This is a genomic window from Lentisphaera araneosa HTCC2155, assembly GCF_000170755.1.
Classification (GTDB): Bacteria; Verrucomicrobiota; Lentisphaeria; order Lentisphaerales; family Lentisphaeraceae; genus Lentisphaera; species Lentisphaera araneosa.
Genome location: NZ_ABCK01000002.1, coordinates 230,686 through 288,356 on the forward strand (window position 1 = coordinate 230,686; position 57,671 = coordinate 288,356).

Annotated in this window: 39 protein-coding genes (1 of these 39 running past the window's edge); 31 read left to right on the forward strand and 8 right to left on the reverse strand. The window is 42.6% G+C overall.

Translation table 11 applies throughout. The annotated features are described in order from the left end of the window. Positions 1-345 precede the first annotated feature (345 nt). Both ltrA (LNTAR_RS02385) and LNTAR_RS27035 read right to left on the reverse strand, forming a co-directional pair. Entirely contained in the window at positions 346-1,686 is a 1,341-nt protein-coding gene (gene ltrA / locus LNTAR_RS02385; RefSeq protein ID WP_007276687.1) for a group II intron reverse transcriptase/maturase, read from the reverse strand. 2 nt (positions 1,687-1,688) lie between these two features. Further along, a complete protein-coding gene (locus LNTAR_RS27035) occupies positions 1,689-1,865 on the reverse strand; it encodes a hypothetical protein (RefSeq protein WP_007276686.1) in 177 nt (58 codons plus the stop codon). A gap of 543 nt (positions 1,866-2,408) precedes the next feature. Between LNTAR_RS27035 and LNTAR_RS02390 the strand changes: the two genes are divergently transcribed. The 8 genes from LNTAR_RS02390 to LNTAR_RS02425 all read left to right on the forward strand — a co-directional run bounded on the left by LNTAR_RS02390 (position 2,409) and on the right by LNTAR_RS02425 (position 14,141). Beyond that, a complete protein-coding gene (locus tag LNTAR_RS02390; protein ID WP_007277031.1) occupies positions 2,409-2,672 on the forward strand; it encodes a hypothetical protein in 264 nt (87 codons plus the stop codon). A 215-nt stretch (positions 2,673-2,887) separates the two neighbouring features. Continuing rightward, positions 2,888-3,316: a hypothetical protein gene (locus LNTAR_RS02395; RefSeq protein WP_007277032.1), complete on the forward strand. Its 429-nt coding sequence runs from the start codon at positions 2,888-2,890 to the stop codon at positions 3,314-3,316. After that, positions 3,316-3,774 (forward strand): hypothetical protein, encoded by a 459-nt coding sequence (locus LNTAR_RS02400; protein ID WP_007277033.1) that lies wholly within the window; start codon positions 3,316-3,318, stop codon positions 3,772-3,774. The genes LNTAR_RS02395 and LNTAR_RS02400 overlap by 1 nt, the downstream gene beginning before the upstream one ends. Then, entirely contained in the window at positions 3,767-4,204 is a 438-nt protein-coding gene (locus LNTAR_RS02405; RefSeq protein WP_007277034.1) for a hypothetical protein, read from the forward strand. Before LNTAR_RS02400 ends, LNTAR_RS02405 begins: the two co-directional genes overlap by 8 nt. Before the next feature lie 81 nt (positions 4,205-4,285). After that, a complete protein-coding gene (locus LNTAR_RS02410) occupies positions 4,286-6,427 on the forward strand; it encodes a fibronectin type III domain-containing protein (RefSeq protein WP_007277035.1) in 2,142 nt (713 codons plus the stop codon). A gap of 1,350 nt (positions 6,428-7,777) precedes the next feature. Further along, the gene (locus LNTAR_RS02415; RefSeq protein ID WP_007277036.1) at positions 7,778-9,151 is read left to right on the forward strand and encodes a sulfatase family protein; all 1,374 of its coding nucleotides are present in this window, start codon (positions 7,778-7,780) and stop codon (positions 9,149-9,151) included. 865 nt (positions 9,152-10,016) lie between these two features. Next, complete coding sequence (locus LNTAR_RS02420; RefSeq protein ID WP_007277038.1) at positions 10,017-12,863, forward strand: DUF1592 domain-containing protein; 2,847 nt, start codon at positions 10,017-10,019, stop codon at positions 12,861-12,863. A 9-nt stretch (positions 12,864-12,872) separates the two neighbouring features. Continuing rightward, on the forward strand, positions 12,873-14,141 hold the full coding sequence (locus LNTAR_RS02425; protein ID WP_007277039.1) for a DUF1552 domain-containing protein: 1,269 nt from the start codon (positions 12,873-12,875) through the stop codon (positions 14,139-14,141). A 225-nt stretch (positions 14,142-14,366) separates the two neighbouring features. Here LNTAR_RS02425 and LNTAR_RS02430 read toward each other — a convergent pair whose 3' ends face one another. Both LNTAR_RS02430 and LNTAR_RS02435 read right to left on the reverse strand, forming a co-directional pair. Further along, entirely contained in the window at positions 14,367-15,755 is a 1,389-nt protein-coding gene (locus tag LNTAR_RS02430) for a DUF1552 domain-containing protein (protein WP_007277040.1), read from the reverse strand. Positions 15,756-15,768: 13 nt separating this feature from the next. Continuing rightward, positions 15,769-18,471: a DUF1592 domain-containing protein gene (locus tag LNTAR_RS02435; RefSeq protein WP_052607289.1), complete on the reverse strand. Its 2,703-nt coding sequence runs from the start codon at positions 18,469-18,471 to the stop codon at positions 15,769-15,771. Positions 18,472-18,786: 315 nt separating this feature from the next. On the opposite strand from LNTAR_RS02435, the gene LNTAR_RS02440 reads away from it, so the two are divergent. The 13 genes from LNTAR_RS02440 to LNTAR_RS02500 all read left to right on the forward strand — a co-directional run bounded on the left by LNTAR_RS02440 (position 18,787) and on the right by LNTAR_RS02500 (position 42,813). Then, on the forward strand, positions 18,787-21,297 hold the full coding sequence (locus LNTAR_RS02440) for a sulfatase (protein WP_007277042.1): 2,511 nt from the start codon (positions 18,787-18,789) through the stop codon (positions 21,295-21,297). Positions 21,298-21,328: 31 nt separating this feature from the next. Next, entirely contained in the window at positions 21,329-22,195 is an 867-nt protein-coding gene (locus LNTAR_RS02445; protein WP_007277043.1) for an alpha/beta hydrolase, read from the forward strand. A gap of 167 nt (positions 22,196-22,362) precedes the next feature. Beyond that, positions 22,363-23,166 (forward strand): type II secretion system protein, encoded by an 804-nt coding sequence (locus tag LNTAR_RS24970; protein WP_007277044.1) that lies wholly within the window; start codon positions 22,363-22,365, stop codon positions 23,164-23,166. A gap of 110 nt (positions 23,167-23,276) precedes the next feature. Next, positions 23,277-24,803, forward strand: a complete 1,527-nt coding sequence (locus tag LNTAR_RS24975) for a GDSL-type esterase/lipase family protein (protein WP_007277045.1) — start codon at positions 23,277-23,279, stop codon at positions 24,801-24,803. A gap of 552 nt (positions 24,804-25,355) precedes the next feature. Next, entirely contained in the window at positions 25,356-26,078 is a 723-nt protein-coding gene (locus tag LNTAR_RS02460; protein ID WP_007277046.1) for a type II secretion system protein, read from the forward strand. Positions 26,079-26,190: 112 nt separating this feature from the next. Continuing rightward, positions 26,191-28,563, forward strand: a complete 2,373-nt coding sequence (locus tag LNTAR_RS02465; RefSeq protein WP_007277047.1) for a glycoside hydrolase family 95 protein — start codon at positions 26,191-26,193, stop codon at positions 28,561-28,563. Positions 28,564-29,085: 522 nt separating this feature from the next. After that, positions 29,086-29,781 (forward strand): SGNH/GDSL hydrolase family protein, encoded by a 696-nt coding sequence (locus LNTAR_RS02470; protein WP_007277048.1) that lies wholly within the window; start codon positions 29,086-29,088, stop codon positions 29,779-29,781. A 15-nt stretch (positions 29,782-29,796) separates the two neighbouring features. After that, a complete protein-coding gene (locus tag LNTAR_RS02475; RefSeq protein ID WP_007277049.1) occupies positions 29,797-31,317 on the forward strand; it encodes an arylsulfatase in 1,521 nt (506 codons plus the stop codon). A 10-nt stretch (positions 31,318-31,327) separates the two neighbouring features. Continuing rightward, positions 31,328-32,830, forward strand: coding sequence for a GDSL-type esterase/lipase family protein (locus tag LNTAR_RS24980; protein ID WP_007277050.1), 1,503 nt, complete (start codon positions 31,328-31,330; stop codon positions 32,828-32,830). A gap of 25 nt (positions 32,831-32,855) precedes the next feature. Beyond that, complete coding sequence (locus LNTAR_RS02485) at positions 32,856-33,491, forward strand: RNA polymerase sigma factor (RefSeq protein WP_007277051.1); 636 nt, start codon at positions 32,856-32,858, stop codon at positions 33,489-33,491. 8 nt (positions 33,492-33,499) lie between these two features. Continuing rightward, positions 33,500-35,584 (forward strand): serine/threonine-protein kinase, encoded by a 2,085-nt coding sequence (locus LNTAR_RS02490; protein ID WP_007277052.1) that lies wholly within the window; start codon positions 33,500-33,502, stop codon positions 35,582-35,584. A gap of 77 nt (positions 35,585-35,661) precedes the next feature. After that, the gene (locus LNTAR_RS02495) at positions 35,662-39,420 is read left to right on the forward strand and encodes a PVC-type heme-binding CxxCH protein (protein WP_007277053.1); all 3,759 of its coding nucleotides are present in this window, start codon (positions 35,662-35,664) and stop codon (positions 39,418-39,420) included. Between the two features lie 1,212 nt (positions 39,421-40,632). Further along, on the forward strand, positions 40,633-42,813 hold the full coding sequence (locus tag LNTAR_RS02500; protein WP_007277054.1) for a sulfatase: 2,181 nt from the start codon (positions 40,633-40,635) through the stop codon (positions 42,811-42,813). A gap of 286 nt (positions 42,814-43,099) precedes the next feature. Here the strand turns inward: LNTAR_RS02500 and ltrA (LNTAR_RS02505) are convergent, their stop codons facing one another. The 3 genes from ltrA (LNTAR_RS02505) to LNTAR_RS02510 form a co-directional block, all read right to left on the reverse strand. Continuing rightward, positions 43,100-44,440 carry a group II intron reverse transcriptase/maturase gene (ltrA, locus tag LNTAR_RS02505; protein ID WP_007277055.1) on the reverse strand — a complete coding sequence of 447 codons (1,341 nt, stop codon included), beginning with the start codon at positions 44,438-44,440 and terminating at the stop codon, positions 43,100-43,102. A 2-nt stretch (positions 44,441-44,442) separates the two neighbouring features. After that, positions 44,443-44,619, reverse strand: coding sequence for a hypothetical protein (locus tag LNTAR_RS27040; protein WP_007276686.1), 177 nt, complete (start codon positions 44,617-44,619; stop codon positions 44,443-44,445). A 457-nt stretch (positions 44,620-45,076) separates the two neighbouring features. Beyond that, complete coding sequence (locus LNTAR_RS02510; protein WP_007277056.1) at positions 45,077-46,546, reverse strand: IS5-like element ISLar5 family transposase; 1,470 nt, start codon at positions 46,544-46,546, stop codon at positions 45,077-45,079. A 128-nt stretch (positions 46,547-46,674) separates the two neighbouring features. On the opposite strand from LNTAR_RS02510, the gene LNTAR_RS02515 reads away from it, so the two are divergent. The 7 genes from LNTAR_RS02515 (at position 46,675) to LNTAR_RS27050 (ending at position 53,825) form a co-directional block, all read left to right on the forward strand. After that, complete coding sequence (locus LNTAR_RS02515; RefSeq protein WP_238527699.1) at positions 46,675-47,946, forward strand: ISL3 family transposase; 1,272 nt, start codon at positions 46,675-46,677, stop codon at positions 47,944-47,946. A gap of 300 nt (positions 47,947-48,246) precedes the next feature. Beyond that, positions 48,247-48,951 carry an IS110 family transposase gene (locus LNTAR_RS27835; RefSeq protein ID WP_238527705.1) on the forward strand — a complete coding sequence of 235 codons (705 nt, stop codon included), beginning with the start codon at positions 48,247-48,249 and terminating at the stop codon, positions 48,949-48,951. Positions 48,952-49,034: 83 nt separating this feature from the next. Beyond that, complete coding sequence (locus LNTAR_RS27840; protein ID WP_238527706.1) at positions 49,035-49,493, forward strand: transposase; 459 nt, start codon at positions 49,035-49,037, stop codon at positions 49,491-49,493. A gap of 425 nt (positions 49,494-49,918) precedes the next feature. Continuing rightward, positions 49,919-51,745 (forward strand): sulfatase, encoded by a 1,827-nt coding sequence (locus LNTAR_RS02530; protein WP_007277059.1) that lies wholly within the window; start codon positions 49,919-49,921, stop codon positions 51,743-51,745. A 175-nt stretch (positions 51,746-51,920) separates the two neighbouring features. After that, on the forward strand, positions 51,921-52,733 hold the full coding sequence (locus tag LNTAR_RS24985) for a prepilin-type N-terminal cleavage/methylation domain-containing protein (RefSeq protein ID WP_007277060.1): 813 nt from the start codon (positions 51,921-51,923) through the stop codon (positions 52,731-52,733). A gap of 416 nt (positions 52,734-53,149) precedes the next feature. Continuing rightward, entirely contained in the window at positions 53,150-53,428 is a 279-nt protein-coding gene (locus LNTAR_RS24990; RefSeq protein ID WP_274377907.1) for a glycerophosphodiester phosphodiesterase, read from the forward strand. 220 nt (positions 53,429-53,648) lie between these two features. Further along, positions 53,649-53,825: a hypothetical protein gene (locus tag LNTAR_RS27050; protein WP_007277063.1), complete on the forward strand. Its 177-nt coding sequence runs from the start codon at positions 53,649-53,651 to the stop codon at positions 53,823-53,825. A 128-nt stretch (positions 53,826-53,953) separates the two neighbouring features. Here the strand turns inward: LNTAR_RS27050 and LNTAR_RS02545 are convergent, their stop codons facing one another. Then, positions 53,954-54,799 (reverse strand): Npun_F0296 family exosortase-dependent surface protein, encoded by an 846-nt coding sequence (locus tag LNTAR_RS02545; protein ID WP_476633519.1) that lies wholly within the window; start codon positions 54,797-54,799, stop codon positions 53,954-53,956. Between the two features lie 25 nt (positions 54,800-54,824). Between LNTAR_RS02545 and LNTAR_RS02550 the strand changes: the two genes are divergently transcribed. The 3 genes from LNTAR_RS02550 to LNTAR_RS02560 all read left to right on the forward strand — a co-directional run. Next, entirely contained in the window at positions 54,825-56,279 is a 1,455-nt protein-coding gene (locus tag LNTAR_RS02550) for an IS1380-like element ISLar2 family transposase (RefSeq protein WP_007277065.1), read from the forward strand. A 765-nt stretch (positions 56,280-57,044) separates the two neighbouring features. After that, on the forward strand, positions 57,045-57,644 hold the full coding sequence (locus LNTAR_RS02555) for an RNA polymerase sigma factor (protein ID WP_007277067.1): 600 nt from the start codon (positions 57,045-57,047) through the stop codon (positions 57,642-57,644). 1 nt (position 57,645) lies between these two features. Continuing rightward, positions 57,646-57,671 carry the start of a serine/threonine-protein kinase gene (locus LNTAR_RS02560; protein WP_007277068.1) on the forward strand. It continues 2,038 nt past the right edge of the window, so 26 of the gene's 2,064 nt are visible here — the first part of the coding sequence; its start codon is at positions 57,646-57,648; the stop codon falls past the right edge of the window.

Sequence of the window (57,671 nt, forward strand, 5' to 3'; positions counted from 1 at the left end):
CGCCAGTGCTAGGTAAATAGATCAACATAAATCGAGTGCCGAAGGTACGGCATAACTCAGCCTAGTACGCCAGTGCTAGGTAAATAGATCAACATAAATCGAGTGCCGAAGGTACGGCATAACTCAGCCTAGTACGCCAGTGCTAGGTAAATAGATCAACATAAATCGAGTGCCGAAGGTACGGCATAACTTAGCCAAGGGCGCCAGCCTTGGGAGATGGAATAACACAATTAAAATTGAATGCCAAGGGCATGGCATAGGGCTTATAAGGGTAGGGAAGACTCCTTGCGGAGTCTCCCCTCCTTCCGAACCGTACGTGCGGTTCTCCCGCATACGGCTCTCCAGTCAGTGCTTACTCCGAAGAGACTGAAATTCCAGTTTCCAGGCTTCTTCCAGTGAAAAGAAGCCTAGATCTGTAAAGTAGGCTTTATTGTATTTACGAGTATCAATCATGCGATGAGAACCTTTCTTGCGATTATATTTGGCTATAATACTGCGCAGTCTTCTGCGTGTAAATTCATCTATACCTCGCATTGCATACACAGTGGAGTGCTTGAAGTATTGATACCATCCGAGAAGATTTGGCCGAAGGTAAGCAATTATGTCCTCTATTGAGTCCTTATTGCTTCTCCTCGTTTTCTTGCGTATGGCATCTTTGCATTTCTTCAGGCTCTGCTTCCTTGGCCAACGTTTAATGCGATGTGTATTTCGCGTTCTCTCGAAATGGTATCCGAGAAACTCGAAGTACTCGCACTTCTCTGTCATGTCGGCAATTCGCGTTTTTTCTGGATGAAGTTTCAGCCCATTGGCTTTCATCCACCTTCGCGTTTTGCGCAATGCCCTTTTGGCTGATTCTTTACTTTTACACATGATCAGGAAATCGTCTGCATAGCGCACTATCTCGAATCCAGCCTCGGTCATCTTGTGATCAAAGAGATCAAGATAGATATTTGCTAACAGAGGACTGATAATTCCTCCCTGCGGTGTACCTTCTTCAGGTTCCCAATGTTTGAGACCATCAAAGATATTGGCTTTGAGGAATTGTTCGATCAGATCAAGAATTTTACCATCAATGATCTTTTCCTTGACTCGACTCATGAGTTTCTCATGTGGTATAGTATCGAAGTAGCTTTGGATGTCGGCATCCATAACATAGAGATAGCCCTGCTTTAACAATTCATTCACTCGTCTAAGTGCATCCTTGCAACCCAGCTTTGGACGAAATCCAAAACTGTAGGGCGAGAAGTCGATATCGAATATCGGCTCTATCACATGTTTCAGAGCTGTTTGAACTACTCGATCACGCACTGTGGGTATTCCCAAAGGTCTGGTCTTTCGACCATCACCTTTTGGGATTTCCACTCGGCGCACTGCACTGGGATCATACCTTCCATCTTGCAGTTCTTCGAGAAGCTTAGCATTATTATACTCCAGCTCTGATTCGTAGCGCTCGATTGATACCATGTCCACTCCATGTTTGCCCTTATTTGAACACACTTTCTCCCAAGCCTCCATAATATTATTCTTACGCATCAGCTTATCTGATAAGCTGTACCACTTGCCTCTTTCAACTCCTCTATGAAGAGTTTTCAGCATCTGATCCGTCCAGACAGAAGGTGACGCCCACGCTTGTATTTCAACAAAGCGTTCATCTCGTCGTAATATTTGTTTAGCCATTTCTGACATTCTTATATTCCTTCTATTCTTTTCTTCTCAGTTTCACCTTCCTGCCCCCCTTTGCTCCAGTGACTTTCACCACCTTCATCGCTACTATGAGGGCTCTGACTCCTGCGTGGCGGATTAATCCGTACTGCCCACACAGGTCTCCCTACTTGATCCACAACACCTTCACACCATTCCGTCACCAAACACCTGTCAGCGTCTATACACCGCTTTTCTTTCCGCCTTTCTTCAGCGTGTATAACTTGAGCAGTTGGCTTACTTCGCCCTCAGGCTACGCAGCTCTTCCTCCCGCTCTCTGGTCTTCGCCATGATATAGCAGGCTCGACACCCTGACCGGCCGAAACGCGTTCGTCATCCTACGGACTGATATTTCGTCTAGGCCCTACTACCCACCCCGTTTCACAACGACGCAGTTGACTTCGACTACAGGGCTGACGGTCAACCCTGACGAGGTCTTTCACCTCGCTGTTGTTGTGTACGCATAGGCGTACTATACCGTACCCTGGGCACTTCGGCACTCAATTTTTCGATCAAAAAATCTAAATTTTGAATCGGGTTTTGGAAATCATACTTGTCATCCATAAATCCGTGGATAATTTGATGGCCGGTGGAGGGATTGTTCGTAACTTTTAGTACTCCTAATTGTGATTATGAGTTCAGACTTCTTATAAGCGATCGCAAAAAACACCTGCAGTTATTGAATAATAAAACAAAGGAATAAAAACATGAAAAAACTAATGATAAGCTTATTGATGTTAATGTCATTTTCGATGACAGCAGCAGAACTCCAAGAAAAAACCTATTATAACCGTGGTGAAGTAGAAGTTACAGCAGATTGTCCTGCTTATCCCGTGATGCAAATGATTCAAGCTTTTCTTGATAAGGATATCGCTAAGGCTAAAACTTTTGGGACGGCTGATTTTGATCATTTTATTAAAAACCGTACCCAAGGTTGGGCTAATGATGCAAAATCTTACCATACTGATTGAGATCAAAAACAAGCGATTAGATTTAAGTTCTATCCCGACAAAAAGAAGGCAGGCGATATTTTTGTGAAAGTATTAATACCTCAACCGAAAAATGTCATTTTTTCGTTAAAATACAGTGTTCAGAAAATTGACGGTCAATATAAAATTGTTACTTATCGTTAAGTTTTAATGCTCTAGCGCCAGAGGCGCTAGAGCCAATTAAAAGGAAAATTACAATGAAAAAATTTATACTTATATTGCTATTTGCTTTTGCCTCAGTGCAAGCAGATTACCCCGTAGACGAGGGCTATAGCTACAGTGATTTGGGCGAGATTTCTCCCGATTCCTATGTCTACCCAGGTTATATGCTGATCCAAGCTTTTAAAGATAATAAACCTTGGGAAGCTCTGAAGTACTGCACCGAAGATGCTATAGAATACGTAGATTTAAATCGTGAGTCGTTTTATTACTTTTTAAAATACAATGTCGTGGCTTTTAAACACCTTGAAAATACAAGAATTACAATTCGTTCTAGAGCAGAAGGGGGGGTTTCAGTAAATTATCGCGGGGATGATTCGATAGCGCATAAAAAAGCCATATCTGCTAGTTTTCGAGTTATAGTTGAAAAAATAGATGGCAAATACATGATTACGGAGATTCGTTAATGAGATACTTCATTTTTATCCTCATTTTATGTTTGGTTTCTTGCGATTCAGAGAAAAAACCCGTGGAAGCTAAAGCTGAACAAAAAGTTTCTTCGACAGAAACTATTCAGCCAGAAGTCAATGAACGGCCTGAAGTGGATGTGAAAGTCGCTTGGCGCAGGGAGTTTCCTAATGGTGAACATTACCGTTATGTACACGATTATATTTCTGTTTCCCCTGAACTAACGATCAATGTTCTAAACACATTAGGTGCAAGCTCGAGCACAGAACCGGAATTACTTGTTAATGACGTAGAGTCTCCGAGGCTTAAAGTTGAATCAAAAGTCTACCACTTACATACCTCTAAAATAATTGATCCCGAAAGCAAAGAAACTTATTATTCAGAAGGTCTTTATAAAGAACTTTACGCGGAATGGTTGCAGTACATCGTAGAAGTCGAGGCAGAAGAAAATGAATAAGTTAATATACTTCTTAATGTTTTGCGCCTTTAATCTTTTTGCTAGCGATGCCAGTCAACTCGTTGGCAAATGGAATTTTGACCTAGCAGCCACGCAAAAGACTAAAGAATACAAAGCCCTAAAAGAAGCGCCTAGTCACTTGGGATTTTTTAAGGGCGTCAGCACAGAATTCACTGCCGAAGGAAAATTGATTCAGTCGAAGAATGGCAAAGTGATGATGAGCATGAACTACAAAGTCGTGGCTCAAAAAGCTTCGGCACTTCATGTCGAAATCATCAAGCCAGAAAATGGAAAAGTGGTGGATCAACAAGTTTGTGAAATTAATGATGCTGGCTTGCTCGTGCTTCACTTGGCAAAAAAGGACTTTACAAAAATCATGGCACCGGGCGATGTACCCCTAGTCATGAGCAAAGATAATCAATCAAAATAAATTACTGCAGTACTTAGCCTGCACAAAAAATTAAAAGTAAACCACTCCGGAGATGGGGAGGGGACACAGGAATAAAAAGAAATGAAATTGATAAAAACTGCGGCTTGCCTAATAGTCTTTGCCTTATCCGCAAAGAGTGAGCCCCTTGTGAACGCCCCCCACGATTCAAAACCGCTACAGCCTATTAAAGCTCAAGCAGAACTTTATGCCTTGGCGGGAATTGATCATGTGAAGTTGATGTGGATTCCAAATCAATGGGAACTCAAGCAGTTAGGCTTCAATCTCAAAAGACGCAGACTCAATGGCCAATGGAAAAAACTAAATTCTTCTCCTCTAAAGCCAGAGGTATCTGCTAATAAAAACTATGGAAACTACGGTTTAAATCAGCAGCAAATCACCAAGCTTCAAGATAAGTATAGTCATTGGATTGCGAGTGGTGATTGGTCAGCAATGAGCACAAAAGAAATGCTCACAGAGCTTCAAGGAGAGGGGGGATTAAGATCCGCTTTTATCTATTGTAAGGAAGATTTCAATCAGGCTTTAATGACGGGTTTTGGATATCTTGACAATGACTTTTCTACAAATGATGTTTTTGAATACGGTCTATTTTCCCTAGACGAGCAAGGAAGTGAAGGCTCCTTATTATCGTCGCTTATTGTAAAATATCACTCTAAAAACGACCCTATTTACCATGTCGAACTTTCCTATAAGAACAAGGGCTACGCGCTTGAATTGGAGTGGGTCTATCCACTTGATAAATTTAAGCAAGGGGCTTTGCAAGGCTTTACTATTTACCGTAAAAATGAATCGGGTGAATTTGTGGATATAAGTGATGGCGTATTATACCCAGCATTTACGCGTGGTAAATCAGATCAAAAAGATAAAAAATGGCATTTTGAAGATGATAATTGCGACCCAAGTAAAGCGCAGGTCTATGCCATTATCCCCAGTGATTACTTCCAGTCGAGTTTTTCTAAGGATTTTCTTTATAGCTATGATCCAGAAGCCAATGCAGGCTTGAGTGACAATCCTGTTATTTCAAATATAAAGAATCTGGGGCCTGGAAATATGCAAATCAACTGGAAGTTAAAAGATCCAAACGAAGCCAATCGCGTATCATATTTTAAGCTCACTCTTACGGCATATGGTGTAGAGGGCGACAAGGATGGTTCTGGCTTAAAAACTGTCTTGGTCAAAAAGATTGCTCCCAAGGAAAGAAGCTTTGTGGATAAAACAGCAAAAATTGAAGGTAAAGTCTATGCCTATCAATTAAGGGCAATTGATCGCAATGAAGAAGAATTGAGCACCACTAAAAACATAATTTACGAGAAAGTTCTTATGGCAAATGAAATTAAGGGCCTAGTAGCTGATGTGAGTAAAGTTAAAGATGACCTTCAAGTTAATCTTCAATGGGATGCAAATGAGTCGGGTACCGCTTACTATAGATTATTCCACGATTTCCGAGATAGATCAAATACAGGAACTATGATTGAGCAAGGTGGTATTGGTAATATATATGGGAATTCCTATAAGTTGACCTTTGGCTCTAGCTTAGGTCGGGAAGCTACAATTGGACTCGTCCCTGTGAGCACAAGTGGTGATCACGGTACAATGGCAACAATTAAAGTCTTTATGCCTAAGCTATCAGTGGATTTTGCTAAGTTTTTGAATGTCACTAAAATTGATAGAAATAATCTAAAAATTGATTGGGCTTATGATGATAATGTAGAGGACTTAAATGGCTTCCGTCTGTATTTGGATGATAAAATCATACTGGATGAAAAGGTGCTAAATAAAGATCTACGTTCTTACTCAATTGTATTGGCGGATTCAACAGAAGACAAATCATATCAATATGCTTTGAGTGCGGTTGGTGCTGTGGCAGAATCAAAGAAACGTTGGGCCAATGACATTCTTGTAGAGGCTACTCCTGAAGGCTATAAACCTGAAAAACTAGTCCTAACACAAGATGGTAAGCAAGTAAGCTTAAAATGGAAAGTAATTGATTTAGCAGATAAAGGGCTTAGTGGTTTCAGAGTTAAGGTAGATGACTTAGTAGAGTACGAGTATAACACTATTTCGAGAGGTTTGATAACTGACTTCTCTTATACTTGGACTTTGCCTAATGAAGCACGAGATCACTATCATTTCCAAGTTGTCCCCATTAAAACGGATCAAGAAGATGGACCTGAAGCATCAGCTACTTTGAAGCTAAGCAAATAGAACTTCGCCATGGTTTAGCTCCATGACTCATTAAATCATTCCTATTATAATTGATAACGCTGAGGCGCTGGGGCGCTGGGACGCAGAGGTTTTAAAGTCCTGAGAATGTGTATGTAGTTCGCGCTTTAGCGTGGGGGAGAAAAAGTTATCAGATCGCTGCGCTTGCAGATCGTTCGCAAGCTCACTGCAGATCGGCCTTCGGCCTGCAGGTAAAAGCTGGGAGCGCAGGAATCTTGCCTGCTTTAAGAAGTCATCAATTATCCGTTGGCAGTTTTATCTGTGTTAATCGGAGTCATCTGTGGATGAATTGTATTTCTCTATGTCGTACCTTCGGCACTCACATTTTTTTGATCGATCTTATCTCCTAGCTCTCACGAGCCAGGCTGAACTATACCGTACTCTCGGTACTCATAAGGAATGCTGAAGGTACGGCATAGGTTCTTATACCCTAGCTACCACTCAACGACTCAAGGAATGCTGAAGGCATGGCATAACTCAGCCCAATGGCGTCAGCCTTGGGAGATGGAACACACGATTCAAGTTGAATGCCAAGGGCATGGCATAGGGCCTTATACCCTAGCCTATCACTCAACGACTCATTGATTTTTGCTATTTATACTTGATCACGTAGAGGCGCTAAGACGCAGAGTTTTTTCCCGGGAGCGCAGGAATCTTGCCTGCTTTAAGAAGTCATCAATTATCCGTTGGCAGTTTCATCTGTGTTAATCGGAGTCATCTGTGGATGAATTGTATTTCTCTATGTCGTACCTTCGGCACTCACATTTTTTTGATCGATCTTATCTCCTAGCTCTCACGAGCCAGGCTGAACTATACCGTACTCTCGGTACTCATAAGGAATGCTGAAGGTACGGCATAAAGTACCCACATATGACTAAGGTTAACACAAAAGGTCGGACTAAAGAACTATAGAGAATTAATTGTCTAACCTATCAATTAAAGACAATGCGCAGCAGGAGCTACGCGGTCCAATAAAAAACTTTGTATCTTGGCGCCTTCGCGAGAGAAATCTAAAGTCTTTGTTACTCTGACAACTGCAGGCGAAGCCGATCTGCAGTGAGCTTGCGAACGATCTTTCAGCGTAGCGATCTTACAGTGAGCCTGCGAACGGTCTTCCAGCGCGAAGCACGGTCTAATTTCTAAAAACTTTTCATCCTCCTGCTGTTACGAAAAGTCATTGAATCAACTTCTATTTAAGAATGAACTACGAATGTGATGCTTACTTGTAACAAGTGAGCTTCATTTCTTGTCTAATTAAAAAACTCTCAACATTTTGTTGCACTTGCCCATCTATTCTGTTTATACAATCAAATCCAAACAAAAGGACCCTGAATGAAATACTTTCTTCTCCTCTTCTCTTTCATGGCCATTCAAGCCGCGGATAAACCCAACATCCTCTTTATCTTCAGTGACGACTGGGGCTGGGAAGACCTCAGTTGCCATGGTCACCCCTACGTCAAAACGCCTAATATCGACCGTCTCGCCAAAGAAGGCACCGACTTTTACCGCTTCACGGTGGCAAGTGGTGTTTGCTCTCCGAGCCGTGCGGCAGTGGTCACCGGTCAATTCCCGGCGCGCTATAGTATTGATGGTCACTTTGCTTGGGTTCCCAGCAACGCTAAACGTGGCATGCCTGATTGGTTACCAACGAATGCTCCTTTACTTCAACGTTTCCTTCAAAAAGCGGGTTACCGCACCGCTCATTTTGGCAAATGGCATTTAGCTAACAATATGATTCCCGATTCGCCACTGCCCTCAGAATATGGCTACGATGAGTATGGCGCCTTCAATTGTGCGGGCGAACAAATGCCTTATCATGAAGATTCCATGCACTGCATAAAGTTCATTGAGAAATCTGTAGCGGAAAAGAAGCCCTTCTTCGTCAACCTCTGGATTCATGAGCCTCATACTCCTTTCCACACCCAACCTAAATATGAATGGCGCTTCCGCGACCTCCCCGAAAAAGATCGTATTTATGCTTCAGTACTTTCCCATGCCGATGATCGCATTGGCGATGTCCTCGACGCACTCGATCGTTTAAAAATTGCTGATAATACACTCGTTATCTTCAGTTCCGATAATGGTCCAGCTCGTGCAAAAAGTGATTCTCAACACAGACTCATGTACGATACTGCAACTGGTGCTGGCTGGGATGTTGGCGCTGCCATGGGCATTACTGGTGGACGTAAAGGCTGGAAAGCCTGTGTCTACGAAGGTGGAATTGGCGTTCCTTTTATCGTTCGCTGGCCCGGTAAAGTTGCCGCAGGTAAAATTAATAAAGTCTCCCCTATTTCTGCAGTAGATCTGCTCCCTACTTTCTGTGAACTCGCTGGTGCCAAGCTCCCTGCGGATTATAAACCCGATGGTCTTTCACAAGTGCAAGCACTAATAGGCAAAGATAAAGAAACCACGCGTACAAAACCACTTTTCTGGAAAATGCCTAACAAAGTTCCCGCGTCAAAAGTCGGTGGCTTTCACTGGGTCACTTACGCAGTCATGCACGAAGATTTTAAACTGCTCGCCAATCACGACCTGCAGTACTTCGAACTCTATGATATCGTTAATGATCCCATGGAAAAGAATGACCTCAAGGAAAACAAAACTGAAGTCGCCCAAAAACTCCTTAAGCAAATTAAGGACTGGCAAGCTGAGCTTCCCACTGAACCCACAGGCGATGTCTTCTCTTCTTTGAGAGAGATAAAATAAAGCTGAGTGAAGCTCTAAGAACTTCCAAAGCCTCGTGTTCATTCACGGGGCTTTTTTGTGCCATGCCTGCGGCATCCAATTTTAATCGTGTATTCCATCTCCCTAGGCTGGCGCCTTTGGCATTCATCATCAGTACCGAAGGTACGGCATAACTCAGCCTAGTACGCCCGTGTTAGTAAATAATAATGAACATAAAGTCGAGTGCCGAAGGTACGGCATAAAGTGTCCACAGATGACTCAAATTAACACAGATAAAACTGCCCACGGATAGCTGACAACTTTTTTAAAGCAGGCAGGATGCCTGCGCTCCCAGCTTTTATCTGCAGGCCGAAGATCGATCTGCAGTGAGCTTGCGAACGATCTGCAAGCGTAGCGATCTTGCAGCGCGAAGCGCGGTCTTATTTCTATCCACTTTTTTAAAGCAGGCAGGATGCCTGCGCTCCCAGCAAAAAACTCTGCGACCTAGCGACTCTGCGTGATAAAACTTATCTAACACCTGATAAATTGAATAAAACTACGAAGTCTATTTCCGCATGGAATGGGTCGCTCCCAGCTTTTATCTGCAGGCCGAAGGCCGATCTGCAGCGCGAAGCGCGGTCTTTCAGTGAGCTTGCGAAGCGATCTTTCAGCGCAGCGGTCTTTCAGTGAGCTTGCGAAGCGATCTTTCAGCGCAGCGGTCTTTCAGTGAGCTTGCGAAGCGATCTTTCAGCGCAGCGGTCTTTCAAAGTAGCGATCTGAAAACTTATTTTAAATCTATTTTCCGCTTACTAGATACGTTCTCCTATTTATCTTGTTTGGTATTTGTAACAAGTCGAAAAAAACATTGTGTATAAGTACATGATTAGACTCAGGGTGATTACTACACATGATTAAATTTTACTGCGAGCATTGTACTCAAAAGCTCAGTGCCACAGAAGAAATCTATGGCACTGAAATTCAGTGCCCCTCCTGCAGTCATAATATTTTAGTCCCTCCAGGCCCTGAGACTCCACCTAGCCAAGATATTGAACTCGACTTACTCAATGAAGATTCAAATTCACTAGAAAGTGAATCAACAGACGAAGCCCTTACCCTCGATTCAGAGGAACTGGAAGTTCTGCCCCCATTAAAAGCTAAGAAAAAGAAATCATTTTCAGCAGGCAAAAAAACAAAGTGTAGCCAAAGTTCAAACAGAATAAAATCACGCACGCCAAGAGCTGTGGCTCCAAAGAAAAAAAAAATACTCCCGATGATCTTTGGTTTACTCATTATTGGCCTTATTGCTGGAAGCCTAATCTTCAAAAATAAAATTTCCTCGAATTTAACAAAAACTGAGCTTTCCAGCAGTGCTCTCAAAGCTGGAAGCGAAGTCCTTCAGTTCTCAGAAAAGGAATTGCTTGCTCAAAAAGAAATGATCATGCAGATCAAGCCCTTTATGGAGAAGTACTGCCTAGATTGCCATAATGAAGAAAAGCAAAAAGGCGAAATTCGTCTCGATAATATCGACTTTAACATGGTTCAACACGACTCAGTTTATATGTGGTCAGATATCCTCGACGTACTCAATGTGGGGGAAATGCCTCCCAAAAAAGCAGATCAACCCCACACTAAAGAGCTCTCCAATGCCATTTCATTAATTACTGGGCAAGTCCTTTTAGCTCGCAAACGCCTCTCCTCCACAGGGGGAATGATTGCCATGCGTCACCTCAACAAAAGAGAATATTACGGCAGTATTGAGGACCTCATTGGTCTTAAATTACCTGATAATTACTTAGATAATGAGCTGAGCCCCAATTTTGATACTAATGGCGCCGACCAATTTTTCTCTTCACGTACTTATAACACCTACATGAAAGTCGGGACTGAAATCATGACACAAGCCCTAAAATCATATTCAATAGACTCGAAAAATCCAAAAAAATCTAAATTTGCACCCGCTGGTAGAGCTTATGCACGTCAGAAAAAAGCTTTAGATAAATTAGAAAAAACCATGGCTCTTATAAATTCCGGTGCCTCAATGGAAAAAATAGGTCTAGGCGATGCTGGTCAGGTGAAGTTATTTAAAATGAGATATGAAAAAGCTATTGCAGCTCCGAAGAAATATCTTGATATCGAACTTCATAAAACGGGTGTTACCAGCGAATTCACGCCCCGTTTTGGGCGCAATGTAGCTCTAAAACCAGGGGCTCGATACATTTATCGGATCCATGGCAGCAGTAAAAGCGCTGTCGATATAAAGGTTTATGCACAAGATAAAATGATTGGCACACTGAATTTTAAAGCTTCGACAAAAGTACAAAATTATGAGTTTTCATTCACTACTGACACCCTAGAATTAAGACAACGTATCGGCTTTTCCATGGAAAAAATTAAGGGAATTTATATTGAGTCTGAGGAGCTTGAGGGACCTTTTGAAGCACAAAGTTCTTTTTCTGAAAATTTATTTAAGCCCCTACTAAAAAAGAAGGAACTCAATGATTTTGAGCTAAGCCAAGTCTTCAAAAAATTTGCTCAGCGCGCCTTCCGACATCAAGAGGTCGATGATAATTACATAAAAGCTTTAGTCGATATATATAAGTCAAAAAAGACCTCAGGAAAAAATTTCATCGACTCTTTCAGCACCCCCTTAGCCATGATCCTCTCATCTCCTTCATTCCTTTATATTAAAGAGACTAATGAAGGACAAAGAGCCCCTCTCGATCAAGAACAATTTGCCATTCGTCTCGCTTACTTTTTATGGAGTAGCCCCCCCGATGAGGCGCTCTACAAAGTCGCTAAGGCTAATAAACTCTACGATCAAGAAATCTTGGAAACACAATTTGAACGTATGATAAAGTCGCCCAAAGCAAGTCAATTTATCGAAGGTTTCATTAATCAATGGATTGGCATGGAGCGCTATGATGAAGTCGATTTACCCAACAAATTACTCGGTACATTTCAGCAATCCGCACGACAAGAATTGAGTGAATACTTCAAAGTTCTCGTCCAAGAAAATCTGCCCGTCGATAAACTTATTGATTCCGATTTTGTCGTCCTCAATCAAACTCTCGCGGATTACTATAAGATAGAAGGGGAGTTTTCCGGTTTCCAAAAAGTTGCTCTGCCCGCCAATAACCCCCGCGGAGGACTCTTGGGCCAAGCTGCCTTCCATATCATGGGGAGCGCCGCCTCGCGTACTTCGCCCTCTATTCGGGGCACTCTCATAAGAGAAAGTCTTCTTCATGATCCCCCGCCGCCACCGCCGGCGAATGTCCCAGAAATTGATAATACGAGGCAAGGGCAATTCTCGGTAAGAGATTTAGTGAAACATCATCAGGAACTTCCGCAATGCTCTTCCTGTCACGCCAAAATTGATCCCATAGGTCTAGGGCTGGAAAATTTTGATTACCTCGGGCGCTGGCGAGATAGTGAAACTATTGGGGCCGACACAAAACGAGTCAAAGGAAAGAAAAGATCGCGAGGTAAAAAATTAGCTATTGATGCGAGTGGCTACATTTCAGAAGGAGAAGAGTTTCAAGATTTTGCAGGCTTTAAAAACGCCCTCTTGAAAAACAAAGGTAAATTGGCCGAATCACTTTATTCATCGATGCTTGCCTATGGAATTGGCCGCGAAATCGAATTTATTGATGAAGAGGAAATCCATCAAAATTTACTCATCTTAGAAAAAGATAATTACCCCATAAAAAATATGATTTATCAACTTATCGCGTCAGAAACTTTTAGGACAAAATAGGAGAAACCAATGAATCGAATTACACAATTTTCTAGGCGCTCATTTCTCCAATCTGCGAGTGCTTTTCTAGCTCTACCTCATTTGGAAACTTTTGCCGCTAAGGCTTCAAACAAAGCTATCAAACGCATGATTTTCCTTGGTCAGGGTTATGGCTTTGTGGGTAAATCTTTTTACCCCACTCAGGCAGGAAAATTTTCAGAGATCGGACTTACAGAGGGCATGAGTCCCCTAAAAAAACATCAGAATGATATTAGTCTCTTGGGAAACCTGGAAAACCTTGGAGCCACGAATCCTCACCAAGGAAGCCTCACCTTTTTAACTGGCGCCTCATACATAAATCCAAGGGCTTTCAAAAACACTGTTTCCTGTGATCAAATTGCCGCGAGTCAGCTTTCTAAAGATACCCGCTATGGGAGTATCACTCTCTCCACAAAAGAAAGAGCTAGCGGTCACGGCTCAGGCGTGAGTTCAATGGCATGGAATTTTCACGGAAAACCTATAAGTGGCCTCAATACTTCACTCGAACTCTACAATACACTTTTTTCGAAGCATGAATCACAGGCGCAAATTTTAAACCGTATTAAAGAAGAGCGCAGCATTCTCGATGCTATGAAACTCAATATCTCATCATTTAACCGTAACTTGGCGAAAAACGATCAAGAAAAGCTCGACGAGTACTTTCAATCCATACGCGAGATTGAACTCAGCCTTAAAAAACAAATCGAATGGTCCAAAATCCCAAAACCCAAGGCTAGCTTCAAACACCCTAAAGAAGTCGATGGGGAGGCAGAAGTTAAACTCATGTTTGATATGATCTGTCTCGCTCTACAAACGGATCAAACGCGTGTCATTACTTATATGATGCCCTCGCAATCCGTTCTCTCTAGCATGGGTCTCAGTGTTCCCGTTCATAGCTTATCCCACTACCAAATCTCCCCAGAGCGAGAAGTGTGGGCCAAACAAAGGGATCATAAATGTATGGAACTCCTAAGCTATTTCATCGGAAAACTAAAAAGCACCAAAGACAAAGATGGACTTAATCTCTACGACACCAGCATGCTTGCTTATGGTTCTAATATTCGCAATACCCATACAATAAAAGATTTTGCTGTTATCCTTTCTGGTGGTGCCATTAACAATTTGCGTCTAGGCGAGAGTATCAAACTCCCCAAAGCAACGCCCCTACAGAACGTCTGGCTCACCCTACTACAAGAAACAGGCATCCCCATCAAAAGCTTCAGTTCTAGTACCGGATCCATCCCAGATTTACTGACTTAAAGGTCTTGCCACTCAGCCATACCGGAGGCGGATAATTTAATATCTTTGTCTTAACATTTTACCGCCTCTCAAGGTGGGCACACCTTGCTGGGAAGGGGACGGAGTCCCTACAATTCATCGAAAATAGGAAGATGCTGCCGCACGGGCCCGGCTGCCACCGGAGGCGGATAAATCATCGTGAAACGATGAAACTTTATTAGCCCCACATGCACATGTAACTCAGACTCAAACGCCCCTTAAACCACCCTTATAGCCTGCGAACTCATCCGTCACTACACCCAGACGCTGAAGGATGTTGACATAAAGATGAGCTAAGGGCTCTTCTTCAACTGTAACATCACCTTTAAATACCGCATCACTCGTCTGGCCTGCTCCTGCTTGGTTATCTTCATTGCCTTTACCAAACTTGAGGTAGCGACCATTTTTAAAGCCAAGTTTTGCACCCCCCGCAGAGATAATTGGATAGTTTCTCGATAGATGGAAACTACTCGATGCCGAACCATGCATAGCAAAAGTATTGTCGAGCATATTGCCTTCGCCATTTACTTCTGGTGTGTCTTTTAATTTTTGTACAAAGCGCCCAAATTCTTCTGCTTGAAAACGATTATACAGACCTAAATTTTTCCAGCCCCCAGGTTTTTTAACATCGTGGGTTAAAGAATGTGCATTTGGAAAACCTACTGATTGAGCTAATAAATCATGAGGACCTTCGCCATTTTCGCGACCCATTTGATAAGTGATCGCACGCGTCGAATCATTCACAAAGGCGAGGTACATGAGTTCGTACATGGTTTGCAAATAGAGGCGCGCTTGCTTTGGATCCACATCTAAATTCAATTGGCTACCATCGACTTTTGGCATCGGCTCATCGATCCACTTTTGAGCTTTGACAAGTTTAATCTCGGTATCCCTTACAGAGTCTAAGTACTGTTCAAGAGTTTGACGGTCATGTGCAGATAATTTCTTCTTCATGGCGCGCGTGCTCGAAATTAAATAATCGAGTGAGCTCTTGGTTCTCGCCAACTTATCTCGTGCATCCTTGCCTTGAATCACAAAGAGTGAATCAAAAATTTGCTTGGGCTTACTCATCGCAGGAATGGCTCGGCCTTGATGATTGAAGGATTGAGTGTGGCTACCTCTTGGGGCTCCAGTCCCCCCATTAGTCGATAAAACTAAGGATGAATAACGAGTTTCTTCGCCTATCACATCTGCATAGACCTGATCTAAAGAAATAGAATTTTTATAAGGTCCAAAGCCACCCACAGGTGCTCCCGTAAGGTATTGATCCGCATTCGAGTGCCCATGCACATTGCGCGCAGTGGGATGCGATAGGCCAGAATAAATTGTTATATCTTGACGCAGCGGCTCTAGAACATCTAAGACTTTACTGAGTCGAAAATCTTTCTCACCACCCTGTGGAAACCAACTCCAATCTTTCCAAGCTGGATCTTCTTTTAAAGGCAGTCCCACGCCATCGGGATGATAAATACTAACAAAACGCTTTGGCACATTTCCTTGACTATTTTTTGCTGCGAAACTTTCAAACCATGGAAGGGCTAAAGCAATTCCTGTGCCCTGTAAAAAAGTTCTACGATTTAATTTCTGTATAGTCATTTTAACTCCAGGTTTAATTGTTCAAAAAAAGTTGACTCGTGATTATAATACTAATCATATCTTTAAGGCCATCACCACTCTGGCGCAACTGGCGGCCCATTTCTTCAAGTTCTGATTTATCATTAAAGGATAGCGACCGACCCAGGGCATACGCCGTCATTTTATAGATCATCGCCTCCGTAAATTGATCCTGCCTATCGCTTAATAAGTAAGCTTTTAAGCCTTTAATTCCATCTAATTGATGTTTATTGAAAAGTGTCGCACTCGCATCAATGGGCTTGCCCTTTTGCTTATCTCTAAATTGCCCGAGCGCATCATAATTCTCAAAGGCGATGCCCCAAGGATCAATTTTGGCATGACATGAACGGCAGGCATCGTGATTGCGGTGGTCTTCCATTCTTTCCTTCAAGGTCATTTGCAAAATCTTCGGGTCCGTGAGATCAACTTCTGGCACATTTGGGGGTGCGGGTGGTGGGGGATCATGCAGGACATTTTCCAACATCCATATCCCGCGCTTTAGAGGGTTTGATTCCTTGCCATTGCTATTCATCGCTAAGAGTCCCGAGCTAGTCAACAAACCACCTCTTTGATAATTATTATTTAATTTGACACGGCGAAATTCTTCCCCGTATATATTCTCTATGCCATAATGCTTAGCTAGGCGCTCATTAATCACGAGATAATCGGAGTGCAAGAAATCGATAATCGAGCCATTATTTTTTAGGACCTCAGCAAAATAAAAGACGATTTCTTTTTTCATGTCTTCCTTTAGTTCAGCACGGTAGGAGGTAAAAACCTTTTTATCAAATATGACGTTTTCTAATGCCTCAACACCCAGCCACTCTTCCACAAAATTTTTGACAAAGCGATCGGCCTTCGGGTCAGTTAACATCCGTTCAATTTGATGATTGAGTACCGCTTTATCGCTCAATTTTCCCGCTCGTGCCAAATCAATTAAATGCTTATCTGGACGACTCTTCCATAAAAAATGTGAGAGGCGATGAGCGAGGCCAAGATCATTTGATTTTTGATTTTCTGCTACCATCGACTCACCTTGAGCAATGTAAAGGAACTCTGGTGAAGCCAAAATTGTCGCCAAGACTTCTAAGACGGCATCATCAAAATCTTTGAAGCGTGGACGGAAACCTTTATATAAATTGATTAAAGGACGAAGTTCATCTTGATTCAATTTCCGGCACCAAGCTTTTTCTGCGAAGTTCTGAATCACTTCTTGTGCATATTGTTCTTCATTGCTTTTGTCTTTACTCGCAATAAAAATATCCTGATGTGATTGAGGTGGCCACTGTTCGTAGATCGGTGCAGATATTTCTATGGAATCAATGAGTAATTGGCTCTGGCCATTGCTATGGTGCTTGATCGTTAAAACTTCAGATGGTGTCGGAGTTTCTCCTAGAACTCCCGTCCTTAAAAAGGGGTTCCTTTGCATTTCACTTAAAGCAATTTCAAATTGTACGGTTTGTGGTTTTTCCTTTGTACCTTTGACTAATAAATTCTCCTCTGTCGCACGCGTAATAAAGTTGGCATTATTACTCGTTTGCCCGCCAAATAGTAGCTCTATGCTGGAGTATTCATTATCTTTGATTTGATCACGTCCCGCACGAACCTTCACTCTCATATTACCTTGATTGGGAAGAAAATTACCTAAATCCAATTTCAAATCATAAGCCCAAGGAATGACCGCACGGACGGACGATGATGATGCCTCCGGTTTTTCTTGATCGGGTTTAATCGCCCAACGTGCACGACTGTAGCCATAGCGATAGGCCCAGCCTCGCCCCGTTTCTAAATCAAGAATATGAACCCCGCGTGTATCGTCACTTTTATTATTTTTAAGATCAATGCCAATAATGTCTTGCTTGAGGACTTCTTCAGCTTCCTGATTTTTGCCTGCTTTTTTGAGCTTGTCCGCTTTCTTTTTGAGCTGAGATTTCAATCTACCAGAAAGATTCTTTTGCGAGAGTTCCATCAAATCTTGAGGTGAAATACGATAAGTCATCGGCTTGGGTTGTGGCCCCTTTATTGTCACTTTTTTTAATGCCTTTAGACCGAGTTCGTGATAAGTCTGAAATTGCATCGCCGTCATCTTCAAGTGCTCTGAGCTATTGGAGAAGCCATCTTCAGAAACCGTTTCAGGTGCTAAGTCATCCGCAAAACTAAAGTCGACTCCAAGTAGATCTTGCAAAGCATAATTGTACTCGATTTTGGTCATACGGCGGAAGGAACTTTGGGGATTATCCTCGCGTTTGACTTGCTTGGCTTTGTTCATTTCCTCACCAAGCCAATTAATCACCAAACTACGGTCTTCACCCTCTAAATGATAATCAGGCTCATCTTCTGGAGGCATTTCTTGATTCGTTAATACATCAAAGACTTCAAGCCAATCATTGATGTCTTTTCCTTTGAGCAAATCCGCATCCAAAGTATCGACTCTAAATCTCCCTTTAGATTTTTTAGGACCATGACAATCGAGACAGTTTTCTTGGAGAATCGGGTAAATCTTCTTTTTGAAAGTGTGAATATCTGCCACGATTTCTTTATCTTGATAATTGATTTTCTTGGCCTTACCCCGAAGCAATTCTGAGCGCTCTCTTCCCTGGGACCTAAGTTTTTCTAAATCCACGAGTGAATCATTAGCGAATGCCGAAAAACTCAGCGCTACACATATTAAACAAGTCTGTATTTTCCTAAAAATCATTTTCTACCTAATTGTTGCTATTTAATTCATTAAACAATTGAAAAACTTAAGTGCATCATAAGAATGAAGAAAAAAGTATGAAAATCTTAAAAAGAACAAAAATATGCTCTTATCACACCAGCACTTATCATCCAAGGTAAAAATCCTCCGAAAAACATGTGCATTTATGCACTTCTCCTGAAGCAAGACATTATTTTCCTTGTTAATAAGAATAAAGAACCCTTCACTTAAAGCGCTCATACAAGTCGACTGACTTGAGCGAAGCAAGAGTTCCAAACAACTTAAGATTGAGCCACCAAGCTCTTGGAGACATAGATGGACAAAAAATACTTTTTCGCAGTTCTTTGCGCACTCACACTGACTTGCTGGGCTGATCAAACACGACCTAAAAAGCCGAATATCGTACTTATTTTAGTTGATGATCTCGGCTGGCAAGACGTCAAATGTTACGACATTGGCGCGCCTTCTCCAATGGAAACGCCAAACCTCGATGCCTTGGCAAAAAAGGGCGTCAAATTCTGGCAGGCTTACTCTCCCGCCCCCGTATGTGCTCCTAGCCGTGCCGCCATTCTCAGTGGTCATCATCCTGCACGAGGAGAAATGACCAGCGTTGCCGGTGGTTTCCCTCCTCACGCTGGGCATCCGACAAATTCAGCGCAAATCCAACCCTGGTATAGCTCGCGCATGCCTCTAAAAACTTTTTCTTTAGCTGAAGCCATGAAAGCACAGGGCTATCGCACCGGCCATAGTGGCAAGTGGCACATCTCTAAAAACCACTACGCCTACCCACAGCCCTTTCATCACGGTTTCGATTACTCCGTGCACAAGCGCGGTGTGCAGGTCCCTATGCTACCCGATCGACTCAGCGGTTTTGCCACCAATGATCCTAAAGACCCCTACCGTTTAGATGAAAATGGCATGCCCTTCGACCAACCACAAGAAGGGGCAATGACCTTCATTAAAGAGAACCAAGACAAGCCCTTCTTTCTTTATTATGCAACCTGGCTCGTTCATTCTCCCTTAGTAATGCGCAGTGAAGCGCTCTTAAAAAAATATGAAAAGAAATTAGGCCTTACGCTAAGGGATGAGCACAAGAAGACTTGGTCGAAAAAAGGTCAAAGCAACCCCTTTTACTGCGCCATGGTAGAACAACTGGATTACTACCTCGGGCAAGTCTTCACTCACTTAGAAGAAACCGATGACCCGCGCTGGCCGGGACACAAACTCGTGGAAAACACCTATATCATTTTCACTTCTGATAATGGTGGCATGGAAGGAACTTCTAGCGAGATCTATACCGATAACTACCCACTTGATCACGGAAAAATCTCGATTAAAGAAGGCGGTGTTCGCGTGCCCTTTATTATTTCGGGCCCAGGTATTTCTCAGCAAGCAGAAAGCCAAGTCATGGTCAATGGCTTGGACCTTTATCCCACCATCCTCTCACTCATTGGAGCTCCAAAGCCCCCAGGCAAAAAATTTGATGGCTGTGATCTAACGCCGCTTTTGAAAAACAATGTCAATAAGGCTGAGCTCATTGTGAATTCACAGGGCAAGGTTCGCGATAGCCTATTATGGCATTTCCCTCAATCTCAAAGTGCCAGTGCGATTCGCATCGGCGATTATAAACTCATTCGTTATTACAATGACAATAAGGCACCTGAACTTTATCGACTTTATCAAGGTCCTAAAGCGAGTCCTCAGCGTCGTGACATAGAAGAGAAAATCAATCTCGCGAATCAAATGCCTGAAAAAGTTCAGGAGTTAAATACACAATTAGCTAATACAATAGCAGAAATGGGCGGTCGCCTCCCCTATGGCAACCCCAATTTCAGTGGTCCACTGGCCAATAAAGAAAAGGCTCCCAAAGTGCTCTCCCATCAACTTATCGGTGATCAAGTCCAGTTCACGTACCAAAGCAATGGCGCTCAAGTCGTCAAAGCCGACCTCATGTACACTCCCAATGGCGGCAGCCGTGATGAAGAGTGGTTGCGACTTTCAGCAAAAATACTTGACGATAATAAAGTCTTAGTCACTCTACCAGCCCAAACGAGTCATTATTACCTCAACCTCATTGATGAAAATAATTTCCTGGCGATCTATCCAGAGCTCGATAATATCCAACGTAGAAAATTAGGCTCGAGCTTCAGTACACAAGCCCTTAAAGCCGATTTAGCCCCACTCAAAAAAGGTCCCCCCATAAATTTCCAAGATGAGTTCACTCAAATCAAGAAGCTCAAGGGCAAGGTCTTTATCAGTGAAGATTTTGAAGCCGCTGAACTTCCCACAGATCTATCTTTTACCCAAGGCCTCAGCCTCAGCAAAAATGATTCCGCCTCGGGTTCCCAAAGCCTTCAATTCTTTGAGTCAAAAGAACTCAAACAAGACTGGATGCCCATGCTCAGCTATGGACTCAAAATCCCCTCCATGGATATCAATAGCCAGTTCCTCATTTCCTTTAATTTTAAACTCGATGAAGACAAACCGGGAAAACTTAGCCTCGTTTTGCGAGATCATAGCTCGGGTGAACGCCGCATCCTAACTGAACTCACTTTAGAAAAAGGCGCGATAAAAGCTAACGGCCGCCCCGTCATCCCAATCTCACCGGGAGTGTGGTATAAATTTGACCTCTCTTTTCACACCGGGTCAAAGAACACGCACTTTTTTAAACTTTCTGCTACGAGCGCAAATGGTGATTCTCTAAGCGCCGAAATTCCTTACCTTCAATATCACTTCAACATGCCCGATTTAATCGGCTTTGTGGGATTGGGAAATGAGGGTAGCAGTATTTATTTTGATAATCTTATCATTCGCACTCAAGACTAAAAATATTTAAAAACATTTAGGATAATTAAACATGACCTCACCTACGCGAAAGCACTTAAACCACTTTTTCCTCGCCATCATGTTCACTCTTTGTCTGAGTTCTCAGGCGCTAGATAAACAAGAACTCAGGCTTTGGCCACAACTCGCTCCGGGTGAAAGCGATGACAAAAAAGCGCCTCGCCTCTACTTCTTTCAAGCCAAAAAACAGCTATCCGATTCACTTGTGCTCATCTTTCCTGGCGGGGGGTATCATGGTTTAGCTATTGATCACGAAGGCTGGCAAGTTGCCAAGTACTTTAATGATAAGGGCATTAATGCTGTCGTGCTCAAATACCGTGTTCCTCGTCCCAAAGGACAAGCCAAACACATGACTGCATGGCAAGATGCTCAGCGTGCCGTGCGCGTGGTTCGTTCCAATGCTAGCAAATGGAAAATCAACCCAGAAAAAATTGCGGCCTTGGGCTTCTCCGCCGGCGGTCACCTCACCCTAATGACCGCAACGAGTTCACAAACTCCCGCTTACCAAGCCATCGATGAACTCGATAAATTGCCCTGTCACATCAACTACGCCGTTCCCGTTTATCCCGCCTATGTTTTGGAAGACGGTTCCAATGGTCCTAACAAGGGTAAAGGAAATAATTCCACTCTGGTGAAAGACTTTAAGTTTGATGCCAAGACGCCTCCCATGTGCCTTATTCACGGCGATACTGATCAGTATTCCCCTATGAATTCCGTCGCTATTTACCATAAGCTCCGCACCATGAATATCCCCGCCGAACTGCATATCTTCGCAAAAGTGGGACACGGCTTCGGTGCTCGTCCATGCCATAAAAAAAATAAGCATGTCGGCGATTGGCTCAATCGTTCTTACGAAGCCTTAAAAGTCTTTGGTTTTTAAACAAAAATCGCCATCTCAAGTCTGATACTTGAGTCCCACTCCTAAGTCGTCAGTTTGACTAAGATATAAAAATAAGGACTTTTTATCATTTTCTTAGATACGCCTCGGGTTTTCTTTTGTTTGACTCCTTATAAGAGACTTAATCTCTAAAGACAAACAGGTGAAAAATGAGACAAAACCAAAAACCGACTAAGCCCGTTTTGGCTTACAAAAAAGCAAGTCAATTAAAAAGATTCACCCTCATCGAACTCTTAGTTGTGGTCGCCATCATTGGTATTTTGGCGAGTCTTCTTTTGCCCAGTTTATCTAAGTCACGCGACAAAGCTCGACAAGCTGTTTGTCTTAGCCAACTCAAACAATTAAACTATGCCTTATATAATTATATTGATGATAATGATGGTAAATATCCACTTACATTTAAAAGTACTAATAGTAACATTGTAAGTTGGGATGACCTTATTTCTGGCTATGATGGTCGCGCCCCCCTTACATCAACGGAAATGAAACTTAACTTAAACTCTAATACGGATAACGCCCTCTATGTTTGCCCCGGGGATACTATTGAACGTAATAATGCTAGCTGGCCTAAAAAATCTTATGCAATGACGACATATATACCAGGTCATGCTACAGCTCTTGGAATTACGGCGTATAAAGCGAGTAACGGTGTGTTAAATTTTGATGATTTCGTGGCACGAAAAGTTAATGAAATAAGTAATCCCTCTCAAACCATTCTGCTCACAGAGTTTTTTTGGAGCGCAAACCGCATGGGAGCTCATTATGGGAATTATGTTGGCAATCAACAGGTAGGTTATTATTACACCCCAAACCCTGCCTTGCCGATTGCTCATAAAAATAAGTATAATTATTCAATGGTTGACGGTAGTGCCCAAGCCATGGTTCCCACACAAACATTGCTTGGTTTGTCCCCAACTACAACTATAGGAACCATGTGGGATGCTGGCAGATAAAGACCGCACTGTTAACTCGAGCCCAAATTATCAATAATTACAATTTCCACGAAGATTCAGTTCTTGTTGGCCCCTAAATTTATAAATAAAATCTCAACTAAAGTAAATATATGAAATCTACTCTTATACTCTCAAAATTTTTGCTCTTGCTACTTTTATTTTCTCTAAATACTTTTGCTAATTCCGCAGGAACAACAAGCCCTCAAAAAGGCCGTCATCAATGGTGGACACCACGCCATCAAGAAAAACTTGCCGAAGCCCAAAAAGGCGGAATCGATCTCGTGATGATTGGTGATTCCATCACTCATTTTTGGGAGAAGCAAAAAACTTATCCCAAAGTTTTTGCGCCCTATAAAGTCCTCAATCTAGGCTTTGGCGGAGATCGCACCCAAAATGTTCTGTGGCGAATTCAAAATGGCGAAATTGATGGCCTCTCACCCAAATTCGTGACCATTATGATTGGCACTAATAATATTAGCAGTAACCAAGTCGCAGATATTGCCTCGGGAATCAAAGCTATTGTTTCTGAACTTAAAAAGCGCCTTCCCGAAACTAAGGTCCTGCTCTTTTCTGTCTTTCCTCGTCATCACTCAAGGGGCAAAGGTGAAGATTATAAAGAAGTTCAAGCTTTAAATAAACTCATTCCTGCCATCGCTGATGATAAGCAAGTCTTTCACCATGACTTAACAGCAATTTTTCAGGAAGAGAATGGTGAACTGAAAACCGCGCTTTATGGTCGCGACCGTCTTCATTTGAGTAATGAAGGTTATGCAGCTTGGGGCAAGGCCCTCAATGCCATCTTAGCAAAATATGATTCTGCGAAGAGCGCAAAAAGCCCTAGCTCAGAAAAAAAACTGAATTCGCAGCAAGCTCCCATCATTCGCCTTTGGCCCATTGAACGAGTTGGTAGCGAAGAAAATCGTCTCAAATTAGTTTTCCGCGATCGTCGCGGACGCAAACAACTTTGTGGAGTAAAAGACCCCTACCTCACTGTCTATCCCGCTAAAACTGACAAGCCCGCAGTAGCTCTCATCTACAACCCTGGTGGTGCATATAAAGTCCTTGGTATCCCTACAAAAGAACATATTAAAGAGTGGAACGACTTGGGCATCACCGTATTTGTCCATAGGTATAGCATTCCCGACAAAGCTGACCAAGCCTTTCAAGACCTGCAAAGAACGCTTCGTCTCGTGCGCTTCAATGCCAAAAAGTGGAATATTGATCCCAATAATATTGGTGTCTTCGGGAATTCCGCTGGAGGCCACCTCTCCGCTCGCTTGACTCAGAATTACGATCAAAAAGTTTACGAAGATATTGATGAGGCCGATCAAGTTTCCTGCGAGCCAAACTTTGCCATCCTTCAATGCGCCGCCTACTTCCAAGGCATCAAAATGGATAAAGATTTTGATGCGGAAATGTTCCCCATGAAAAACAGTGTGGCTCCCACTTTCCTCACTTACTCCAAAGATGATAAATTCTGTATGGGCGGAGTGGAATATGACAAAAGACTAAAAGCTGCTGGTGGCGCAATTGAACTCAAGCTCTACGAAAAAGGCGGCCACGGCATGGGTGGCTGCGACTGGTTCTCCGAAGCAAAAAATTGGCTGAAAGAGCAGAAAATTATCGCAGACCAATAAGCTCTTAGCTCTTTTACTGCCTCTCAAGGTGGGCACACCTTGCAGGGGAGGGGACGGAGTCCCTACAATTCATCGAGAAAGGGAATGTGCTGCCGCACCGGACCGGCTGCCACCGGAGGCGGATAATTTAATATCTTTAGCTCATCTCTTTTACTGCCTCTCAAGGTGGGCACACCTTGCAGGGAAGGGGACGGAGTCCCTACAATTCATCGAGAACGGGAATGTGCTGCCACACCGGCCCGGCTGCCACCGGAGGCGGATAATTTAATATCTTCATCTCAGCACTTGACTCTCTCTCAAAGCTCTTAGCACTTTTACTGCCTCTCAAGGTGGGCACACCTTGCAGGGAAGGGGACGGAGTCCCTACAATTCATCAAAAACGGGAATTTGCTGCCGCACGGGCCCGCCTGCCACCGGAGGCGGATGAATCATCGTTCACTGAGTCATCACAAAAAAAATAAACTTTTTTTTCATTTTCTTAGATACGCTGATCATTTCACTTTGTTTGACTTCTATACAGTTGGCTAATTAATTAAGACAAGCAGGTGAAAAATGAGACAAAAAACAAATCCAGTGAAGTTTCAAAATACGTTCACAAAGAAAAGTAAATTACAACGATTCACTCTAATCGAGGTCTTAGTCGTCGTCGCCATCATTGGCATTCTCGCCTCTCTACTTCTCCCGTCACTCTCAAAAGCACGTGGGAATGCCCAGAGATCAGTCTGTGTCAATAATTTAAAAAATATATCTCAAGCATTACTCATGTATCCGGATGATAATGACGATTATTATACTCATGGAGACAGTCGTGGTGGTAACAATACCACATGGGATGACCTTTTAGGAGAAGGCGAATACGATGGTCGCAACATCACTACGGCTGTTGCACAAGCGGGTAGAATCGAAGACCCCGCCAATGGATCTAAAGTTTATTACTGCCCATCTTCTGGAATTGATTATTTTGACTCAAATGGGCGACCAATAAGAACCTACAGCGTCAACAGCAATCTGATGTGGCGTCAAGATTCCGTAACTCAAAGCGAAGTCGCAAACCACTCTAATACAATTATGGTTTTTGAACATGTTGGTGCCTGGGCTCAAGGCTGGAAAGCAGGCGCCCATTATAATTATTCTGGTGTCGGTGATTACCACTCTTACCATCAGAAAACAAGTTTTTTGGTGTTAGCTACGACAGATGGCAGTGTACGCAATCTCCATGAAGCCAGCACTTCAACTGCTGCTGCCGGCTCTGAAGACATGTGGGATTTAGACTAAACACCACTTATAGCAAAAGCATCCACTTTAAACGATTTCCTTCCGCTGATTAGAAGTGGAAGAACGATACCTCTATCTCAAATTATCATCATGCATCAAAAGGAATAAGCCCGTGAAACTCTTAAAAAGAAGTATCCATTACTTCATTTTTCTCTCTTTAACACTCCCTATCCTTGCCCAGGAAAGTTCTAATAAGCTTTGGTATAAACAAGCCGCACAAGGCTTTGAGCAATCCCTTCCCATAGGAAATGGCCGACTCGGTGCCATGGTCTTTGGCGATGTTGACGAAGAGCGCATTGTCATTAATGAGGAATCAGTTTGGTCGGGCTCAAAAGTTGAAAATAATATTCCCGTCGGCTACAAGCACCTGGCAAAAATCCGTCAGCTTCTTGGTGAAGAAAAATTCACTGAGGCCAACAAGCTCATGAAGCAGGCTTTTAAAGTTAAGAACGCACCCAAATATGCCAAAGGCATAAGCGCCTTTGGACGTTACCAAGTTTTGGGAAATATCCATCTCAAATTCCTTGGTAATAAAGCAAAAGTCAGTCAGTATAAGCGTGAGCTCGATTTAAATTCGGCGCTAGCTACAGTCAATTACCAAGCTGGTAAGCAACAATTCACTCGTGAACATTTTGTCTCGGCCCCCGACGAAGTCTTCGTTTCACGTTTTTCCGGCCCGATTTCATTCTCCATTTCCATGGATCGCCCCGAACGCTTTAAAACTAGCGTGGTCAATAAGCATGAGTTGTTGATGACGGGTGCCCTCAATGATGGCTTTGAAAAAGATGGACTCACTTATGTTGCCCGCTTACGTGTCATTGCGCCAAATGCCAAAATTAAAGCAGATGGCAATAAGCTCATTGTTGAATCACAAGAAGAAGTCATGCTACTCTTAGCCGCAGCTACCGATTACCGCGGTATTGCGGGTCGTCAACTCTCTGATCCTTTTAAAGCTACAAGTGAAGATCTCGACAAGGCCGAAAAGAAATCTTTCACTGAATTGCGCCAAGCGCAAAAAGCCGATCATGAAAAATACTATAGGCGCGTCAAACTAAATCTCGCAGAGAGTCACAATAGTGCGCTCCCTACAGATCAACGCTTAGCCGCTTACCGTAAAGGAAAAGCTGACCCTGCCCTAGCAGCGCTCTTTTTTAATGTGGGGCGCTACTTCCTCATCAGTTCTTCACGTCCGGGTGGCCTCCCCGCCAACCTCCAGGGAATTTGGGCCGAGGAGGTTCACACCATGTGGAACGGCGACTATCACTTCAATATCAATACACAAATGAATTACTGGCCGGCCTTGAGCTGCAACATGGTCGAAATGCAGGAGCCGATGAATAATTTCATTGCTTCCCTCGTTGAACCCGGTTCAAAAACGGCCAAGGCTTACTACGACTCACCCGGCTGGATCGCTCACCGCCTCACCAATATTTGGGGCTATACAGCACCTGCTGGCATGGACATCGGTGGCCCGGCTTGGCTTTGTGAACACCTTTGGGAGCAATATGCCTACACCCTTGATCGCGAGTTTTTAAAATCAGTCTATCCCATAATGAAGAGTTCAATTGACTTTTACTTGCATAATCTCTGGGAAGAACCCGAAAATAAATGGCTCGTAACTGGTCCTTCAGCCTCACCTGAAAATGGTTTTAAACTCCCCGGAAATAAACGGGGTGGATCCGGAATTTGTGCTGGTCCAACAATTGACATGCAACAACTGCGCGAACTCTTTGGCAATACTCTACGCGCCGCAAAAATCCTCGGTATTGATGCCGAACTGCAAAAAGAACTTGCAGAAAAACGTCCTCGTTTAGCGCCCAATCAAATTGCCCCCGATGGCGTCTTACAAGAATGGCTCAAGCCCTACGTGGAACGTGAACCCACTCACCGTCATGTCTCTCCACTTTACGGTCTCTACCCCTATTACGAAATCACGCCTGAAGGCACACCTGAAATGGCAGAGGCTTCTCGCAAGCTACTCGAACGTCGCGGTGTCGGCCAAAGCACGGGCTGGGCCAATGCCTGGAAAGTCAGTCTATGGGCGAGGCTTCACGATAGTAAAATGGCCTATACTTTTGTTCAGCAAATGCTCAATGATAACTGCTTTGATAATATGATGAGCCTCTTCAGACCTCTTAAAAATGGCAAAGGCAAAAAACTTTTCCAAATCGAAGCCAACTTCGGCCTCACTGCCGGCATCGCCGAAATGCTCATGCAGAGTCATCCGGATAGTCCAGCTGTGGATTCCCGCCCGCTTATACAAATCCTCCCTGCTCTACCAAAAGAATGGAGTACCGGCAGTGTTTCCGGACTTCTTGCACGGGGTGCTTTTGAAGTCGACCTAAAATGGCAAGAGGGGAAACTCGTAGAAGCCAGGGTTCGTTCGCTCAAGGGGCAAGCCGCTAAGATTCGTTATGGCTCAGTGACAAAAGATCTCAAACTCGCAGCAGGTGAAAGCAAAGTTTTCACACTAAGCGACTTTTAAGCTGAGACAAATCAAAAAAGAACCCTCACTTTACCGCCTCTCAAGATGGGCACACCATGCAGGGATGGGGCACGGCTGCCACCGGGGGCGGATAATTTAATCTCATCACTTTAACTGCCTCTCAAGGTGGGCACACCTTGCAGGGATGGGGACGGAGTCCCTACAATTCAGAGTGAAAGAGAATGTGCTGCCGCACAGGCCCGGCTGCCACCGGAGGCGGATAATTTAATATCTTCATCTCAGCACTTTACTGCCTCTCAAGGTGGGCACACCTTGCAGGGATGGGGACGGAGTCCCTACAATTCATCAAAAACGGGAATGTGCTGCCGCACGGGCCCGGCTGCCACCGGGGGCGGATAAAGTGATTAATGTTATACCCAACAAAAATCTACTCAATATGCGATGCCCGTATTAATCCCTCTAAACAAATAAAATTTAAACATCAGTTTTTACACTGAATTCGATACGAAGGTATTTTTGCCTTGTTTAATTCATTATAAGCAAAGTTTATCTGGAGAAAAAATGAAAAAAATATGCCTTATCTTGATCGTGGCTTTAGTCAGCTTTTCACAAACTCATCTTCATGCGCAAAAAGCTAAAAAAACGCCTTTCAATCATGCCTTTACTAATCCCGTGGATAAATCCGATTTACCCCGTGTACTTATTATTGGGGACTCAATTTCTATTGGCTATACCCCCCGCGTACGAGGTCTACTCGATGGCAAAGCCAATGTCCATCGGCCGACGACAAATTGTCGTTGGTCAGCTTTTGGTGACAAAGAAATTGAAAAATGGCTCGGCAAATCCAAATGGGATGTGATTCATTTTAATTTTGGTCTATGGGATTGGTATGGTTGGGCGCAAAAAGTCAAATCAACTCCTGAGTCTTATGCCGCCAGCCTCGATAGTATTATCGGTAAAATAAAAAAGAAGTCAAAGGCTAAGCTAGTATTTGCCATGACCACGCCACCCTGTATCGGACCCGAGGGCAAGGTAAAATTTGTTGTTAGCGAAGAACGTGCCAAGTCCTTCAATGACGCTGCACGAGCAGTGATGAAGAAACACGGAGTGCAAATCAATGATCTTTACCAGGTGATGGCTAAAGAGCGTGCAAAATATCAACGTGGTGAAAACAATGTTCATTATACTGATGAAGGTCGTGACCTGCTCGCTGCGCAAGTCGCAAAAATCATTAATCAGAATCTTACAAATAAATAAGCAAGTGAGGGACATGTGAAAATTAGAAAATCATTTATTAGTATCGCTCTAAGTCTTCTTAGCCTTAATAACTTTGCCGCTGAGACTAAAAAAATACTTAAGGGTGCAAAGCCCAATATCATCATGGTTTTAACTGATGATCAGGGCATGGGTGACTTATCCTGTATGGGTAACCCTATTTTGCGAACTCCGCATATTGATAAGATGTACGCCAAATCAACGCGCTTTACAGACTTTCAAGTGAGCTCAACTTGTACGCCTACACGTGCTGCCATCATGAGTGGTCGCTCCCCTTTCGAAGTTGGCATCAGTCACACCCTCATGCAGAGAGATCGCTTAGCTCCCGCGGTCATTACTTTTCCGCAAGCACTGCAGAAATCCGGTTACAAAACGGGTCTCTTTGGCAAGTGGCATTTAGGCGATGGGGAAGAGTACCGCCCTCAAAACCGTGGCTTTGATGAAGTCCTAATGCACGGCGCCGGTGGAATCGGTCAGTACAATTTTGGTGACTTCAAACCCAATGCGACTAATAAGTATTTTGACAATGTCTTACTTCACAATGATACAATTGTGCAAACCAAAGGCTTCTGCACTGACGTATTTTTTAAGGCCGCTTTAAGCTGGATTAAAAAGCAGCATGAAAATAATCAAACTTACTTTGCTTACATCTCTTTAAACGCTCCCCACGGGCCTCTCATTGCTCCCGAAAAATATAAAAAACGCTTTATCGACGAAGGCTATAATCAATCTGTCGCCGCTCGCTATGGCATGATCGAAAATATCGACGATAATTTCGGTCTAATGGTGGAGAAACTTAAGGAATGGAAAGCCTTAGATAATACACTTATCATTTTCATGACTGATAATGGCATGGCGATGAAATCAATTGGAAAAAAAGGCGTCAAAGGGAAATTCAATGCTTGGAACGCTGGCATGAAGGGGCACAAAGATAGTGCTTGGGAAGGCGGATCGCGCGTCCCTTCCTTTTGGTACTGGAAAGGTGTCTTAGGGGAAGGGGTAGATATTTCTGCCTTAAGCGCTCACATCGATTTATACCGTACTTTTTGTGAACTCGCTGGGACAAACATTCCTGAAAGTTCCTTAAGTCCTAGCGGTCGTTCATTAATCCCTTTACTTGAAAACCCAAATGCCAAGTGGGATGATAGAACTTTATTTTTTCACCGTGGTCGCTGGGGTGGTGGCGGAAGAGGCAAGAAAACTCGTGAGCTCGCCAAGTATTACGGCATGGCAGTGCGCAATTCGCGCTGGCGTTTGGTTAACATTATGGATGGCGATGGCCCCTGGTTGAGTGATATTGCCAATGACCCCGGAGAAACAAAGAATGTCATTGAGCAACATCCCGAAGTCGCCGAAAAAATGAAAGCTCAATTCGATCAATGGTGGGACTCGACTGAGAGCTTGCTCATCAACGAAGGCCTGCCTAGGCTCAAAGCCGAAGAGCATCACCTCCACATACTTTACAATAAACAGCTCAAAGAAAAAGGGATCCCGGAATGGGCTCCTGCTAAACTCTAAAAGGTACCTAATGAGAAAAACATTTACCCTCTTCATTATACTACTCAGTCTTTTCGCCAACCTAAATGCAAAAAGTAAAAAAAATCCTTGGCAGGACTACAAGCGCATTGATTTAAAAGTCGATGGTCGCGATGCTTTTATCATTCAGCCCAAAGAAAGTGCTCCCCATAAACCATGGGTTTGGCGAGCACGATTCCCAACTTATCACCCCGAAGTCGACCTCATTTTACTCTCCAAAGGCTTTCATGTCGCTTATATCAATACCGACGACATGTTAGGGAGCTCCTCCGCTCTTAAGCATTGGGATGCTTTTTACAATCACATGACAACAGAAAAAGGCCTTGCCAAAAAAGTCAGCTTAGAAGCCGTCAGTCGCGGTGGCCTCTTTGCCTATCGTTGGGCAGCTCAAAACCCAGAAAAAGTCGCGTCTATTTACGCCGAAGTTCCCGTCTGCGATTTCAAGAGCTGGCCCGGAGGTAAAGGCAAGGGTGTGGGCAATAGCAAAGCCTGGCAAAATGTTTCAAAGCAATACCAAATCACTGAAGAGCAAGCTCTACAATACAAACAAAATCCCATTGATGTACTTGCGCCCATCGCAAAAGAAAAGATCCCCCTACTCCACCTCATCAGCCTCAATGATCAAGTGGTTCCCTCTGAAGAAAACACATTTATACTCGCAGAACGTTACAAGAAACTTGGCGGAAGTATTGAAATCATTGAAGTCAAAAATGGCCCACGTGCAAAAGGTCATCACTTTGATCACCCCGATCCACAGCGCGTTGCTGATTTTATATTAAGGAACACAAATAAAGCTTCACAACTATCAACTATTAGCCCCATCCCTTCAAAACTCAAAAAGTTCATGCCCAAGCGCCATAATGCGAAACTGGCAGAAGCCAAAAATCGTCAGATTGATTTGGTGATGATTGGCGATTCCATCACCCACAATTGGGAATCGGAAAAGAATTACGAACAAACTTTTTCTGGGCTCAATATGCTCAACTTGGGTTTTGCGGGCGATCGTACCCAGAATGTACTTTGGCGCATTCAACATGGAGCATTGGATAATATTGAGCCCAAACTCGTCACCCTAATGATTGGCACCAATCACATGCACAATCCCAAAAAGGGTTATAGCCCCGATTCTAACGAAGATATTTTCACTGGTATTCAAGAAATCATCAAAGAAATTCGTACGCGCTTACCCAATTCAAAAATCATCGTTTTTTCCGTTTTTCCCCGGCGGGCACCAGAAAATGAACGCGTTAAAGCCCTCAATCAACTCATCCCTCAAATCGCTGATAATGAAATGATTTTCCATCGCGATATCAGTAAAATTTTTCTCGATTCAAAGGGCTCTATCAATAAAACCCTTTATTCACGCGATGGTTTGCACTTGAATAGCAAAGGCTATGACGGTTGGGCAAAAGCCTTAAAGCCAATCCTGACTGAATTCTCTGACAATTCTCAACCAAAGATTCAGCGTCCTAAGGTGAAAAAACTAGCAATCTAAATGACACAGGAGTAAAGTTCATCATATGTTTTTAAACTTCATAGGCACAAAAAATCGCATGAAAGAATCCAATAATACTCGTCACACACTTTTGCACAAATTGCAGCACTCTGAGGGTGATGAGTATTGGGAAGAGTTTGTCAATTCATACGAAGGCTACATCTATCTCGTTATTCGCAATATGGGCATTAATCCGAGTACTTGTGAAGACCTTTTGCAGGACGTCCTACTTAAGCTCTGGAAATCACTTTCCGATTTTAAATATGAAAGAGAAAAATGCCGTTTCCGTACTTGGCTATGCGTCATTATTCGCAACACAGTTTATAACTACGTTCAATCCAAAGCCGCGCGCAACAAGCAGCAGGATGTCAATTTTGAACAAGTTGCCGAATCCATCAAACTCATTACTCAACCTGAGATCGATAAGATCGCCGAAGTCGAATGGAAGAGTTTCCTCTCCAATAAAGCTTGGGAGAGTATTAAAGATGACTTTTCTCCCAAAGCCGTGCAGGTTTTTGAGGCCTCACTCGATGAAGATGATAATAAAGTCCTTTCCGAGAAGTTTGGTATTACCCCCAATGTCGTCCGCGTTTATAAATCTCGCATTCGCAATGTCTTGCTCAAAGAAATCACGCGCCTCAACTTTGAGTTAGGTGGATAAGTTCAAGCATGGCTGAAAAACGCAAAGAAGAAGGCTACAGCAAAAAGCTCGCTCACTTTTGTGACGAAGTTTCCAATTTCTCCGAAACTCCCATCATCGATAATATCAAGGACTGCTTCGAACGCTACAGCGAGCTCGACTTCCTCAATGAGGGGGGTGCTAAAGTCATCTATCGTTGCCTCGACAACTACACTGGTCGTGAAGTCGCCATGGCCAAACTCAAAGACAATTCAATCCCCACTCGAAAAGAACGCTTCCTGCAAGAAGCCCAGTTAACTTCCTCTCTGCAGCACCCCAATATTGTTCCCGTCTACGACCTCGGGCTTGAGGATGAACTTCCTTGGTTCACCATGAAATTTATTTCTGGGCGCTCGCTCTACGAAATCCTTGAAGAAGATAAGAAGAATCAACTTTCCCCCAACGATAAACTCAGTCGCAACCTCGATTACTTTCTCAAAGTTTGCGATGCGATCGCTTATGCGCACTCCAAAGGGGTCTTGCACTTGGACCTCAAGCCTGACAATATTCAGATCGGCAATTATGGTGACTTGGTTGTTTGTGATTGGGGTTTAGCCAATATTTTGGCTGAGAACTGCGATGAAAACATGTTGCAGTTTTACTCATTTAATCCCTTTGATAAAGAGTCTGTTACCATTGATGGCATGATAAAAGGTTCGCCAGGTTACATGGCACCCGAACAGGCTTCCTATAAAAAAGCAAAAAAGAGTGAGGCTACCGATATCTTTGCCCTCGGAGCCATTCTCTATACAATTTTGTGCTACGAAAAACCTTTCAAAGGGCCTGACCTTAATCAGGTCCTGTCCAATACTTGTGAAGGTCTTTACCCTACTGCCAGGAAACTAAACCCCGCAAGTCCTGAAGCTCTAGAAGCCATTTGCCGTAAAGCCATGGCAGTGAAGCCTGAGGATCGTTATAGCTCTGTACTCGAGCTACAAAAGGAAGTTCTCAGTTATCGCGAAGGTTTTGCGACTAACGCAGAAAATGCCGGAATAATCAAGCTATTAAACTTATGGATTAAGCGCAATAAAATCGTCAGTGCCCTCGGAGGCTTTTCCGCCCTACTCATCATTATTTTCACTGTTATCTACTTCGAGAAAATTAATCTCGAAAAAGAAAATGCTCGCCAACAAGCTGAGAACTCACTTCAGCTCGCAGAAAAAATGCGTCTTGAAAAAGATTATGCGATTAAGATTAACAAAAAGGCTGCTCCACGTTTTTTTGAGCGAGCTCAATTGGCTTATTCCACTTTTAATATCGATGACGCCGTTAACTTTTGCGGCAGTGCCGTTGAACTCAATCCTGAACTGACTGAGGCCTGGCACCTAAAAGCCGAGCTTCACTTCATCAAAGAGGAGTTTAACCAGGCCCTTGCAGCTCTAGTTCATACAAAGCAGAATAGCGCCTTGCTTAAAATCTGTGATGAGTTCCGCGAAGTTAAAAATGATGACTCCATAAAATTGGATCCCACTGACCGACTCATTTTAATTAAAAGACTTCGTGAATTGAAATTAAACCCTCTATCTATTCGCTACATTCACTACAAGGCCAATTCCACTATGGAACTTGATGAGCGCATTGACTTTGCCTATCAGACGACACTCATCATGAATAATCTCAAACGTATGAATTTCTCTTATAATAAGGAAACACGCCTATTAAGTCTCTCTAACAACAAGTCATTAAAAACCGCTCTTGCCTTTCAAAATTTCCCTGCAAAAAGCACCGATTTATCCCATAGCTCTATTAGTGATTTTACCTCAATCACTAGTCAAAAGCTGCATAGTTTAAACATAAGTTCTACAAGTATTTCAAGTTTAAGGCACCTTACTGGACATCTAAATTTACTGCGTGAACTCAAGCTTTCCGACACCGCTATTCGCAGTCTGCTCCCCATTAGAAATAGCCAAATTGAATCACTAGATATCAGCTGGACCGATATCAACACACTTCAACATTTGGATAGCTTAGCTAATCTAAAAAAAATCACTATTCATGCGGGCCAGTTTAAAAAGGGGGAGCTCAAGAAACTCCAATCCCTTTACGAAGTCACCATAAAAGAAAAAAAGAACTAAAAATTACCTTTTGTCGTTGCGATCACCGCAAACACCCTGTTTCACTCTGCAGAATCAATTAATAAACGAGAGCAACTATGAAACTCAATTTAAGAAAAGCTGTTCAAAATATCTTGCTTGCAGGACTCTTTTTGGCCCCTGCTTTTGCACTCATCGCAAAAGACAAAACAAAAATCCTCTTCATTGCTGGCGACACCAAACACCGCCACGGTATTCATGAATTTAAAGCAGGGTCAATGCTCTTAGCCGATGCTCTCAACAAGAGTGGCCTCAATATTGATGCCAAAGTTCAGTGGTATGGATGGCCGCAAGACGAAAGTATTTTTGAAGGTGTTGATGCCTGTGTCATTTACGCCGATGGCGGCGGAAACTTCGGAGAGAAATATGCCGTGCTTGACGAGAATGTTAAAAAAGGCATGGGCATCATGTTTATGCATTACGGAGTTCACCCCACAAAAGAAGTTGGCGAAAAATATTATAAGCCTTGGATTGGCGGTTATTATGACGACGCATTTTCCGTTAACCCTTCTTGGATTGCCGATCTTAAAATCAACAAAGACCACCCTGCTTCTAGAGGCTTAGACAAACCGGTAAAAGTTTACGACGAACTCTACTGGAATATGAACATGAAACACGACTGTGACGAATGTTCAAACATCGCCTCGGCCGTTCCTACAAAGAAAAACATGGTGCGCTACGGCAGCTCAAAATTTTGGAATAAAAGTGCTTATGATAAGTTGGGAACTGAGCAGCCCATCATTTACTGTCGCAATCCCAAAGACGGCTCTGCTCGCGGTGCTGGATTTGTGGGCGGTCACTACCATAATAACTGGGCCATCGATGACTATAGAAAACTCGTTCTCAACACAATTGCGTGGGTCGCAAAAGTAGATGTTCCAAAATCGGGTGTCCCTTCACAAAAAGTGACCAAAGCTATGCTCAATACCAATCTCAATCGCCCCGATGAGCCGACTCAAATTGAACTCCCCACTGCGGATCTACTTACACAAGCTCCCGGCAAAGTTCCCGAACTCGGAGCCGATGGTCGCGCCATTCAAAAAAAGCGTAAGCCTAAAAAGAAACCCACACCCAAAAAGCCTCAGGCTAATACAACTCAGCCTGCTAAAAAATCAGTGGCAAAAGCTCCTGTCGCGAAATCTCCGCAGGCTAAAAAACCCGTAACAAGCCAAAAAAAAACGGCTAAAAAACCCGTAAGAAAAGGTCCACCGACTCCCTCATGGCCTCCAACAGCTCCCGAAAAAGTTAATCTCAAGTACTTCTCCGTCCCTGACGAAAACCTCGAAACAACTGTATGGGCAAGTACGCCCCAACTCTATAATCCAACAAACATGGATATCGACCACAAGGGGCGCATCTGGGTTACTGAAGCCGTCAACTACCGCAAACAACGTGAACAACGCCGTAAAGAAGGTGATCGCATCGTCGTTCTCACCGACTCCAATGGCGATGGCAAAGCTGATAAGTCACAAGTTTTTGATCAAGACCCCAACCTCGCTGCACCGCTCGGCATTGCGGTTTTTGATAATAAGATCATCGTTTCTCAACCACCAGAACTGATTATTTATACTGACGTTGATCGCAACCTTAAATTCGATCCCAAAATCGATAAGAAACAAGCCCTACTCACGGGCTTTAACGGACGTCAGCACGACCACTCCTTGCACTCACTCACGGCCGGTCCCGATGGTAAGTTTTACTTCAATAGTGGTAACTGTGGCGCAATCTTTACGGATAAGACGGGTAAAACTTTCCGTATGAACACCAACTATCGCGGTGGTGCTCCAGAAGAATACTTTTATACTCCGACTCACGAACTCAAGGGTGCTAAAAGTGATGATGGTTTTGTGTGGTCATCTGGCTTTACTGTGCGTATGGACCCCGATGGTTCCAACGTCGAAATCGTTGGTCATGGTTACCGCAATTCCTATGAGCAAACACTCAGTTCATTTGGTGACATGTTCCAAAGTGATAACGACGATTACTCGAGCTGCCGTAATTCCTATGTCCTAGAGTATGGTTCTGCGGGTTACTATTCACTCGATGGTCAATACAAATGGCAGCCTGAGCGTCGTGCCGGTCAATCCGTTCCAAAAGCTCACTGGAGACAAGATAATCCCGGAACCTTTGATGCTGGCGATGTCTATGGTTCAGGTGGTCCCTCTGGTGTGGCCTTCTATGAAAATGGCGCGCTCGGCAAAAAATGGGAAGGCATGTACCTTTCATCAGCCACTTCCAGAAATACTGTTCTCGGCTACTTTCCAAAAGAAGCAGGCGCGACTTTTGAACTCAATCGCTTTAACTTTTTCACAACGAATAAGAATCCAAATCAGTCTGAGAGTGCAGAAGAAACGGAAAAACGCCTCTACTTCCGTCCATCTGATGTCTGCGTTGGTCCCGATGGCGCCCTCTATGTTGCCGATTGGTATGACCCAGGAACAGGCGGTCACAACTCAATTGATAATTCTTGCTCAGGCACCATTTACCGAATTGCTCCCAAAAACTTCAAGTCTGTCGTGCCAAAAATTGACCTCACTACGATTAAGGGTCAGATTGATGTCCTCAAAAATCCTTCCCCCAATGTGCGTTATCTCGGTTTTGAAGCTTTGAAAAAATCCGGTGGAAAATCTTCTGGCCAACTCATTCAACTTCTCGATCACCCCAATAAATTTGTCGCGGCGCGTGCCATTTGGCTTCTGCCTCACGCAGGTAAAAAAGGCATGGCAAAATGTCTCGAACTACTCGATAGCCCCAAGGCCAATCACCGTCTCATTGCCTACCGTGCTCTACGTCGCGCCAATGCAAATATGCTTCCCTTCGCAAAAAAGCTTTCACAAGATCCCAATACAGCTGTTCGTCGTGATGTGGCACTCTCCCTGCGTCATTATTCTGCCAAAGAGACTGCGCCTCTATTTATTGACCTCGTCAAAGCAATCAAAGGCTACGATAAAAACTATGTCGAAGCTATTGGCCTCGGTGCAGGAAATAAAGAGAATGAAGTTTGGCAAGCCCTCAAGAAGGAATTTGCTTCGAATGGTCCCCTTGCGTGGAATCAAGCCTTTGCTCGCATCACTTGGCGCTTAGGCCCCTCCGATGCGATCGAGGACCTACGCCTCCGTGCTTCGAGTGACTCACTCACAAAAGAGCAACGTCTCTTTGCAGTGGAGTCCCTGAGTTTCATCAAGGATAAAAAATCAGCTCTCGCCCTAGTGCAAATTGCCAAGACACAAAAAGAAATCAGTAAGGAAACCAGTGACTGGATTTTCAAACGCGCTACTTCTGATTGGGCTGACCTCGATATTGCAGCTGAAATCAAAAACATCTACGATCCCGAAGCGATCAAAGTTCAAGGTATCACCGTAGCTGCAGAGAAGACTCCCAGTAAACTCAAAGTTCCTGCAATCTCTCAACTTCAAGGCAATGCCGATCAGGGTAAAGGAAAGATCATGATCTGCACCATGTGCCACAATATCAATGGTGCAGGACCGCACTATGGTCCCCGCCTCGAAGGCTGGGCTCAAAAGCAATCAAAAGATGCCGTAATTCACGCCATTATTAATCCTTCTCAAGGTTTGGCGCACGGCTTCAAGGGTCATGAAATTATTCTGAAAGACGACACAGTCGTTCAAGGGATGCTCGAGAGTAAAGGCGATCCACTCATCGTCGTTTCCACGGGTGGACTCAGACAAATAATCCCCAAATCAAAAGTCAAAAAAATCATTCCCATGAAACGTTCACTCATGCTCTCGGCTGAACAGCTCGGCCTCAAAGAACAAGACGTCGCCGACATCGTCGAATACATGAAGCAATGGCAGTGAGTTAGAACGCGCTTCGCGCTTTTAGAACGCTGCGCTACAAGACCATGCTGCGCATTAAGACCGCTTCGCTGAAAGACCATGCTACGCATTGTAAGACCGCTTCGCTGTAAGACCGCTTCGCTGAAAGAATTGAAGAAAGTCATCAGTTGTCAGATCGCTTCGCTTTTAGTTATCAGATTAATAAATCTAGTGCGAAGGTACGGTATAGGGCTCTATGCCATGCCTTTGGCATTCTCCTTTAATCTTACATTTTACCCCCAAGGCTCACGCCATTGGGCTATTTTATAGCATGCCTGCGGCATTCATCATCAGTACCGAAGGTACGGCATAACTCAGCCTAGCACGTCAGTGCTAGTAAATAATAATGAATATAAATTCGAGTGCCGAAGGTACGGTATAGAGCCCTATACCGTACCTTTGGCATTCTCCTTTAATCTTACATTTTACCCCCAAGGCTCACGCCATTGGGCTATTTTATAGCATGCCTGCGGCATTCATCATCAGTACCGAAGGTACGGCATAACTCAGCCTAGCACGTCAGTGCTAGTAAATAATAATGAATATAAATTCGAGTGCCGAAGGTACGGTATAGGGCTCTATGCCATGCCTTTGGCATTCTCCTTTAATCTTACATTTTACCCCCAAGGCTCACGCCATTGGGCTATTTTATAGCATGCCTGCGGCATTCATCATCAGTACCGAAGGTACGGCATAACTCAGCCTAGCACGTCAGTGCTAGTAAATAATAATGAATATAAATTCGAGTGCCGAAGGTACGGCATAAAGAAAAGAAAATTCATCCACCGATAAACTCAGATTAACACATATAAATAACTTAAGGTTATAGCAAGTCTCTTACTTCTTACAGCGAAGCGATCTTACAGTGAGCTTGCGAACGATCTTTCAGCGCAGCGGTCTTAGAGCGTAGCGATCTGGCAACTTTCTTCTCCCACACGGTAAACCGTGGACTACATGCCCATTCTGATAGCTTTTGAAAACCCTGCAGGAAGGATTCCTGCGCTCCCAGCAAAAAACTCTGCGCCCCAGCGACTCTGCGTGATAAACCCTAGCTAAAACCTAAGCGTCAGCGCCTACTAAGCTCGAGGTGAGCGCTTCCTTGAATAAAAAAAAGTGGAATTATCCCCTTAATTTTGTATCAAAATTTATGTATCTGTTGTTGATTAAATCATACTTAAAACAACTGGACTTATAATGAAGAAATTACTTTTTCTTTTCTCTGCTTTATCATTAGGTGCAATCGCTAAAGATGCCCCCAAACCTAATATCGTTCACATCATGGTCGATGACCTCGGCTGGCAGGATATTGCTTCTCACAAACTCGATGGCAAACCCATTTACGAAACATCGCATATGGATCGTTTAACAAAGATTGGTCGTCACTTTACTCAAGCCTATTCTCCCGCGCCCACCTGCGCCCCTTCACGCGTTTCCTTTCTACGAGGCCAGTACCCCATTAATACAGGGACTTACCACGTTCAAGGTGGACGCCTCCCGCGCCCCTGGAGATCAAGCTCTCCCCTCATCCCACCCTATTATAATTATGGTTTAGCCGATTCGGAAACCACGATTGCTGACGTCCTCAAAGAGGCTGGGTATACTACGGGCCACGTAGGCAAATGGCATGCCGGCGGAAAATCAGCCGGCTACCCCTTCCCTACCGATCAAGGCTTTGATTTTGGCTTTACTGAAAAAAATGGCCGCCATAAATATTACAATGATGAGGAACTCTGGCTCTCGACTCCTGGCCACAAAAACCAATTCTTTGGTACTTGGGGAAAAATGAAACCCAGCCGTATATCTGGTTTTGCCACCAATCATCCAAGCGATCCCTATCAACTCGATGAAAAAGGTCAGCCTTTTGATAAGCCCCACGACCTCGCCATGGGTTTCATCAAAAAACACAAAGATAAACCCTTCTTTCTCAACTACTGCCCCTATTATGTTCACGGCCCCATACAGACTCGTAATAAAGCACTTTTCGATAAGTACCTCCAAAAAATGGGCTACGATTTCCCCACAGAAGAAGGCCCCATGGATCGAGGGAAACCCGGTCATACTAACCCCTATTACGCTAGCATGGTGGAGACTGTTGATTACATGATTGGTGACGTACTTTCCTACCTAGAAAAAACTGATGACCCCCGCAATCCTGGTCACAAATTGATCGATAATACTTACCTCATTGTCGATTCGGATAATGGTGGCGTCCTGCCCTACACAGATAACGCCCCACTTCAGGGAGGTAAGCAACGCAGCTTTGAAGGTGGTGTGCGCATTCCTTTTCTCATTATCGGTCCCAAAGTTCCTGCTGGAACAAGATGCGATACAATGATTAACGTGGTTGACCTCTTCCCCACTTTCATGAATATTGCTGGTCTCAAAGCCAGACCTGAACTCGACTTAGATGGCTGTGATATCCTAGAACACTTCCAAGGGAGCAATAAGCCAAGCTATTTTTCCGATGGTCGCAAACGCGAAAGCATGATTTGGTTCTTCCCCATGGATAGCCAAAGCTGCTCCGCCATGCGCAAAGGCCCTTGGAAACTCATCCGTGATTATGGTGTGAGTGGTGGTGGCCCATCAAAGCCTAGCACTAAGCTCTATCGCCTTTATAATGCCGATGGTTCTATTAATGATATCTCAGAGAAATATGATGTGGCCAAAGAAAACCCCGAAGTCTTCGCAGCGCTCAATCGAGAACTCGATGAATACCTAGAAAAGAATGGCGCCCGCATGCCTTACCGCAATTCCACAGTAAAAAACTTGAGTGATCAAGAACGTTCTCAAATCCCAAAAATCCTCTCACTCACGAGTCAAGGCGATCAAGTTGCGGTCCAATATGAAAAGGGCAAAAACAAAATCATTGCAGCTGAACTCTACTACACAATGAATCCAAAAGCGTTCGATAGCACGCGCGGACATCGCGAGGAATGGTTTGCGATTGCCGCAAAAATTGAAAAGGGCACAGTAACGGCTCTAGCACCTCCTGGAGCCACGCACATGGCCTTCGTTTTGCGTGATTCGCAAAACTTCATGATTAGCTCCGAAGAACTTCCCACTTATGGCCAAAAAGATGTGGGTCACACCGATTCCAGAATACTTAAAAATGCTTTTGCTTGGAAACCGGGTCTCATTGCGCTGATGAAACTCGGAGAAAAAGCTAAGCAATCGGCAATTAAAAAAGGACTCGAGAGAGCTCCCTTGGAACAAACACTTCAAAAGGCCCGTGTGGTTTGCTCTCAGAAAGAAATAGATCCAGAAGCCTATGCACAAAGCATCTTCCAATTGCGCAAAGCCATTCGCGAACTCAAAGGAACTGCCGAAGCCTCAAGCCCCTACATCAACCGCTTCCCAACTGACCCGCTTTTTTAATCTTTAATGCATTCACCATAGAAGGCAATTGTAAGTATTCAGTACCGAAGTTACGGCATATATCAGCCTAGTACGTCAGTGCTAGGCAAACAGATCAATATAAAATCGAGTGCCGAAGGTACGGCATAGGGCTCTATTCCATGCCGTTGGCATTCATTTTTGATCGTACATTTTATCTCACCAAGGCTCACGCCTTTGGGCTATTTATAAGGGTAGGGAAGACTCCTTGCGGAGTCTACCCTCCTTCCGAACCGTACGTGCGGTTCTCCCGCATACGGCTCTCCAGTCAGTGCTTACTCCGAAGAGACTGAAATTCCAGTTTCCAGGCTTCTTCCAGTGAAAAGAAGCCTAGATCTGTAAAGTAGGCTTTATTGTATTTACGAGTATCAATCATGCGATGAGAACCTTTCTTGCGATTATATTTGGCTATAATGCTGCGCAGTCTTCTGCGTGTAAATTCATCTATACCTCGCATTGCATACACAGTGGAGTGCTTGAAGTATTGATACCATCCGACAAGATTTGGCCGAAGGTAAGCAATTATGTCCTCTATTGAGTCCTTATTGCTTCTCCTCGTTTTCTTGCGTATGGCATCTTTGCATTTCTTCAGGCTCTGCTTCCTTGGCCAACGTTTAATGCGATGTGTATTTCGCGTTCTCTCGAAATGGTATCCGAGAAACTCGAAGTACTCGCACTTCTCTGTCATGTCGGCAATTCGCGTTTTTTCTGGATGAAGTTTCAGCCCATTGGCTTTCATCCACCTTCGCGTTTTGCGCAATGCCCTTTTGGCTGATTCTTTACTTTTACACATGATCAGGAAATCGTCTGCATAGCGCACTATCTCGAATCCAGCCTCGGTCATCTTGTGATCAAAGGGATCAAGATAGATATTTGCTAACAGAGGACTGATAATTCCTCCCTGCGGTGTACCTTCTTCAGGTTCCCAATGTTTGAGACCATCAAAGATATTGGCTTTGAGGAATTGTTCGATCAGATCAAGAATTTTACCATCAATGATCTTTTCCTTGACTCGACTCATGAGTTTCTCATGTGGTATAGTATCGAAGTAGCTTTGGATGTCGGCATCCATAACATAGAGATAGCCCTGCTTTAACAATTCATTCACTCGTCTAAGTGCATCCTTGCAACCCAGCTTTGGACGAAATCCAAAACTGTAGGGCGAGAAGTCGATATCGAATATCGGCTCTATCACATGTTTCAGAGCTGTTTGAACTACTCGATCACGCACTGTGGGTATTCCCAGAGGTCTGGTCTTTCGACCATCACCTTTTGGGATTTCCACTCGGCGCACTGCACTGGGATCATACCTTCCATCTTGCAGTTCTTCGAGAAGCTTAGCATTATTATACTCCAGCTCTGATTCGTAGCGCTCGATTGATACCATGTCCACTCCATGTTTGCCCTTATTTGAACACACTTTCTCCCAAGCCTCCATAATATTATTCTTACGCATCAGCTTATCTGATAAGCTGTACCACTTGCCTCTTTCAACTCCTCTATGAAGAGTTTTCAGCATCTGATCCGTCCAGACAGAAGGTGACGCCCACGCTTGTATTTCAACAAAGCGTTCATCTCGTCCTAATATTTGTTTAGCCATTTCTGACATTCTTATATTCCTTCTATTCTTTTCTTCTCAGTTTCACCTTCCTGCCCCCCTTTGCTCCAGTGACTTTCACCACCTTCATCGCTACTATGAGGGCTCTGACTCCTGCGTGGCGGATTAATCCGTACTGCCCACACAGGTCTCCCTACTTGATCCACAACACCTTCACACCATTCCGTCACCAAACACCTGTCAGCGTCTATACACCGCTTTTCTTTCCGCCTTTCTTCAGCGTGTACAACTTGAGCAGTTGGCTTACTTCGCCCTCAGGCTACGCAGCTCTTCCTCCCACTCTCTGGTCTTCGCCATGATATAGCAGGCTCGACACCCTGACCGGCCGAAACGCGTTCGTCATCCTACGGACTGATATTTCGTCTAGGCCCTACTACCCACCCCGTTTCACAACGACGCAGTTGACTTCGACTACAGGGCTGACGGTCAACCCTGACGAGGTCTTTCACCTCGCTGATGTTGTGTACGCATAGGCGTACTATACCATGCCTTCGGCATTAAGAAAGCAAAATAAATTCACCCATAGATGGACTCAGATTATCACAGATAAAACTGTTTTCTGACCACTTTTTAAAAAGCAGGCAGGATGCCTGCGCTCCTATAGTAGTCCAAGTAATTAAATAGGCCTTACTGAATGACTCGTCTTTTGAGATGCTCACCCTGGCTAATGAGACTTATAAAGTTAAGAAAATGTTCTAATAGCTGCTTATAATATTGGCCAAAAAGTGATAAAAAGGCTAATGCCTTGTCCAAGTTCATCACCATGAATATTAAAGCAATAAGTGTTTCAGACGACGCTTTAATTTTCGTGAAAATGCGATCGAGTTTATAGCGTCTTTTGGCTACACCAAAACAGCCTTCTACTTGATTTCTTATAGCTTCATCTTGGCGTTGTATATCCTTTTGTTCTTTACGTAATTTTTCATCTTTGGGAGGCCTTCCAAGACTGGGACCACTTATCCTTATCCCATGCTTTTTACAATGTGCTCGATTTTCTTTGTTTCGGTAGATTTTGTCCGCATGTGTTGATTCGGGATAATAACCGAATCGTTCTTTGTATTTTTCAATTTGTGAAATCAGTTCGGTCCCTTCATTATAAGAGTCAAAGCTAATCGTATCGGTAAAGGTCCAGCCATCGACCACACTGATAGATATTTTTGCTCCGAATTCCGTATGAGCTCCCGCCTTCCCCCGAACTATGGGACGGATATGTGGTTGATGAATACTTACGATGCGATCATCTACGCTTGTTACTTTGTTATCGTACATGTATTGCTGTTGTTGATAAAGTGTCCCGATCACCAGAAGTTCACGATATAAACTAGGCTTCAATAGAGTAAGATCGGCATACTTTTTGAGTTCATCTATACTGGCGAGGTTCCTCCTTACGCAATGGAGTTGTCTGTTAATCACCTCACGTCTTTTCTTTTTCGAAACACGTTTTTTTAGAACAATACTTAAAAAGCTTTTCCTGCCATCTTCACGATAAGTTCGAGGCTTAACTTTATCTTCTGTATTTGAGCGATGACACCAAAGGATATCGATTACTTCCTCAGTTTTTTCACGGGCTTTATTTAGCAACCCAAGGTCAGTTGGGTAGTGAATATCACCAGGAACACAACTGGCATCAACAATTAAAGAACCCTTATTTGATGGAGGATCATTGTCTGAATCATCATTAGAATCCTCTTCTTTTTTACGTGTCGCTGTATGCAGGAGTTCGTCAATGTCTTTAATGCCCTGAGCGCCAAAACGCTTTCGAAAATGAGTCATCATGCTCGAATCAAAAGGTGCTTCCTGTTTATATCTTTCAAAGCCCAAGAAATATTGAAGATAGGGATTTTCAGAAATCATTTCTACCGTTTCTTCATCAGTTAAACTTAGCTTTACTTGAATGATAAGGGAACCAAATGCAGTTCTTGCAGGAAGAGCTTTGGGCCCAGTATGACTGGTGAAATTTAGTGCATAAATTTCTTCGACATCTGTCCAAGGTATTATTGCCGCTAACTTGACCCAGCGATTATTGATATTGAGTGTACCATCTAGAAAATAAGGTAAATTGGCCATTTTGGGCTCTGAGCCCGTATTTTTATACATCTTATGCAAACCTAATGACTGTTTTGAGGGGTTTTGTTTACATATAACATAGCATGAATTGGTTCTTTCTCATTTTTTGTGGATAGATGCTCCAAGGAGTATTGTTAAGCTTATCAAAATAGGAGCTAATGATGACCGAACAACTTTTTGCAGAAATGTTAAATCTCGGGGATAAATGGGAAGTTAGTAAACTAGAAGTTTTGGCAGAGCAATCATGTATTGAAGTGACAATTAAAGATACAGCTAAACTTTTAGAAGGTATGGAATGCCCTTGTTGTAAGAGAACCGATTTAATTATAAAAGATCATGCAAATGAAAGGCTATGGGATCATCTACAAATGTGGACTTATAAAACTGTATTAAAATGCCGATTGCCTCGTGCCCTTTGTAAATCCTGTAAAAAAACGTGGACAATTCGAGCTCCTTGGGAAGGTGTCAATAAACATTCCAGTAAAGACTTTGAGGCATTAGCCTTGACCCTCATGCGTCATATGCCCGTGTCAAAAGTAGGTAAATTAATGAAAGTTGATGATCAAAAATTATGGAGGATTCTAAGAGTATATATTGATAAAGAACGGGCCAAACTTGACTGGAGTGAACTCACGAGAATTGGAGTAGATGAGTTGAGTATCGCAAAAGGTCATCGTTATGTAAGTGTTTTTGTGGATATGGAAAACCATAGTGTTCTATTCGCTGCAGACGGCAAAGATGCACAAGTTTTTGAACAATTCACCGAGGAACTTTACCTGAAAGACGGTCACCCTCATGCAATTACTGAAGTTAGCATGGATATGAGTCCCTCTTATAAAAGTGGCGTTGATTCAAATATGCGCAATGCTCGTAAAGTATTTGACTACTTCCATATTGCACAAAACTTAAACAAAGCAATTGGCAAAGTTTGTTCCAGAGAGCGCCGTACAAAAGGTGATATTCGAAACCTCCTAAAAAAGCCTCGTTTATTTCAAAAGAACAGAGACAAACTCAAGGAAAAAGATCAGCAAACTATAGAAAAATTAAAAGAGCTGAACACTGCAACAGCCATGGCATACCAAATGCGCTTAAGTCTCCAAGATATTTTTAAAACGAAGTCCGAAATCAAAGCTTTGTTAGGGTTAAAAGCATGGATATCTTGGGTTCATAATGAAGCTGAAAAAGAAATGTGGAAATACTTTTTAAACCCTCTAAAGAAATTTGCCGAATCTCTTACAAAACATTTTGATGGAATTATTGCTCGATGGAGGCACGGAACAAGTAATGCTGTATTGGAAGGAATTAATTCCGTTTTCTCAGCAGTTAAAAGACGGGCCAGAGGGTTTAGATCTAAAGAATATCTAAAAATGATGCTCTATTTCACTAAAGGAAATTTAACTGGGATACCAAACCTCATCCCCTCAAAGTGAGAAAGAACCCATGAATTACACTTATCTCATTGTATATAAGTTATTTATATCTTAATCATTGAGCCCTAAATAGATAAAAATAATGAGGGGGTCTGGGGGAGAAATTATAGAAGTAAAAAAGGAACATATAAATTTAATCATTCTCGGTACGAATTGGCGCTCCTGTCTTTCAAAAGACTTTCTGGGCATTTCGACCGGGAATGTTTACCAGCGGGACGAATACTCAGAAAGCTTCAGGCACGAATGCTATAGGAATTTCACATGCTGTTTTTTAAATCTATATATTCCCTAGGAGTAAAAATGTATAATGTGACTCATAAAAAGCCATCTGATTACCCAGTAATTGTAGCAATTGACTGGGCTGACGAGAAACATGACTTTAGAATTCTTCGAGATAATCATGAAGAAACAAAAGTTATCAGTAATGATTTGTTTGAGATTCAAGATTTCTTTTGTAGCCTTCAATGTAATTCTATAGCTGTCGTTATAGAAAGCTGCCAAAGTGCATTGATGAACTTGCTGCTATCCATGAATACTTTAGATGTATACACGGTTCATCCCACGACTTCATCTAAATTCGCAAAAACCTTCCATGTCAGCGGTGCAAAAAGCGATCGTTCCGATACCAAGGCTTTACTTGAATTGTATTTAAAGCATCCGGATAAAGTTAATAAAGCTGACTCTTCCTTCTCAAAGGGAAGCCTGAAAAAGCTAAATCTTCGCAGAAGAAATTTAGTGGATGATAGAACAAGTTTAACGAATCAATTAACTGCGTTGCTTAAAATTTATTATCCCCAAGCCCTCAAAGTAGTCGGCAACCATCTGTACGCAGAAATATTTATGGAATTCTTAGATAAGTATCCCAGCCCACAATCGGTTCTTAATGCTCATCAAATTGGGATCACGAAATTTTTTAATAAGCGAAGTACCGTAGTAAAAAAACAAAAGAAAGAGTTAAAGCCTTACGTAGTTCTATTGTTGTTGTACACGATGAAGATGAGTTAGACTGCTATGTATTCGAAGCTCGACAATTCTGTGAGCGAATCAAAAGCTTGAATGAAGTTATTAAAGCTTATGAGAAAAAGATTTTGAAAATTTATACAGAACACGAGGACTATGAACTATTTCATTCCTTTCCAGGAGCAGGCCCAAGTATTGGACCTCGACTCATGGCTTTCTTTGGAGATGATAGAGAACTTTTTCAGTCAGTAGAAGAAGTCTTAAAGACTAGTGAAGTAGCTCCTGTAACAATTCAGAGCGGAAAGATGAATATTGTGAGAAGGCGGTTTTTGTGTGATAGATTCACCCAGCTTAGTTTTGTGGAATTTGCTAACAATTCAGTCCGATCATCTATATGGGCTCATGAATTTTATTATCACAAAAAAGCTCTCAATATGCCCCATTTTTGCATTTTAAGAGCTTTAGCATACAAGTGGATTAGAATTATGTATCGATGCTGGAAAACGAGGACTAACTACTGTGAAAAAACCTATTTGCAGGTCTTAGACAAAAGACAGCCTGCATGGTATCAAAAAGTTATGACTTAAGACAAAAAAATACTTGCAAGTGCACTCAGAAAAGCCCAGGGAAAAACTCTGAGACCCAGCGGCTCTGCGTGATAAACCCTAGCTAAAACTTGACAACTTGGATAAAACTAAAGACAGCCTGCATGGTATCAAAAAGTTATGACTTAAGACAAAAAAATACTTGCAAGTGCACTCAGAAAAGCCCAGGGAAAAACTCTGAGACCCAGCGGCTCTGCGTGATAAACCCTAGCTAAAACTTGACAACTTGGATAAAACTATTGAGTCAACTTCCACATGGAATGCGGAGCTCCCAGGGAAAACCGAGCGAAGCAATCTAACGAGCTTTTTTAAACAAATTAGTCAAGTTTTTTTCTCAAGTGATGAAACAGTGTGTTACGTTAGCTTGTCTATTTTGTTAATTGTAACAAATCAACAGGAAAAATTTTATGAAGTACTTACTCTTTTTACTCATGCCTTTGGCGCTCTTCGCCAGTGATCGCCCCAAGCCCAATGTCATTCTCATCCTCACCGATGACCTCGGCTGGCAAGATGTTAAATGCTACGACATCGATGAACCCACCCCCTACGAAACCCCTAATATCGATAAACTCGCCACAGAAGGCGTCATGTTTTGGCAGGCTTATTCCCCCGCACCAACTTGTGCCCCGACGCGTGGTGCCATCCTCGCAGGGAAGCATCCTGCTCGCCTTCAAAGAACTCACGTGGTCGGCGGCGCGCCTCCCATTCCCCATAATGAAAAGCAGTGGTCCGTCATTTCTCCTTGGTACCGCGGACGTCTGCCAGTCAGTGAAATCACCATTCCCCAACTACTTAAACCCCAAGGTTATGTCTCAGGTCACGTGGGCAAATGGCACGTGGCCATTAGTCATCACGCCTATCCTCAGGCAGATGATCATGGTTTTGATTTCACTCGCAGTAACTTGGGCGTTTCCGCCAATATGAAAAATCGCCTCGAAGGTTTTGCGACGAAGGCAAAAAATGATCGCTACCGACTCGATGATAATGGTTTTCCTTATCACGAAAATAGTGAGGATGCCCTCGATTTTATCCGCGAAAACAAAGACAAGCCCTTTTTCCTCTACTACGCCACTTGGCTGGTTCACACCCCAATTGTCAGCCGTAGTCGTGAACTCTTAGAAAAGTATTGCAAAAAGCTCGGTATTGAATTCCCAAAAGACCCAAAGGGCTGGGATTTACCTGGTCAGCAAAACCCTTATTACGCCGCCATGGTAGAAATGCTCGACTACTACATGGGCCAGATGTTCACTTACCTCAAAGAAACCGATGACCCCCGCTGGCCTGGACATAAACTCATTGAAAACACTTATATCATTTTCACTTCCGATAATGGTGGTATGGAAAAAGTCCCTGGAGAAATCATCACCGATAACTTCCCTCTCGACAAGGGTAAAATTAATGCAAAAGAAGGCGGTATTCGCGTTCCACTCATTATCACTGGCCCAGGTATTAAAGCGGGTCAAGAATCAGATGTGATGATCAATGGTCTCGATTTTTTTCCAACGATTCTTTCTTGGTCTGGAGCCAAAAAACCCGACAATTTAAAACTCGATGGTCTCGATATTTCTACGCTTCTCACTAAAGATGCCTCCAACCCCAAGCTCGTTAAGAAGGAAAATGGCGAAGTTCGCAATTCGATCATGCATCACTTCCCCAACTCCTACTCGATGCACTCAACTTTGCGCATCGGTGATTATAAAGTCATTCGCAATTATAAACCTGAGATGCCTCCCTTTGAGCTCTACCAGCTCTATGATAATGGCAAACGCGTCGATATCGAAGAGAGCAAAAACCTCGCTAAGACCATGCCAGAAAAAGTTCAGGAAATGAATAAAATTCTTCAGCAAAAACTCGAAGAAATGGATGCGAGTTTCCCCTTCCTCAATCCCTATACCATGCGTAAACTTCCTGGCAAAGATCAAGTCTGTGCAGTTAGTGAGAATGGCCTTGATGGAAACAAGGCTTGGGTCAAGTTCAAAGAAAACGGCAATAAAGTGACCAAGGCTTACTTACTTTACACTGATAATGGTGGGCATAAATACGAAGAATGGTACCGCCTCGACGCACAAGTTAAGGATGGCAAAGTGATCGCCAAACTTCCAAAAGGAACAACGCATTACCTCTTCAACTTAGTCGACGATAAACACTTCATGCTGAGTTACCCCCGCATGGGACAAATGAGCCATTACAACATAAATAAAAAATACTCGATTAATGCGTTAAAAGTGAAATGAAATATTGTTTTTTAATGTAAGAAAATCGTGACATTAGACTAATAATATTGAGTATAAGTCATATAATTATTATTTTTTTTCATTTGTAACGTACTTTTTTGTAGATCCTTATAGCTTAAAATATCATCATGGCACCTTGTATTCTTAAACTTTTATAAAATTTAAGGATCTAATAATGAATAGAAAAGTATTTAGTTTAATTGAATTACTAGTTGTAGTTGCAATAATCGGAATTTTAGCCTCAATGATGTTACCTTCTTTGGGAGAAGCAAGAGAGAGGGCAAAAATAGCTACATGTTTAAATAATATGAAACAGATGGGCTTTTCAAATGCCATGTATTTAGATGATAGTGAAGGTTACTACCCTATAGCTAATGCTGCCACAGGTTTTGGTTGGGATGACCTGTTAAGTAGCTATGATGGTAGAAACCTTACAGATGCTCAAATAAAATCAGGCGTTGGCGTAAATGGCCGTTGGGGTGCAAGAAAGACTGATTTACCAGGTGGTGCAGATCATGCCCCTATGTATAGATGCCCATTAGATGATCGCGACAACGGTAATTTTATACTTAAAACTTACTGCCCAACGCAATTAAGCGGCATCAACCTTAATACGGGTACTGGCCATAATTTTACAAAGGGCATATATGGTTATTCAAACACAAATGGTATCGAAGCTTACAGTCGTAATATCAGTGCCCTAGACAATACATCTGGAATCATAACTCACGCTGAAAACCTTGCACCTTTTAGTAACCCGGGTAACAACAATATTAGACTTAGACTTGGTTCAGATTGGACGTGGAGTGGTATTACAGCGACAATCTTTAGTCTTAATGAAGATAAGCATTCTGACTTAAAATATAATTTTTTAATGGCAGATGGCCATGTCAAGAAAATGACCGCAATCCAAAGTCTTGTTAAAAATGATGGGAGCCTTGCAAGCACTGGAAATGTAAGTGGATCATCATGGGATTCTTTACGTTAATATTTACATTTATAAACTCTGTCGTTAAGTATATAAATTAACCATGGAGTTTTTGTGCAATTAACAAAACTAATCATATTTATAGCATAAAACTTCACGAGTACCCAGTTAACAAAGAATTGAGATATTGAGCGGGTTTCTGCTCAATAGACATAGCTTTGGAAATAAGCTCAAAAAACTCATTTTTAGAAGTAGTACAGCTAACTTAATCGGATTAATAAGAATAAAGCTAAATCAACTTCACTCAGAAAAACTAAATGATCAAAAACACACTTCTCATATCTTCTCTGCAAATTATTAGTGCCTTTGCCCTTAATGCCTCACCGGAAATTGTTGCACAGCGAGGAGCATCCCATCAAGCACCGGAAAATACCTTACCCGCTTTTGAACTAGCGTCGGAACAATGAGCCGATATCATTGAAGTCGATGTTCAATTAAGTAAAGAAGGTCATGTGATCTGCATTCACGATAAGAATACAAAAAAAGCTGGACGTAAAAACCTTACTGTCGCCAAATCAAGTTTAAATGAACTTCAAAAAATCGATGTGGATTCATTTAAGCACAAGACTTATGCGTGGACTCAAATCCCCACGCTTAAGCAAGTTCTTGACTCTGTCACTAAGGGAAAAAAGGTCTTTATAGAAATAAAATCAGGCGTCGAAACCATTGATCCCGTTTTAAAAATTATTAAGTAGAGCACTTTAAAACATGAGCAAGTCGCTATTATCTCTTTCAAAGAAAAAATCTTGCTCGAGTGCAAAAAACGATCACTGCATATCTACACCTCATGGCTCTGCAATATCAAAAAAATGCTCAAGCCAAGCCGGATTATCAAAACTACTTTAGAGCTGCTCTATCTTAGCAAATTGGTATAATCATGATTACGGTAAAAATGATGGCGGAGAAGAGTATAAAATGAAAAGAGAATCTGCCGAAGAATGTCTCAACTTCTTCGATGTGCCTCAAGATCCCACAAGAAGAACGCGTAAGGGGATTTATGGAAGCCCAATCTTTGGAACTGAGGGTAAACGCGTGCAAGTAATCCTCTTAGATAGGGGCTATTATAATATCGACTCCCCTGCTCAAGAGTAATCTATCAAAAACAGAGAAAAATAAACAAAATATCGTCGGATGATACCCCCACATACTGATAAGAACACCACCATGCTTGGTAAAGAACAATTTAAAAAAATAGCTTAAGAAATATCAATATTTGAATATTAGCTAAATCGACCTTTGGCCATAAAAGCCGCTGCAAATATAAGTAGAGCATATACACCTGGGATTGGAGCGCCGGGTGCTTGTTCTGATATATCTTCTCCTGAAACAGCCCAAGCCCAAGACTCAGAATTTTCATCTACATCAGATATTTCCGTTCCAGATACTTCAGAAATCACCGTACCCAAACTCTCTAAATCATCAACACTGAGGTCAAAAGGATTAACTCTTGTGGTCAAATTATCTATTTCAAAACCACTAGCTAGGGGACTTGTTTGATTCATAACAATTTTATCCCAAGTTGTATTTTCATCTCCATAAAAATTTAGAAAGCTATATGGTTCAATTGAATTGACCTTCTGTCCCCATTGGTAGTGATTCGGATCACCATAATAATCTAATGTTAATGCTGCACTACTTATCACATCTGAAGTAGAATACTGAGCCACCAAATCATCTCCACTATAAAACTCAAGTAAATCATCACCATCACCAGCTGCCCAATACAAACCAAAATATGAGCTGCTATCGTTCAAACTTAAAGTAGTGCTAGTAACTGGTGTCCCCCATGAGGAATTAACGATATTACCCACTGTCATCTGCTGGGAATTGAACGTTCCCCATGGAGTGGGCTCAGTTGATAATGCACCAAATACAGTACCACCTTGATGAACCATCAAATTATCGAAGGTTCCTACTCCATCCCAACTTACATCAGAATAATTGCCGTTACTAAAATTTTCAAAATTAAATGCACTCACGCCGCTTATGGTGCTTGATTGTTGACCAGGCTCTTCACCAATTGTAACAAGTACCGATTGAGCATTTGAATGGAAGACAAACGAAATAACTAAATCCTAAGAAGTACGAATTGTGTATAAAAGCTTCACTGGGTGGGTGAAAAGTGGAGTTTGGGTTAAATTAGCTTCGACCAAAAAATCTCAACCCAAAAACCACGTACTTACGATGCCCAAGAAAATCAAAAAAACTAGAAAATCCAAGAAAGAATGTCGAAGAAAAATCAAAAAAATTGGAATCACCACAAACTGCTTAAGTTCTCAAGCAGGATTAGCACCTTTTGTTAATTTCATTAATGGCACAGGTATTTGTGATGAGCTCGCACAGGTATTTAAAGATCTAAGAAAAAGCAAGAAAGGCATAGAGCTTGAAGAAGCTTTTTTACAGCTTGTACTCTTTTTTGCGGACGGTCGTGAAAGTAGTTTAAACACCTTTGATACGCTGAAGGAAAACGAAGCTTGGCAAAAACTTTTAGGCTGTGAAGTTGCTCTAGGTACGGCTGCATTAAAAAGAATCCTTCACAAAGCTTATACAGTAGATGTTGAGATGATTCGTCCTTTAATCCGCAGGGTTTTTCTTAGTGCGCTCAAAGCTAAAAATCCGAATAAAGTCATTCTCTTTCTAGACTCCAGTGTCTACGATAACGACGGCGCTAAATGCCGCGCGGGAGTAAAATGTACCTACAAGAAAAAAGAAGGCTATCACCCAATCAACCTCATATGGGACGGCATGTATATCGATACTTATTTCCAATCAGGTCATTGCTCAACAAATCACGATGGGGTTGCTATTGAGATGTTACAAGAAATCGTACCAATGATTCGTGAAAATCTTGGAGAAGACATTCAGGTCATCGTTCGAATGGATGGTGGTTATTACGATCAAAAGATTTTTGCTGCTTGCGACGCGCTTAAAATCAACTTTATTTGTGCAGGGAAACGCTATTCAGATCACAAGATTCATGCCAATACAAAACTCGAAAACTTCGATGGCGTCTATCGTAAAAAAGCTTGTACTTGGCATTACCTTACTTTTCAAGAACGTCGTAAATCTTGGCCCAAAGAGATGGCGTATCGAGCTTTGTTTTTACGGCCTACAGAAGAGAATGGCGAAGCTTTATTAGGTTTAGAAAGTCGTATTATCCTTACAAATCTTGACGTAAAATCTTGCTCCGATCAAGAAATAATTGATTATGATCATTCCCGCGGAGCTGATGAACTCACTCACCGTGCAGCTAAAGATTTCGCAAGTGAGAGGATGCCATGTCTCGACTTTCACGCTAACTCCCTTTGGTACTCAATGGGTATTGTATCCTTCAATCTCTTTCAGATTTTCAAACGCAACATTGCGGGTTTTTCTTGGAACTGCTACCCCACTACGGTACGTCGTAAACTTTTTGATTTAGCAGGAAAAATCATTAATAAAGGACGCTCATTGACACTCAAAATTACCCCATGGAAAATGAGGGAGTTGAAATTTGATCAAATATGGGAGAAATCACTTACGCCTTGGGTTCTTCCTGTTCTTTAGTTGCTGAATATACATTTTAAAAACGGGTGCTTTTCAATAAGCGCCAGGATCCTCACGCCCAAATAATGGATGAAATACACAGAAATCACAATCTGAAGATCGAAAAACTCCATAAACTGATCTCTGGAGCAATGGAGTCAAATTGATAAACGAGATGGACTTCAAGGAGAAAAATCATCCCTTTTGTAATGCCTAAAATAGTCTATACACGCGTATCACGACCTTTGGGAAATAAAATCGTACGATTTAGGTAAATATAAAAACAACTTAGTTTTAATACTATTTATTTTGAATTTCATGATAAATCCTTTAACTAAATATTTGATCGCTTATCTTTATATATAATAAGTTGAGTTAAATAGCAAATAATTTTTCATTTATAATTCTAATCTTAACTAATTTGAACTTAAATTTTTCCACCTAACTCCCAGGCTTTAATTACCATGTATGGAGTAGCAACGACACCTAGTTTACGTTCAAATTATCACATCGGTCCAGCTTGTGCAAAGCTCAAGATCGGTCTCATCTCCATTACTGGGAAAATCAAAAAGTCACATTGGAAACAAAATCTACTCAAGGTGATTCCGACATTAAAAAAAATCTCTCTCTGACTTAACTGTTAAATAGTTTGCAGAGAAATAACCTGTAACATATTATTAAAAAGTGTTGTATATGAATTCATCATGGTATTCAGTGAAGAACTGAATACATATACTTAACTTGAGCCTATATATTTTGGATAGTTATTAAACATTGTAGGAAAGCATGTCGCAAAATACCCGCTATACACTTCTAAAGAAACTGCAAAATGACAGCAGTGAAAAAAACTGGGAAGAGTTCGTCCAGTACTATAGCCCTTATATTTTTGTGATTATTCGGCGTTTTAACGTGGGAGCTCACGACTCCGAAGAACTCTTACAGGATGTGCTCGTCAAAATTTGGAAGAATATCTCTAAATTTGATGCCCAAAAGTACGAATGTCGTTTTAGAACCTGGTTAGGCGTGATGATTAGAAATACCGTCTTTAACTTTTTTAAAAGTAAGGCTTCGCGAAACTCACGAAGCAATGTGAACTACGATGATATTATTGGCAAACTCGAACTCATGACTGAAGCCGAAGTTAACATCATTTCTGAACGTGAATGGAAAAATCATATTGCTAAACTCGCTTGGGAAAAACTGAAAGCGAGTTTCTCTGAGCAAACACAAAAAGTTTTTGAGGAGTCCATCAAATCAGATATCAGCAATGCGGAACTCGCCACAAAATTTGCCATCTCAGAAAGCTCTGTTCGGGTCTTTAAAATGCGCGTGCGCAAAGCCATGCACAAAGAAATTATTCGACTCAACTCAGAATTGGAAACCTAAGATGTCAGATGAAGATGACTTTGCCGA

Coding starts and splice junctions, on each gene's coding strand:
- ltrA (WP_007276687.1), bottom strand. CDS start 1,686: ATGTCAGAAATGGCTAAACAAATATTACGACGAGATGAACGCTTTGTT.
- LNTAR_RS02390 (WP_007277031.1), top strand. CDS start 2,409: ATGAAAAAACTAATGATAAGCTTATTGATGTTAATGTCATTTTCGATG.
- LNTAR_RS02395 (WP_007277032.1), top strand. CDS start 2,888: ATGAAAAAATTTATACTTATATTGCTATTTGCTTTTGCCTCAGTGCAA.
- LNTAR_RS02400 (WP_007277033.1), top strand. CDS start 3,316: ATGAGATACTTCATTTTTATCCTCATTTTATGTTTGGTTTCTTGCGAT.
- LNTAR_RS02405 (WP_007277034.1), top strand. CDS start 3,767: ATGAATAAGTTAATATACTTCTTAATGTTTTGCGCCTTTAATCTTTTT.
- LNTAR_RS02410 (WP_007277035.1), top strand. CDS start 4,286: ATGAAATTGATAAAAACTGCGGCTTGCCTAATAGTCTTTGCCTTATCC.
- LNTAR_RS02415 (WP_007277036.1), top strand. CDS start 7,778: ATGAAATACTTTCTTCTCCTCTTCTCTTTCATGGCCATTCAAGCCGCG.
- LNTAR_RS02420 (WP_007277038.1), top strand. CDS start 10,017: ATGATTAAATTTTACTGCGAGCATTGTACTCAAAAGCTCAGTGCCACA.
- LNTAR_RS02425 (WP_007277039.1), top strand. CDS start 12,873: ATGAATCGAATTACACAATTTTCTAGGCGCTCATTTCTCCAATCTGCG.
- LNTAR_RS02430 (WP_007277040.1), bottom strand. CDS start 15,755: ATGACTATACAGAAATTAAATCGTAGAACTTTTTTACAGGGCACAGGA.
- LNTAR_RS02435 (WP_052607289.1), bottom strand. CDS start 18,471: ATGATTTTTAGGAAAATACAGACTTGTTTAATATGTGTAGCGCTGAGT.
- LNTAR_RS02440 (WP_007277042.1), top strand. CDS start 18,787: ATGGACAAAAAATACTTTTTCGCAGTTCTTTGCGCACTCACACTGACT.
- LNTAR_RS02445 (WP_007277043.1), top strand. CDS start 21,329: ATGACCTCACCTACGCGAAAGCACTTAAACCACTTTTTCCTCGCCATC.
- LNTAR_RS24970 (WP_007277044.1), top strand. CDS start 22,363: ATGAGACAAAACCAAAAACCGACTAAGCCCGTTTTGGCTTACAAAAAA.
- LNTAR_RS24975 (WP_007277045.1), top strand. CDS start 23,277: ATGAAATCTACTCTTATACTCTCAAAATTTTTGCTCTTGCTACTTTTA.
- LNTAR_RS02460 (WP_007277046.1), top strand. CDS start 25,356: ATGAGACAAAAAACAAATCCAGTGAAGTTTCAAAATACGTTCACAAAG.
- LNTAR_RS02470 (WP_007277048.1), top strand. CDS start 29,086: ATGAAAAAAATATGCCTTATCTTGATCGTGGCTTTAGTCAGCTTTTCA.
- LNTAR_RS24980 (WP_007277050.1), top strand. CDS start 31,328: ATGAGAAAAACATTTACCCTCTTCATTATACTACTCAGTCTTTTCGCC.
- LNTAR_RS02485 (WP_007277051.1), top strand. CDS start 32,856: ATGTTTTTAAACTTCATAGGCACAAAAAATCGCATGAAAGAATCCAAT.
- LNTAR_RS02490 (WP_007277052.1), top strand. CDS start 33,500: ATGGCTGAAAAACGCAAAGAAGAAGGCTACAGCAAAAAGCTCGCTCAC.
- LNTAR_RS02495 (WP_007277053.1), top strand. CDS start 35,662: ATGAAACTCAATTTAAGAAAAGCTGTTCAAAATATCTTGCTTGCAGGA.
- LNTAR_RS02500 (WP_007277054.1), top strand. CDS start 40,633: ATGAAGAAATTACTTTTTCTTTTCTCTGCTTTATCATTAGGTGCAATC.
- ltrA (WP_007277055.1), bottom strand. CDS start 44,440: ATGTCAGAAATGGCTAAACAAATATTAGGACGAGATGAACGCTTTGTT.
- LNTAR_RS02510 (WP_007277056.1), bottom strand. CDS start 46,546: ATGTATAAAAATACGGGCTCAGAGCCCAAAATGGCCAATTTACCTTAT.
- LNTAR_RS02515 (WP_238527699.1), top strand. CDS start 46,675: ATGATGACCGAACAACTTTTTGCAGAAATGTTAAATCTCGGGGATAAA.
- LNTAR_RS27835 (WP_238527705.1), top strand. CDS start 48,247: ATGTATAATGTGACTCATAAAAAGCCATCTGATTACCCAGTAATTGTA.
- LNTAR_RS02530 (WP_007277059.1), top strand. CDS start 49,919: ATGAAGTACTTACTCTTTTTACTCATGCCTTTGGCGCTCTTCGCCAGT.
- LNTAR_RS24985 (WP_007277060.1), top strand. CDS start 51,921: ATGAATAGAAAAGTATTTAGTTTAATTGAATTACTAGTTGTAGTTGCA.
- LNTAR_RS27050 (WP_007277063.1), top strand. CDS start 53,649: ATGAAAAGAGAATCTGCCGAAGAATGTCTCAACTTCTTCGATGTGCCT.
- LNTAR_RS02555 (WP_007277067.1), top strand. CDS start 57,045: ATGTCGCAAAATACCCGCTATACACTTCTAAAGAAACTGCAAAATGAC.